75 protein-coding genes (2 of these 75 only partly in view) are annotated in these 51,608 nt (G+C 58.7%); 36 read left to right on the forward strand and 39 right to left on the reverse strand.

From position 1 onward, the window contains the following. Positions 1–895: the 5' portion of a DNA polymerase IV gene (gene dinB, locus LYZ69_05675; GenBank protein ID MDV3277940.1), read on the reverse strand. Its footprint begins 194 nt before the window's first position; 895 of the gene's 1,089 nt are visible here — the first part of the coding sequence; the start codon lies at positions 893–895; its stop codon lies off the left edge, out of view. 7 nt (positions 896–902) lie between these two features. Continuing rightward, positions 903–1,709, reverse strand: a complete 807-nt coding sequence (locus LYZ69_05680) for a DUF72 domain-containing protein (protein ID MDV3277941.1) — start codon at positions 1,707–1,709, stop codon at positions 903–905. 122 nt (positions 1,710–1,831) lie between these two features. Here LYZ69_05680 and LYZ69_05685 point away from each other — a divergent pair, with 122 nt between their 5' ends. Genes LYZ69_05685 through LYZ69_05695 form a run of 3 tightly spaced genes read left to right on the forward strand, consistent with a single transcriptional unit; the run spans position 1,832 to position 4,466 of the window. After that, positions 1,832–2,371: a hypothetical protein gene (locus tag LYZ69_05685; protein MDV3277942.1), complete on the forward strand. Its 540-nt coding sequence runs from the start codon at positions 1,832–1,834 to the stop codon at positions 2,369–2,371. 12 nt (positions 2,372–2,383) lie between these two features. Beyond that, positions 2,384–3,457 carry an SPFH domain-containing protein gene (locus LYZ69_05690; protein ID MDV3277943.1) on the forward strand — a complete coding sequence of 358 codons (1,074 nt, stop codon included), beginning with the start codon at positions 2,384–2,386 and terminating at the stop codon, positions 3,455–3,457. Positions 3,458–3,470: 13 nt separating this feature from the next. Further along, the gene (locus tag LYZ69_05695) at positions 3,471–4,466 is read left to right on the forward strand and encodes a zinc ribbon domain-containing protein (protein MDV3277944.1); all 996 of its coding nucleotides are present in this window, start codon (positions 3,471–3,473) and stop codon (positions 4,464–4,466) included. Between the two features lie 2 nt (positions 4,467–4,468). Here the strand turns inward: LYZ69_05695 and LYZ69_05700 are convergent, their stop codons facing one another. Beyond that, positions 4,469–4,978 (reverse strand): OsmC family protein, encoded by a 510-nt coding sequence (locus LYZ69_05700; protein ID MDV3277945.1) that lies wholly within the window; start codon positions 4,976–4,978, stop codon positions 4,469–4,471. Positions 4,979–5,050: 72 nt separating this feature from the next. On the opposite strand from LYZ69_05700, the gene LYZ69_05705 reads away from it, so the two are divergent. The 4 genes from LYZ69_05705 (at position 5,051) to LYZ69_05720 (ending at position 6,852) form a co-directional block, all read left to right on the forward strand. Beyond that, entirely contained in the window at positions 5,051–5,272 is a 222-nt protein-coding gene (locus LYZ69_05705; protein ID MDV3277946.1) for a hypothetical protein, read from the forward strand. A 40-nt stretch (positions 5,273–5,312) separates the two neighbouring features. Continuing rightward, on the forward strand, positions 5,313–6,170 hold the full coding sequence (locus tag LYZ69_05710; protein ID MDV3277947.1) for an alpha/beta hydrolase: 858 nt from the start codon (positions 5,313–5,315) through the stop codon (positions 6,168–6,170). Positions 6,171–6,235: 65 nt separating this feature from the next. Next, a complete protein-coding gene (locus LYZ69_05715) occupies positions 6,236–6,658 on the forward strand; it encodes an SRPBCC domain-containing protein (GenBank protein ID MDV3277948.1) in 423 nt (140 codons plus the stop codon). Between the two features lie 17 nt (positions 6,659–6,675). Further along, positions 6,676–6,852: a hypothetical protein gene (locus LYZ69_05720; GenBank protein ID MDV3277949.1), complete on the forward strand. Its 177-nt coding sequence runs from the start codon at positions 6,676–6,678 to the stop codon at positions 6,850–6,852. Positions 6,853–6,854: 2 nt separating this feature from the next. Here the strand turns inward: LYZ69_05720 and LYZ69_05725 are convergent, their stop codons facing one another. Then, on the reverse strand, positions 6,855–7,097 hold the full coding sequence (locus tag LYZ69_05725) for a hypothetical protein (GenBank protein MDV3277950.1): 243 nt from the start codon (positions 7,095–7,097) through the stop codon (positions 6,855–6,857). 42 nt (positions 7,098–7,139) lie between these two features. On the opposite strand from LYZ69_05725, the gene LYZ69_05730 reads away from it, so the two are divergent. Beyond that, positions 7,140–7,883: an ABC transporter ATP-binding protein gene (locus tag LYZ69_05730; protein ID MDV3277951.1), complete on the forward strand. Its 744-nt coding sequence runs from the start codon at positions 7,140–7,142 to the stop codon at positions 7,881–7,883. After that, the gene (locus LYZ69_05735; protein ID MDV3277952.1) at positions 7,870–9,057 is read left to right on the forward strand and encodes an ABC transporter permease; all 1,188 of its coding nucleotides are present in this window, start codon (positions 7,870–7,872) and stop codon (positions 9,055–9,057) included. The genes LYZ69_05730 and LYZ69_05735 overlap by 14 nt, the downstream gene beginning before the upstream one ends. Before the next feature lie 5 nt (positions 9,058–9,062). On the opposite strand, the gene LYZ69_05740 is transcribed toward LYZ69_05735, so the two are convergent. The 5 genes from LYZ69_05740 to LYZ69_05760 all read right to left on the reverse strand — a co-directional run bounded on the left by LYZ69_05740 (position 9,063) and on the right by LYZ69_05760 (position 11,426). After that, a complete protein-coding gene (locus LYZ69_05740; GenBank protein ID MDV3277953.1) occupies positions 9,063–9,344 on the reverse strand; it encodes a hypothetical protein in 282 nt (93 codons plus the stop codon). Between the two features lie 112 nt (positions 9,345–9,456). Further along, complete coding sequence (locus LYZ69_05745; protein ID MDV3277954.1) at positions 9,457–9,957, reverse strand: hypothetical protein; 501 nt, start codon at positions 9,955–9,957, stop codon at positions 9,457–9,459. A gap of 58 nt (positions 9,958–10,015) precedes the next feature. Next, positions 10,016–10,348, reverse strand: coding sequence for an FKBP-type peptidyl-prolyl cis-trans isomerase (locus LYZ69_05750; protein ID MDV3277955.1), 333 nt, complete (start codon positions 10,346–10,348; stop codon positions 10,016–10,018). A gap of 46 nt (positions 10,349–10,394) precedes the next feature. Further along, entirely contained in the window at positions 10,395–11,138 is a 744-nt protein-coding gene (locus LYZ69_05755; GenBank protein ID MDV3277956.1) for a hypothetical protein, read from the reverse strand. Positions 11,139–11,147: 9 nt separating this feature from the next. Next, positions 11,148–11,426, reverse strand: coding sequence for a hypothetical protein (locus LYZ69_05760; protein ID MDV3277957.1), 279 nt, complete (start codon positions 11,424–11,426; stop codon positions 11,148–11,150). A 392-nt stretch (positions 11,427–11,818) separates the two neighbouring features. Here LYZ69_05760 and LYZ69_05765 point away from each other — a divergent pair, with 392 nt between their 5' ends. Then, positions 11,819–12,475, forward strand: coding sequence for a phosphoribosyltransferase (locus LYZ69_05765; protein ID MDV3277958.1), 657 nt, complete (start codon positions 11,819–11,821; stop codon positions 12,473–12,475). Between the two features lie 43 nt (positions 12,476–12,518). Then, a complete protein-coding gene (locus tag LYZ69_05770; protein ID MDV3277959.1) occupies positions 12,519–13,208 on the forward strand; it encodes a hypothetical protein in 690 nt (229 codons plus the stop codon). On the opposite strand, the gene LYZ69_05775 is transcribed toward LYZ69_05770, so the two are convergent. Beyond that, a complete protein-coding gene (locus LYZ69_05775; protein ID MDV3277960.1) occupies positions 13,133–13,588 on the reverse strand; it encodes a hypothetical protein in 456 nt (151 codons plus the stop codon). The genes LYZ69_05770 and LYZ69_05775 overlap by 76 nt on opposite strands. A gap of 89 nt (positions 13,589–13,677) precedes the next feature. On the opposite strand from LYZ69_05775, the gene LYZ69_05780 reads away from it, so the two are divergent. Beyond that, entirely contained in the window at positions 13,678–14,046 is a 369-nt protein-coding gene (locus tag LYZ69_05780) for a cupin domain-containing protein (GenBank protein ID MDV3277961.1), read from the forward strand. 17 nt (positions 14,047–14,063) lie between these two features. Here the strand turns inward: LYZ69_05780 and LYZ69_05785 are convergent, their stop codons facing one another. Both LYZ69_05785 and LYZ69_05790 read right to left on the reverse strand, forming a co-directional pair. Continuing rightward, positions 14,064–14,576, reverse strand: coding sequence for a CBS domain-containing protein (locus LYZ69_05785; GenBank protein ID MDV3277962.1), 513 nt, complete (start codon positions 14,574–14,576; stop codon positions 14,064–14,066). 62 nt (positions 14,577–14,638) lie between these two features. Next, positions 14,639–15,313, reverse strand: coding sequence for a M48 family metallopeptidase (locus LYZ69_05790; GenBank protein MDV3277963.1), 675 nt, complete (start codon positions 15,311–15,313; stop codon positions 14,639–14,641). A gap of 147 nt (positions 15,314–15,460) precedes the next feature. On the opposite strand from LYZ69_05790, the gene LYZ69_05795 reads away from it, so the two are divergent. Both LYZ69_05795 and LYZ69_05800 read left to right on the forward strand, forming a co-directional pair. Then, positions 15,461–16,759, forward strand: coding sequence for a TrpB-like pyridoxal phosphate-dependent enzyme (locus LYZ69_05795; protein MDV3277964.1), 1,299 nt, complete (start codon positions 15,461–15,463; stop codon positions 16,757–16,759). A 149-nt stretch (positions 16,760–16,908) separates the two neighbouring features. Further along, the gene (locus LYZ69_05800; GenBank protein ID MDV3277965.1) at positions 16,909–17,361 is read left to right on the forward strand and encodes a CBS domain-containing protein; all 453 of its coding nucleotides are present in this window, start codon (positions 16,909–16,911) and stop codon (positions 17,359–17,361) included. Positions 17,362–17,444: 83 nt separating this feature from the next. Here LYZ69_05800 and LYZ69_05805 read toward each other — a convergent pair whose 3' ends face one another. Next, positions 17,445–17,582 carry a hypothetical protein gene (locus tag LYZ69_05805; GenBank protein MDV3277966.1) on the reverse strand — a complete coding sequence of 46 codons (138 nt, stop codon included), beginning with the start codon at positions 17,580–17,582 and terminating at the stop codon, positions 17,445–17,447. A gap of 113 nt (positions 17,583–17,695) precedes the next feature. On the opposite strand from LYZ69_05805, the gene LYZ69_05810 reads away from it, so the two are divergent. The 3 genes from LYZ69_05810 to LYZ69_05820 all read left to right on the forward strand — a co-directional run bounded on the left by LYZ69_05810 (position 17,696) and on the right by LYZ69_05820 (position 19,726). Beyond that, the gene (locus LYZ69_05810) at positions 17,696–17,839 is read left to right on the forward strand and encodes a hypothetical protein (protein MDV3277967.1); all 144 of its coding nucleotides are present in this window, start codon (positions 17,696–17,698) and stop codon (positions 17,837–17,839) included. A 38-nt stretch (positions 17,840–17,877) separates the two neighbouring features. Further along, positions 17,878–19,371: an MFS transporter gene (locus tag LYZ69_05815; GenBank protein ID MDV3277968.1), complete on the forward strand. Its 1,494-nt coding sequence runs from the start codon at positions 17,878–17,880 to the stop codon at positions 19,369–19,371. Between the two features lie 151 nt (positions 19,372–19,522). Next, positions 19,523–19,726, forward strand: a complete 204-nt coding sequence (locus tag LYZ69_05820) for a hypothetical protein (protein MDV3277969.1) — start codon at positions 19,523–19,525, stop codon at positions 19,724–19,726. 47 nt (positions 19,727–19,773) lie between these two features. Here the strand turns inward: LYZ69_05820 and LYZ69_05825 are convergent, their stop codons facing one another. The 3 genes from LYZ69_05825 to LYZ69_05835 form a co-directional block, all read right to left on the reverse strand. Further along, positions 19,774–20,295, reverse strand: a complete 522-nt coding sequence (locus LYZ69_05825; protein ID MDV3277970.1) for a hypothetical protein — start codon at positions 20,293–20,295, stop codon at positions 19,774–19,776. A 202-nt stretch (positions 20,296–20,497) separates the two neighbouring features. Further along, positions 20,498–21,256 carry an ABC transporter permease gene (locus tag LYZ69_05830; protein ID MDV3277971.1) on the reverse strand — a complete coding sequence of 253 codons (759 nt, stop codon included), beginning with the start codon at positions 21,254–21,256 and terminating at the stop codon, positions 20,498–20,500. Further along, positions 21,253–22,209: an ATP-binding cassette domain-containing protein gene (locus tag LYZ69_05835; GenBank protein MDV3277972.1), complete on the reverse strand. Its 957-nt coding sequence runs from the start codon at positions 22,207–22,209 to the stop codon at positions 21,253–21,255. Before LYZ69_05835 ends, LYZ69_05830 begins: the two co-directional genes overlap by 4 nt. A gap of 272 nt (positions 22,210–22,481) precedes the next feature. On the opposite strand from LYZ69_05835, the gene LYZ69_05840 reads away from it, so the two are divergent. After that, positions 22,482–22,958 carry a hypothetical protein gene (locus LYZ69_05840; GenBank protein ID MDV3277973.1) on the forward strand — a complete coding sequence of 159 codons (477 nt, stop codon included), beginning with the start codon at positions 22,482–22,484 and terminating at the stop codon, positions 22,956–22,958. Here the strand turns inward: LYZ69_05840 and LYZ69_05845 are convergent. From LYZ69_05845 to hutU, 6 genes are all read right to left on the reverse strand, one after another. After that, a complete protein-coding gene (locus LYZ69_05845; GenBank protein ID MDV3277974.1) occupies positions 22,889–23,893 on the reverse strand; it encodes an acetoin utilization protein AcuC in 1,005 nt (334 codons plus the stop codon). The two genes, LYZ69_05840 and LYZ69_05845, sit on opposite strands and share 70 nt — an antisense overlap. 87 nt (positions 23,894–23,980) lie before the next feature. Next, on the reverse strand, positions 23,981–24,883 hold the full coding sequence (locus tag LYZ69_05850; GenBank protein MDV3277975.1) for a prenyltransferase: 903 nt from the start codon (positions 24,881–24,883) through the stop codon (positions 23,981–23,983). Continuing rightward, positions 24,883–25,371, reverse strand: a complete 489-nt coding sequence (locus LYZ69_05855; protein MDV3277976.1) for an MOSC domain-containing protein — start codon at positions 25,369–25,371, stop codon at positions 24,883–24,885. Before LYZ69_05855 ends, LYZ69_05850 begins: the two co-directional genes overlap by 1 nt. A gap of 10 nt (positions 25,372–25,381) precedes the next feature. Further along, positions 25,382–25,489: a peptide-methionine (R)-S-oxide reductase gene (locus LYZ69_05860; GenBank protein MDV3277977.1), complete on the reverse strand. Its 108-nt coding sequence runs from the start codon at positions 25,487–25,489 to the stop codon at positions 25,382–25,384. Between the two features lie 756 nt (positions 25,490–26,245). Further along, positions 26,246–26,656 carry a peptide-methionine (R)-S-oxide reductase MsrB gene (gene msrB, locus LYZ69_05865; protein ID MDV3277978.1) on the reverse strand — a complete coding sequence of 137 codons (411 nt, stop codon included), beginning with the start codon at positions 26,654–26,656 and terminating at the stop codon, positions 26,246–26,248. 54 nt (positions 26,657–26,710) lie between these two features. After that, positions 26,711–28,366, reverse strand: coding sequence for a urocanate hydratase (hutU, locus tag LYZ69_05870; protein ID MDV3277979.1), 1,656 nt, complete (start codon positions 28,364–28,366; stop codon positions 26,711–26,713). Positions 28,367–28,419: 53 nt separating this feature from the next. Between hutU and hutI the strand changes: the two genes are divergently transcribed. Further along, positions 28,420–29,649 carry an imidazolonepropionase gene (gene hutI, locus LYZ69_05875; protein ID MDV3277980.1) on the forward strand — a complete coding sequence of 410 codons (1,230 nt, stop codon included), beginning with the start codon at positions 28,420–28,422 and terminating at the stop codon, positions 29,647–29,649. Here hutI and LYZ69_05880 read toward each other — a convergent pair. Next, positions 29,628–31,121 (reverse strand): aromatic amino acid ammonia-lyase, encoded by a 1,494-nt coding sequence (locus tag LYZ69_05880; GenBank protein MDV3277981.1) that lies wholly within the window; start codon positions 31,119–31,121, stop codon positions 29,628–29,630. The genes hutI and LYZ69_05880 overlap by 22 nt on opposite strands. 63 nt (positions 31,122–31,184) lie before the next feature. Here LYZ69_05880 and LYZ69_05885 point away from each other — a divergent pair, with 63 nt between their 5' ends. From LYZ69_05885 to LYZ69_05895, 3 genes are read left to right on the forward strand one after another with little or no spacing between them, the layout of a single operon-like run. Next, a complete protein-coding gene (locus LYZ69_05885; protein MDV3277982.1) occupies positions 31,185–32,141 on the forward strand; it encodes an agmatinase family protein in 957 nt (318 codons plus the stop codon). A gap of 46 nt (positions 32,142–32,187) precedes the next feature. After that, positions 32,188–33,171, forward strand: coding sequence for an aldo/keto reductase (locus LYZ69_05890; GenBank protein ID MDV3277983.1), 984 nt, complete (start codon positions 32,188–32,190; stop codon positions 33,169–33,171). A gap of 56 nt (positions 33,172–33,227) precedes the next feature. Then, entirely contained in the window at positions 33,228–33,791 is a 564-nt protein-coding gene (locus tag LYZ69_05895; GenBank protein ID MDV3277984.1) for an isoprenylcysteine carboxylmethyltransferase family protein, read from the forward strand. A 75-nt stretch (positions 33,792–33,866) separates the two neighbouring features. On the opposite strand, the gene LYZ69_05900 is transcribed toward LYZ69_05895, so the two are convergent. After that, on the reverse strand, positions 33,867–34,103 hold the full coding sequence (locus tag LYZ69_05900; protein MDV3277985.1) for a hypothetical protein: 237 nt from the start codon (positions 34,101–34,103) through the stop codon (positions 33,867–33,869). Positions 34,104–34,221: 118 nt separating this feature from the next. Between LYZ69_05900 and LYZ69_05905 the strand changes: the two genes are divergently transcribed. After that, a complete protein-coding gene (locus tag LYZ69_05905; GenBank protein MDV3277986.1) occupies positions 34,222–34,401 on the forward strand; it encodes a hypothetical protein in 180 nt (59 codons plus the stop codon). Positions 34,402–34,423: 22 nt separating this feature from the next. Further along, complete coding sequence (locus tag LYZ69_05910; protein ID MDV3277987.1) at positions 34,424–34,609, forward strand: hypothetical protein; 186 nt, start codon at positions 34,424–34,426, stop codon at positions 34,607–34,609. A gap of 42 nt (positions 34,610–34,651) precedes the next feature. Here LYZ69_05910 and LYZ69_05915 read toward each other — a convergent pair whose 3' ends face one another. Both LYZ69_05915 and LYZ69_05920 read right to left on the reverse strand, forming a co-directional pair. After that, complete coding sequence (locus LYZ69_05915) at positions 34,652–34,846, reverse strand: hypothetical protein (GenBank protein MDV3277988.1); 195 nt, start codon at positions 34,844–34,846, stop codon at positions 34,652–34,654. A 175-nt stretch (positions 34,847–35,021) separates the two neighbouring features. Further along, on the reverse strand, positions 35,022–35,192 hold the full coding sequence (locus LYZ69_05920; GenBank protein ID MDV3277989.1) for a hypothetical protein: 171 nt from the start codon (positions 35,190–35,192) through the stop codon (positions 35,022–35,024). 224 nt (positions 35,193–35,416) lie between these two features. Here LYZ69_05920 and LYZ69_05925 point away from each other — a divergent pair, with 224 nt between their 5' ends. Both LYZ69_05925 and LYZ69_05930 read left to right on the forward strand, forming a co-directional pair. After that, positions 35,417–36,049, forward strand: a complete 633-nt coding sequence (locus LYZ69_05925) for a hypothetical protein (GenBank protein ID MDV3277990.1) — start codon at positions 35,417–35,419, stop codon at positions 36,047–36,049. 31 nt (positions 36,050–36,080) lie between these two features. Next, positions 36,081–36,989 carry an exosortase/archaeosortase family protein gene (locus LYZ69_05930; GenBank protein ID MDV3277991.1) on the forward strand — a complete coding sequence of 303 codons (909 nt, stop codon included), beginning with the start codon at positions 36,081–36,083 and terminating at the stop codon, positions 36,987–36,989. 168 nt (positions 36,990–37,157) lie between these two features. On the opposite strand, the gene LYZ69_05935 is transcribed toward LYZ69_05930, so the two are convergent. From LYZ69_05935 to LYZ69_05945, 3 genes are all read right to left on the reverse strand, one after another. Continuing rightward, positions 37,158–38,015 (reverse strand): S1C family serine protease, encoded by an 858-nt coding sequence (locus LYZ69_05935; GenBank protein MDV3277992.1) that lies wholly within the window; start codon positions 38,013–38,015, stop codon positions 37,158–37,160. Between the two features lie 120 nt (positions 38,016–38,135). Beyond that, positions 38,136–38,750, reverse strand: coding sequence for a hypothetical protein (locus LYZ69_05940; GenBank protein MDV3277993.1), 615 nt, complete (start codon positions 38,748–38,750; stop codon positions 38,136–38,138). Positions 38,751–38,966: 216 nt separating this feature from the next. Then, a complete protein-coding gene (locus LYZ69_05945; protein MDV3277994.1) occupies positions 38,967–39,176 on the reverse strand; it encodes a hypothetical protein in 210 nt (69 codons plus the stop codon). Between the two features lie 99 nt (positions 39,177–39,275). Between LYZ69_05945 and LYZ69_05950 the strand changes: the two genes are divergently transcribed. From LYZ69_05950 to LYZ69_05975, 6 genes are all read left to right on the forward strand, one after another. Next, a complete protein-coding gene (locus LYZ69_05950; GenBank protein MDV3277995.1) occupies positions 39,276–39,581 on the forward strand; it encodes a hypothetical protein in 306 nt (101 codons plus the stop codon). A gap of 117 nt (positions 39,582–39,698) precedes the next feature. Then, positions 39,699–40,205 carry a DinB family protein gene (locus LYZ69_05955; protein ID MDV3277996.1) on the forward strand — a complete coding sequence of 169 codons (507 nt, stop codon included), beginning with the start codon at positions 39,699–39,701 and terminating at the stop codon, positions 40,203–40,205. A gap of 119 nt (positions 40,206–40,324) precedes the next feature. Then, complete coding sequence (locus LYZ69_05960; protein MDV3277997.1) at positions 40,325–40,561, forward strand: AbrB/MazE/SpoVT family DNA-binding domain-containing protein; 237 nt, start codon at positions 40,325–40,327, stop codon at positions 40,559–40,561. Next, positions 40,558–40,989 carry a type II toxin-antitoxin system VapC family toxin gene (locus LYZ69_05965; protein ID MDV3277998.1) on the forward strand — a complete coding sequence of 144 codons (432 nt, stop codon included), beginning with the start codon at positions 40,558–40,560 and terminating at the stop codon, positions 40,987–40,989. The genes LYZ69_05960 and LYZ69_05965 overlap by 4 nt, the downstream gene beginning before the upstream one ends. An 82-nt stretch (positions 40,990–41,071) precedes the next feature. Then, a complete protein-coding gene (locus LYZ69_05970; GenBank protein ID MDV3277999.1) occupies positions 41,072–41,818 on the forward strand; it encodes an ABC transporter ATP-binding protein in 747 nt (248 codons plus the stop codon). Beyond that, positions 41,811–42,971, forward strand: a complete 1,161-nt coding sequence (locus tag LYZ69_05975) for an ABC transporter permease (protein ID MDV3278000.1) — start codon at positions 41,811–41,813, stop codon at positions 42,969–42,971. Before LYZ69_05970 ends, LYZ69_05975 begins: the two co-directional genes overlap by 8 nt. A gap of 104 nt (positions 42,972–43,075) precedes the next feature. Here LYZ69_05975 and LYZ69_05980 read toward each other — a convergent pair whose 3' ends face one another. From LYZ69_05980 to LYZ69_06005, 6 genes are all read right to left on the reverse strand, one after another. Further along, complete coding sequence (locus LYZ69_05980; GenBank protein MDV3278001.1) at positions 43,076–43,432, reverse strand: cupin domain-containing protein; 357 nt, start codon at positions 43,430–43,432, stop codon at positions 43,076–43,078. 95 nt (positions 43,433–43,527) lie between these two features. Next, complete coding sequence (locus tag LYZ69_05985; protein MDV3278002.1) at positions 43,528–43,959, reverse strand: PIN domain-containing protein; 432 nt, start codon at positions 43,957–43,959, stop codon at positions 43,528–43,530. After that, positions 43,925–44,134 (reverse strand): hypothetical protein, encoded by a 210-nt coding sequence (locus tag LYZ69_05990; GenBank protein MDV3278003.1) that lies wholly within the window; start codon positions 44,132–44,134, stop codon positions 43,925–43,927. Before LYZ69_05990 ends, LYZ69_05985 begins: the two co-directional genes overlap by 35 nt. 204 nt (positions 44,135–44,338) lie before the next feature. Next, positions 44,339–44,878 carry an HNH endonuclease gene (locus LYZ69_05995; GenBank protein ID MDV3278004.1) on the reverse strand — a complete coding sequence of 180 codons (540 nt, stop codon included), beginning with the start codon at positions 44,876–44,878 and terminating at the stop codon, positions 44,339–44,341. Between the two features lie 99 nt (positions 44,879–44,977). Then, positions 44,978–45,226 carry a hypothetical protein gene (locus LYZ69_06000; GenBank protein ID MDV3278005.1) on the reverse strand — a complete coding sequence of 83 codons (249 nt, stop codon included), beginning with the start codon at positions 45,224–45,226 and terminating at the stop codon, positions 44,978–44,980. A gap of 72 nt (positions 45,227–45,298) precedes the next feature. Further along, entirely contained in the window at positions 45,299–45,868 is a 570-nt protein-coding gene (locus LYZ69_06005; protein ID MDV3278006.1) for a SagB/ThcOx family dehydrogenase, read from the reverse strand. Positions 45,869–46,473: 605 nt separating this feature from the next. Here LYZ69_06005 and LYZ69_06010 point away from each other — a divergent pair. Then, complete coding sequence (locus LYZ69_06010) at positions 46,474–46,947, forward strand: SET domain-containing protein-lysine N-methyltransferase (protein ID MDV3278007.1); 474 nt, start codon at positions 46,474–46,476, stop codon at positions 46,945–46,947. 176 nt (positions 46,948–47,123) lie between these two features. Here the strand turns inward: LYZ69_06010 and LYZ69_06015 are convergent, their stop codons facing one another. Then, positions 47,124–47,627, reverse strand: coding sequence for a hypothetical protein (locus LYZ69_06015; protein ID MDV3278008.1), 504 nt, complete (start codon positions 47,625–47,627; stop codon positions 47,124–47,126). A 140-nt stretch (positions 47,628–47,767) separates the two neighbouring features. Here LYZ69_06015 and LYZ69_06020 point away from each other — a divergent pair, with 140 nt between their 5' ends. Then, positions 47,768–48,874 (forward strand): radical SAM protein, encoded by a 1,107-nt coding sequence (locus LYZ69_06020; GenBank protein MDV3278009.1) that lies wholly within the window; start codon positions 47,768–47,770, stop codon positions 48,872–48,874. A gap of 30 nt (positions 48,875–48,904) precedes the next feature. Here LYZ69_06020 and LYZ69_06025 read toward each other — a convergent pair whose 3' ends face one another. Continuing rightward, a complete protein-coding gene (locus LYZ69_06025) occupies positions 48,905–49,408 on the reverse strand; it encodes a hypothetical protein (protein MDV3278010.1) in 504 nt (167 codons plus the stop codon). A gap of 162 nt (positions 49,409–49,570) precedes the next feature. Between LYZ69_06025 and LYZ69_06030 the strand changes: the two genes are divergently transcribed. Then, positions 49,571–49,906, forward strand: coding sequence for a divalent-cation tolerance protein CutA (locus LYZ69_06030; protein ID MDV3278011.1), 336 nt, complete (start codon positions 49,571–49,573; stop codon positions 49,904–49,906). Positions 49,907–50,028: 122 nt separating this feature from the next. Continuing rightward, on the forward strand, positions 50,029–50,556 hold the full coding sequence (locus tag LYZ69_06035; protein ID MDV3278012.1) for an endonuclease V: 528 nt from the start codon (positions 50,029–50,031) through the stop codon (positions 50,554–50,556). Positions 50,557–50,619: 63 nt separating this feature from the next. Here the strand turns inward: LYZ69_06035 and LYZ69_06040 are convergent, their stop codons facing one another. Both LYZ69_06040 and LYZ69_06045 read right to left on the reverse strand, forming a co-directional pair. Continuing rightward, a complete protein-coding gene (locus tag LYZ69_06040; protein MDV3278013.1) occupies positions 50,620–51,261 on the reverse strand; it encodes a hypothetical protein in 642 nt (213 codons plus the stop codon). Positions 51,262–51,437: 176 nt separating this feature from the next. Beyond that, positions 51,438–51,608 carry the final stretch of a hypothetical protein gene (locus LYZ69_06045; GenBank protein MDV3278014.1) on the reverse strand. Its footprint extends 192 nt past the window's final position, so the window shows 171 of its 363 coding nt (coding positions 193–363); its start codon lies beyond the right edge, outside the window; it ends in the stop codon at positions 51,438–51,440.

Below are 51,608 nucleotides of genomic sequence, written 5' to 3' on the forward strand. Positions count from 1 at the left end.
CTGCGAACCTGATCTTAATCCCGCCTGTCTTGTAGGTAAGGCGCGACTGCTTCACCCTCCTGATCAGCTCGGCCGCAGCCTCATCAGCCTCGCCCCTTACTACCCGGAAGTCTGCGACGTCCTGCTTGAAGGTCCTTTCGACGCTCAAGGACTTCGGCAGCTCCTGCTGCTTCACTTCTGTGTTCTCCTGTCCGTGAATGACACCCCATAGCCAGACGCCGTTCTTACCGAACCACGAGACGAGTTGTTTGCCCGGAAGCTGCTGGAGCTGCCCGACCGTCTCGATGCCCTTCTCCTTGAGGAACTCCTGCGTCTTCCTTCCTATGCCCGGGACGACGGCGACTGGGAGTGGGGCAAGGAAGCCCTCGACGTTGTCGAATGGGACGACTGTCAGGCCGTCTGGCTTCATCCTGTCGGAGGCTATCTTGGCCGAAGACTTGTTAGGTGCCACGCCTATGGAGCACGTAAGCTTGTGAAGCTCCTTGACCTTCCTCTTGACATCCGCCGCCAGCTCGGTTGCTTCGCCGACGCTGCCAGCCCGCTTTGAGACGTCGAGGAAGGCCTCGTCTATGCTGGCCTGCTCGAACGCGTCTGCGAGCTGCCTTAGCGTCCCCATGACTTCTTCCGAGGCCCTCTCGTAGAGCTCCCAGTTCGGCCTGATGTAGACAGCCTGCGGACAGAGTCTGTAGGCAGTCGAAATCGGCATCCCCGAGCGTAGCCCGAATTTCCTAGCCTCGTAGGAGCAGGCGACGACAACGCCTCGCCCTTTCCCTCCCTCCGGGTCGGCTCCGACCACGACAGGAAGGCCCCCCAACTTGGGGTTCTCCCTCGTCTCGACCGAGACGTAGAAGGCGTCGAGGTCAATGTGAAAGACGATTCTCATTTCCCTGGACATCAACTAGTCAAGAGCCGAGGAGTGTCTGCTGGCCTGACCCCCCTGCATGCCAGTCAAGCTCCATTAGCCCCAGGAGTCTCCTGAACTCGTTCGCGGATTCGGGGCTGAACCCCGCGAAGTGGTTGTTGAAGAAGATGTAACCGCGCTCGAAGTCACCCGACTTCTCCTCGACCGCCGAGGCCCACCGCTTCATCTCCTCCGACCTGTCCCTCTGGATGCTGGTGAACTCTGTGATCTCCCTGTCACCGACCATCCTGAGGTAGACGAAGTCGGCAGTGACCTCGGGCGGGGTCTCGACGTACTGGTTCAGAGACCACACCATCGCCACGTTGCTCTTCTCCAGGAGCCGATAGACTTCTGGCGAGAACCACGACTTGTGCCTGAACTCGATTGCGTGGCGGAAGTCAGGGCTGAGCTGGTTCAGGAAGGTCTTCATTGTGTCCAAGTGCGTGCTGAGCTTGACCGACGGCGGGAGCTGCACTGCTATCGGGCCGAGCTTGTCCCCCAGCTTGCTCATCATGCTGTAGAAGTACGTGAGCGTGGACTCGGAGTTCTCGAGCTTGTTGTCGTGCGTTATCTTCTTTGGTAGCTTCGGCGAGAAGACGAACCCACCGGGCGAATTGTTCTTCCACTGGCTGATCATGAATTGATTGGGGATTCTATAGAAACTGGAATCGATCTCAACGCAGTTGAAGACGCCCGAGTAGAACTTCAGATAGTCTTTCGGCTGTAGCCCTTTCGGATAGAAGGACCCGCTCCAATCCTTGTATGACCAGCCACTGCAACCAATCCGAAGCTTCGCCTCGAGGTCCAACTTTCGCGAATGCAGCTCGTCGGTTAATTAAGGATGGAGCGCTCCACAGCGTAGTGCCATACGTACTGAGAGTAACCAAGACTTATATCGACGGAGGCTCTCGCGTCGCCAAGTGACGCTTTTTGTCGCAAGGAAACCCAGACATCAGACAGCAGGTCGAGGCGAGCAGGGGACCGCTGAAGAAGCTGCAGCTCCTCCTGCCTGGGCTGAGGGGCTACAGGAAGCTAGAGGACATCAGGGTCTCTGACGAATTCCTGAGAAACCAGGTCGCCAACAAGCTGGACGCCGTGAAGGGGAGCTTGGAGCAGTTGAGGAAGCAGGTCGCCGCGAGCAATGATTTGACCAACCTCACGACGGTAGGCGCCCTGATCTCGCAGATCCAGGGCCTCGGCGGAGAGGTGAGGCACGCCCAGCAGGGGTACTCTGGCTGGGTAGCGCCCATAGCAATCAATGAAGAGAAGCTCAACAAGCTGTACGAATACGACTACGCGTTCGTCAGCTCCGTCTTCCAGCTCGCCGAGACAGCCGGGAAGCTCAGCTACGACGCCAGCTCGCCGAACTCGATTCAGGCATCCGCAGCGCAGCTCTCCCGGACACTCGCAGACATCAAGCAAAAGTGGAAGACGAGGATGGAAGCGATAGAGGGAATCGCGGTAGGGTAGAGGTGAATCGGATTGTTCGGGAAGAAGCCGAGTGACATACCGGCCACGGGAGGCAGCGTCCTCGGGTCAACCACGATAAACTGGGAGGACCAGTTCAAGCAGGGCAGCGTCCTCTGGAAGGTCCCGCGGAACATCAGGCTCAACGACAACATAGTAGTGAGGGAGGACGAGATTGCGGTCTTCTACAGGGACGGAAAGGTCCTCACGTACTTCGACCAGCCGAACAGGTATGCACTCACGGACTTCAACGCTCCTGTGGTGGGCAGGCTTCTGAAGTTCTTCACAGGGGTCGTCCAGCAGGCCGAGGTGTACTACGTCCCGAAGAGGTACCTTGACGGAAAGTTCGGCAGCACCCAGCCGTACCAGTTCACTGACCCGACGTTCGGGGTCGTCAACCTCAGGGTCTTCGGGGAGTACAGGTGGAAGGTCTCGTCGCCTGAGCTGTTCATCAACACTTTCGTGGGCACCTTCAACGCAGACACGTCAGACGACGTGGAGTCGAGGGTGAAGGAGCAGATGGTCATCCTGATCTACAACGCCCTGGGCAAGATGAAGCAGGGAGGGCTGAAGGTCACGGACCTTGCCGCCAACCTGACGAACATAGAGCAGGAAGTCCTCGCTGTGGCGCCTGACCACCTCGGGCAGTATGGCATAGAGATCAACAAAATCTCTGGGTTGACTGTGAGCCTGCCCGACGAGGTGCAGAAGGCTATCGATACGAGGTCGCAGATGTCAGTGCTCGGCGTCAACTACATGCAGTACCAGACCGGCCAGGCGATCGAAGACGCTGCAAAGAATCCGTCGGGAGGCGCTGGAGTATTCGCCGGACTGGGTGCGGGACTCGGCGCTGGAGCAGCGATTGGCGGGCAGATGGGCCAGAGCATGGCGCAGGGTCAGAGCAAGAGCTGTCCGAACTGCGGAACGCTGATGCCTCTCAACACGAAGTTCTGCCCGAACTGCGGCACAAGCATGGCGCAGCCTCAGGGAGGATCTCCCTCTGGTACGAAGGCGAAGTTCTGCCCGGAGTGCGGGACGGCCGTGGGCGCGGACACGAAGTTCTGTCCGAACTGCGGAAAGCAACTCTAGGTGGGTTATGACAATGTTCTGCCCGAAGTGCGGCACACAGCTGCCCGATCAGGCCGCGTTCTGCTACAAGTGCGGTGTGAAGATCGGGCTGGTCACGCAGCCCCAGTCCGGAGGGAGCGGCAGCGGTCAGGTAATCGCCCCGAGCGGCACTACGCAGCTGAAGTGTCCCAGCTGCGGCGCTCCGATCGCGCCCAAGTTCGGCGAGATGATAATCACCTGCGCGTACTGCGGGAGCAGCGTCTCGCTTGCCAACGACGGATGGAGAAGCATCCAGAAGCACACGATGCTGCCCTTGAAGTTCTCGTCACAAGATGATGTCCTGAAGATAGTTCATGGCCAAATTGACAGGGGACTCCTGCACAGGCACCTGATGGAACAGTCCACGATGGAGGAGATGAACCTGGCGCTGGTCCCCTACTGGCTGATCCCCGTGTCTGCCAGGACGTCGCTCGTGGCAGTCGACATGGCGGCCGAGGCTGGTTCAATCGCAACCACGGCGTTGCTTGCTGGGATGCTCGGGGGCGCGATGGGAGGCAGGAGGGGAGGAGGCGGAGCTATGATGGGCGGGGTCCTGCTCGGTACGATGATGGGAGGGGGGATGGGCGGGGGGCAGGGCACGAAGCGGGCTTATCAGATGGACAATGACTACAATTACCCCGTCGTCGCGCTGAAGGCCCTGACCGAGTACCAACCGAAGGAGTATCAATTCCAACTTGCAGACAGGGCTCTCTTCGACGCCACCAAGGTCAAGGGTGTCAAGGTCATGAACGGGGACGTTGGCGAGGACACGGCGAAGTACCAGGCCAAGACGATGGTCGACCAGCTGCAGTCGGAGAAGGCGCACGCTGCCCACCACATGATCCAGCAGCTTTCAACGGAGTCGGACCTGGGCGAAGGGGAGCTGCTTCACGCGCCAGTCTGGTTCGTCAGGTACGACCACAAGGGCACCAAGATAGCTCTGGTGGTCGACGGCAACTCGGGCGGCATCATCAACAGCATCGGGCTGTAGCTTCAGGAGACCTGCTTCCCGTTCTGGAAGAGGTTCGTGACCATCTTGACTCTGGCCTTCTTCAGCGTGTTGTGGGCGTAGCACATCCTCTCTGCCTCCTTCGACAGGCTCAGGATTTCATCTGTTGTTGCAGTGCTGGACAACCTGATGTCGTAGACCATCTCCTCGAAGGCACCGCCGAGTATCCTGTTGAAGTGGCCCCTCGCAGTCAGTTCTAGGTCCGTCAGGGGGATGTCCTTGGATATTGCGAGTGTGGCGTACTGGTTCAGCAGGCAGGAGGCTGCCCCAGCCATGAAGTAGGCGAGCGGGTTGGGTGCCTCATCCGTGCCTCCTCGGTCGGCGGGCTCGTCGACGAGGAAGGTGAAGTGTTTCTTGCGAGCTTCGAACTTCAGGTGATCGACCCTCCTGAGGTCGACCCTCTCGGCGCCGAAGAGGAACTTGGCGTCCTTGGCCTCGTTGCGCTTCCTGATGTGCTCCTTGATGGTTCCGACAAGTTCGTCTTTGTTTGACATGGAGGGGCTGACGCGGGCTTCTGTTAAAGGCGTTTGCAAGCCAGAAATATCAACTGCTGCCATCCGTTAGCCATGGCGACAGCGAAGCAGGGAGTGCCGTTCACAATCCCGTCGGACGTGTGGCAGCCGCTCATGGAGGTCAGGGCCCAGCTGGACTCGCTCTGCCCCGGCCCGCCGACACCCATCGAGGAGACCCTCAGGGAGGTCGTAAACCACTACAAACATTGCCCGAGGGCGATGGAGGAGGTGGACGACTTCTGCGAGAGGGCCAAGGCCTGGAAAAAGCGGGGATAAAGCGGCAAGTCTATAGAGGCCGAATGAGGGCAAGGCATGAATGCCGAGCGTTGACGCGGGCGGGACCACTCTGTATTACGAGGAGAAGGGCAGGGGGCAACCTGTACTCTTCGTCCATGGGATTCCCACTGACTACAGGGCTTGGACGCGACAGGTAGAGGCGCTCTCGGATGGCTATAGAGCAATCACGATCAGCAGGCGCTACGCTGCCCCCAACAAGAGAAGCGGCGACCTTCTGGACAGCACGGTGGGTAACAACGCCGGCGACCTGAAGGCGTTCATCGAGAAACTCGGGCTGGGTCCAGTCCACCTTGTGGGTCACTCCTACGGAGGCTTCGCTTCCGCGTTTCTCGCAGCCGACCACCCGAACCTTGTCCGCTCGTTGGTTCTCGTGGAGGCGGCGGTCTCCACGCTTCTTGTCGGCGACCCGAACAGCAAGTCGCAGATGCTCTCTCTCCTGCTGCGGAGCCCCTCGGTTGCTCTCTCTGCGAGAAGGTTCCAGAGCACCGCGCTGTACCCTTCGATCAAGGCCTTCGAGGAGGGCCAGATGGAAAGGTCGGTGGAGCTCATGGTGGACGGGGTTCAGGACAGACGGGGCGCATTCGCCCGGTTCGACAAGGACGTCCGTAACATGATGATTGAGAACGGGCGCATGATCGGAGAACTCAAGACCGAGTTCCCGCACTTCACACGCATCGAGGCCGCGAAGATATCGGCCAGGACCTTGGTGGTCAACGGCGACTCGGGTACCCTCTGGCTCAGGAAGATAGGTGAGCTACTAACCGCGTCGATTCCAAAGAGTGGGTCGGTAAAGATTCCAGGGGCCGCGCACTTCCCGCACATCGAGAACGCGGCGGCTTTCAACCAAGCACTTCGGAAGTTCCTCGCGGCAAGCTAGAGCTTCTCCAGATTCTCCTGATCAATCTCGACAGCCTTATTTCACAGCATTTGTGTTGCAGATTGATGTCGTCACAGAAGTTCGGAACCATCAGGCAGCGCGTAACCATCGACGCTCCTCCTTCGGAAGTCTATGATACATACGTCAACGCGAGGAGGCATTCGGAGTTCACCGGCTCGACCGCGACCGGAACTGCGAGAAAAGGGGCGAAGTTCGAGGCGTGGGATGGATACATCTCGGGCAAGTTCCTCGAGCTGGAAAAGGGGAAGAGAGTCGTGCAAGAGTGGAAGACCTCGGAGTGGCCCACTGGGTATCCTCCCTCGATACTCGAACTGAGGTTCAGAGGCGAGGGAGGAAAGACAGAGCTCAGCATGGTGCACTCGAAGGTCCCTGCGGAGCAGGTCCAAATGTACAATGAGGGCTGGGTCGAATCATATTGGGGCCCGCTGAAGGAGTACTTCAAGCAGCGGGGCAGAGCTGGGTCATAGACAGGGACCTGACACGATTGAAGTGCCCGAAGTGCGGGACTGACAACGCTAATCCTGCAAGCGAATGGGTTGGCGGAAGGGGGAAGAGTAACCCGATGGCTGTCAAGAGATTCGTGTGCTCCTCGTGCGGCACCAGCTACGTGGCCTGGACAGATGCCAAGACTGGGAAGACAAAGACGATGACGAGGAAATAGGCTCAGAGCCTCGGTCGGAATTCGTATCCACACTTCAGGCAGCGCCTCATGCCTGGCGTATCGGGTATCACCTGCCTGGTGCCACACGAGGGGCATTCGACAGTTGAGCGGGCGGGCTTGATCGAGTCGCGGTGCTGGGACCTCACCTTCTCGATGGCGTCGCTGTAAGCATCTCTCCTTCCCCGCGGGCTCATGAGCAGCTGTGCAAAGGACGCGGTCCTCCTTCTAAGGGTTGCAGCGGGCATTTTCGGAACCTTCTAAGGGCGCTAGCGGAAGGGGAATGAGGATTGGACTCGGCCATCTCGATTCAGGACCTGACCAAGAAGTTCGGCGACAAAGCGGTCGTAGACGCCGTCTCCTTGGAGATCCCGAAGGGCTTGGTCTACGGCTTGCTGGGCCCGAACGGGGCTGGGAAGACCACGATAGTGAGGATGCTCTCGACGCTGATTAAGCCGACGTCGGGCACCGCCAAGGTGAACGGCTTCGACGTCCTTTCCGATCCAGGAAAGGTGAGGGGCAGCATAGGCGTGTTGCCAGAGGACACAGGCCTCTACGACAGGCTCACAGCCAGAGAGACGTTGGAGTTCTACGGAGGCGTACAAGGTCTCTCAGGGGACGCCCTCTCAGCGAGGATAGAAACCCTCCTGAAGATGTTCGAACTCCTCGACAGGATGGATGACGGGGTGGGGAAGTATTCCAGAGGAATGAGGCAGAAGCTTGCGCTCGCGCGTGCCCTGATTCACGACCCGCCCGTCCTTCTCCTGGACGAACCCACTCTCGGCCTTGACGTCATGTCGACGAGGGCGATACGCGAGTACGTCAAAACGGTCGCCGTGGAGGGAAAAACGGTCCTTCTTACAAGCAACAACATGTACGAGGCGCAGCTCCTCTGTAGCCAGGTGACCATACTGAACAAGGGGATGGTGAGGGCGTCCGGGACTGTGGAGGAGCTTGAGGCGATGTCGAAGGGCAAGGGACTGGAAGAGGTCTTCGTGAACTTGGTGAGAGGCGAAAGCAGTGTCAAGGGCTAGGACGGTACGGCTCGTCGCGAAGAAGGAAATCATAGACATGCTCAGGGACAGAAGGACAATCATAACCGCCCTGGTCGTCCCCCTCCTGTCGTTCCCGTTGATGTTCGGTGCCATCGGCTACTTCTCGAACCCGACCTCGAACCCGTCGCCTGTCCTTCTGGTGAACCAGGACGGTGGCAACGTGTCGTTGTCAATCCAGCATGCGCTTTCCACCACGCCAGGAATCACCTTCTCCGAGGCACCGTCGGCCAACGTCACCGCGGCTGTCCAGGGAGGCACCTACGACGTGGTCGCAGTCATCCCGAACGGTTTCACTACGACAATAGACTCCAGAGGCCAAGCGAACGTCTCGCTGTACTTCGACCCGGGCAACAACCGGGCCCAGATCGGGGTGTCTCTGATCTCTGGTGTCCTGAGCCGCGTCTCCAACGGCATAGCCTCTGCTAGATTGCAGGAGAAGGGCGTGACGCAGGCCGACCTGAACCCGATTGGCGTGGCTCGCATTCCCATCGGCAAGGTTCAGAGTGTCGGCACTTCCATTGCGGCGAGTCTCTTCCCAAGCTTCCTCCTTTACTTCACATTCCTAGGTGGTTTCTATTTCATGGTGGACGACATAGCTGGCGAGAAAGAGCGAAGGAGCCTAGAGGCGCTGTTCACCCTCCCGCCTTCCAGGACGGAGATTTTCCTCGGCAAGTATCTGGTGGCGTTCCTGCTATCGATGATAACCGCGGTCCTCGGGCTCGTAGGGACTTTGTTCAGCCTTAGCGAGATAAGTTTCGGAGGAGGCAAAGGCTCCTCAATCATAGGCTATGGGGCGTTCCCGGCGGTCTTCGGGATCATGGTCATTGCCGCGCTGTCCTTGTCTGCTGTCGGGTTCTGCATCTCGACTTTCGCCAAGAACATCCGGGAGGCTCAGCAGTACCTGAGCCCCATCTTCTTGGTGCTCTTCATCCCTCTGTACGTCACGTCATTCCTGCCACCGAGCCAGCTGTCTCAGTACGCCTCGATACCCGTCCTAGGCCTCACTCTCCTGATGAGGGACGTGATAACAGGAACGATTACGGTAGGCGAAGCCGGCTTTTCGCTGGCGACGAACGTTATGTTCTTGGCTGCAGTGATCTGGCTCGGGCTGAAGCTGCTCAGCTCCGAGAAGGTTGTCCTGCGCTCATCCTGACTGGGCTACTTTACCTCATCCAGCGTGAAGGTGAACCTGGCTCCTGGGAACTCTCCGGTGCCCACGCGCTCCCAGTTGACCTTGTAGGTCTTGGTCACGTTGGCGCCTACAATGCTCACCTTCGTGGGGACTTCCGAGAACAGCTTCTCCACCTTGGCGGGGTCCTTTGTTATCAGGAGGCTCCGCCTCCGCTTCATCAGGTACTTTACAGCCACGTTCTGGTGCGCGTGGCCCTCGACCGGGATCTTCTCCTTGCCTGTGTCTATGGTGAATGCTCTTTTCGCCATTGAGTGTCAGGAAGATGGTCTTCTCGGCGGTAGAATAGTATCCCAGTCAATTCGCGTTCAGCGGATGCTCGAATTGAATGCTGCGTCGATGTGTGCCAGGAGTAGTGACAGTTTACTTGGACCGCAGTCCGACCTTCTTCACGAACTTCGCCAGTTGTTTCTTGTCAGCCCACGGGACTTCGAGGTAGTCGATGATCTCCCTGTCGGTCATCCCGATTCGTCTGGCTTCCTTGACGGTGAACTCGTACGCTTCAATCTCGATTGGGCTGTCGAAGTACTCGAAATCATCCAGGAAGAGCTTCTTCCCACCCATGTGTTGCTTGATGTGGAAGAGCTCGTGGAGGATGTCAAGATAGAGCGTCCTGAACGGGCTGTGCTTCATGTGGTGACCGCTGATCAGGATGTGGCCGTCGCTGTCGTTCACGCCCATGTAGCCCCACTTGGAAGAGTAGAACTCGACCTTCATGTTCTTCAGGACCTTCTCCGTCCTTTTGCCGAACAAGTCCCGTACCGCCTTGACGTTCTCGAAGCCCTTGAAGAAATCCGTCAGGGGATGGAGTTCGATCGGGACGTCGCGTTCTATTTCCACGTTGAGCTTCGCGTTCTTGGCCAAGTTGGACCAGGTTACAGTGAACGCGAGATAAGGCTAACGGCCGTACTGGGACTTGACGCTATTGCTTCTTTATGTTCGTCACAAGGAGCTTGAACTGCAGCGTCTTCCCAGCCGTCTGGTGTCTGCCCGTTCTTCCGTATGCCTTCTCAGGGGGCAGAGTAACCTCCTTGGTCTCGCTGACCTTCATGCCCACGAGAGCCTCTTCGAACCCGGTGATGACCTGATGGGCTCCGAGGGTCACCTGGAGGGGCTTGTAGTCCCTTGCGGGGTTGTACAGGCTGGATTTGACGGCCTCCGACTTCATGCTCGTGTCGAAGACCTTTCCACCCGGGAACTTCCCGACGTAGTGTACCGAGACGGTGTCTCCCTTCTGAGCCGTGAGCTCACTCAAGCAGCATCGTCCACCCCTAGGTTCTTCATTTAACAGTTTGTTGCTACTAGTTCATCGGTGATAAGCTGGAGGCAAGCCGGCCTCTCACGGAAGCATACCTCACAGCATGGGTCGCCATGCTCACGAGTCCCCCTATCCCTGCAAGGAAGAAGAGTAGCTGACCTACGGGATTAGAAACCCACCAGAAGGGGATTTGGATGAAGGAAGGGAACAGGGCAGTAAGGTGGGTGAACTCGAATGGGAAGGTGTAGAGCAACCAAAATGCAGTAACTGCGATGACCGCTCCATGGAACGATTGCAACGGCCTCACAGCGTTCTTCCTACCGTAGGTTCCCCTGACGAAGCTGGCCACCATCCCAAGGATGATTGGGCCATAGAAAGCCAGCTGCTCACTTTGTCCGAAGGTCGAGGTGAAGAAGCCGGTCGCGAGGACCTGGCTCTCATAGAAGTAGAGAAGGACGAGCAAAGAGATTGCGATGCCAATGAATTCGCCGACTCGGTCCGACACCTTCATCCGGTCCTTCCACGCTTCCTCGTTTGCGCCGCGGGACCATCCTGCTCCCCACCAACCCCTCGCGCCAGATAGGGCGATGAGGGCGCCCGCTGCCATCAGGAAGAGGGAAGCCATCAAGAGGTCGAGGACGAAGTAGAAGATACCATGGAGAGCGGGGATGAAGAATAGGAAGAACGAAACTATTGCGAGGACCAACCAGACGGCGAAGAAGGCAAGCCCAATTAGGAAGATCAGCACGCCCGGTAAGATTAGCCGGAAGTCGATTCGGATGTGCACGGAGGTCGCCTATCCCTGAATGAGTACCTTGACGTGCGTGTCCTTCGCGCGGACGCTCATCAGCTCTTGGCTCCCGCTCGCGGCCGCCGTCTTGATCATCTGGTCAATGTCCGAGAACATGGCGTCGAAGTCGACCTCTCCTCCCCACATCTCCTCTCTGTTCTTCTTCGGCACGAACCTCATCATCTTCGGGATCCACTTCGCCATGGATGTAGGTATCTTTACTTCGACGTCAGGCTCTCCTTGTGGTTCCCTGTGTTCCCACACGAGTATCTTCAGGTTAGGCAATCTGAAGAGCGGTTTCTGACCGTTCATTTAAGGAGGAGGCACGATTGCCAGTGAAGAGAATCTGTGGGAGCGAAGGAGGAAAGATGGTTTCCAGCCTTGAAAATCGTCCGAAGCCGTATATATCGGAAGTGCAATACAGAGTTCACTCGTCCGGCCAGGAAAAGGACGGATTCGCGGAGACGAAGAGACGTCGGGAAAGCCTAGACGTCCGGTACCGTCCGCGAGCGGGATGGCGACGCACGTAGTGCCCGGGGAGACTCGGACTCCACGCGTGCCGACCGAGGGCAAACCTGGGCGGTGGCGATGGGGGAATGCTACGGAACCACCGTCAAAGGAAAGCCACATCCCTCCTGAAAGTCGGGCGAGGCAAATCTTCAACAGTATGGGCGAACATGTCGACCGCAATCTTCAGTGATAGGGAGCAGGCAGGGGCCCTGCTCGCGGATGCCCTAGGCGAGCTGAAGGGCCGAGACGTGGTGGTCCTCGGAATACCGAGGGGCGGAGTTGTGATCGCCAGCAGGGTTGCGAAGGCTCTTGGTGCGGAGATGGACATCGTGGTGACGAAGAAGATCGGGGCGCCCGGAGAACCAGAATTCGCGCTCGGCGCAGTCACACAGGAGGGAGACGTGATTCTGAACGAAGATGTTGTCGGGTTGCTTGGCGTCGAGGCAGGCTATCTGAAGTCGGAAGCGGCACGAAAGGCAGAGGAGGTGAAGGAGAGGATGGCGAGGTTCAGGGGCGACAGGCCGTACCCCTCGCTCGGAGGGAAGGTCGTCGTGATAGTTGACGATGGTATCGCGACGGGCAGCACCGCCTCCGCAGCAGTGAAATCGGTGAGGAAACACGCGCCGGCGTCTGTAATCGTGGCCGTGCCTGTGGCTCCAGCGGAGGTGGTTGCCGCGTTGTCTGAAGAGGCCGACAGGGTGGTCTGCCTCGCGACGCCCGAGCCTTTCTTTGCCATAGGTCAATTCTATGAGAAATTCGACCAGGTGGAGGACGACGAAGTCAGACGGTTGCTCGGTGAATTCTGGGCCAGTCGCCTGACGTAGCGCCTCCTCTTCTTAATAACGTGGCCCGCCTCTGGATGTCTGGTTGGACGTAAAGAAGTTCAGGGCTGATATGTACGAGCTCGGGAACAGAGCGTGCAAGGACGACAACGAGGCGACACTTGCCAAGGTATTGGCAACGGCCGACATACTGATTGGACTGTACAAGAAGAACCTGGTCAAGATCAATCACTCCGTCCTCGAACTGGTCTGCGCTCACAGCCTGATCAAAGACGGATACGAGGTCAAGGTGGAGCAGAGGCTGGACAAGCAGCTTGTGTGTGATGTGTACGGAAAGCGCGGCGACGGGGCGTTAATCGTTGAGATCGAGACTGGTTTCATCCCGCCGGAGGCGGCGCTACGACCTGCCACCTACGCCCAGAGCAGAATCGCGAGCAAGCTGGCGAGATACAGTAGGTTCGCAGGAAAGTTCGCCCTCGGCACGACCTCCTCGTACGTGCTGGACTTCTCGCCGTTCTTCGTAAAGCCGCCTCGGTTCAGGAGTCTAGATGAGGCGGCTGCGATAAAGAGGCTCACCGACATGTACTACGACAAACCTGCAATCTCGCTGCAGGAGCTGCTGTACGCCCGCATCCACTCCGTCTTCGTCATAGACGTCGACAACGCCAGCACAAGAGAGGTCGACCCGGAGACGTATCTTCAGAGCGTGGCCTCGCTCGACAGGCAGGAGGCCGGGGTGCACTCGGGGGACGAGGGTCGCGTGGAGAGAGGATGAGCAGACAGTGTCCACTTCGAAACCCGTCTACCTCGTTTCGCGCAGTAGTATGTCCAGATTCTCTCCCGCTGCGTCCTGATGTGAGCCCTCTCATTGCTGGAGAGCCTGGGGTCGGCGCTCCGTCCTTTCGGCCTTCGCAGCCGAGGAGGCAGGTCGCCGTCGCAGAAGTAGCCCCCTCCCGGGTAGCCCGTGTCCTTGCGAACAATGATTGCGGCGAAGCCGGGCGCACCGGATTCGTACTCCTTTCTGTCTACCGACCCAATCAGCTCCGAGAGAACTCTTCCGCGTGAAAGTCTGAACCTCTTCATCAGCATACCGTAGTTGATTGTTCTTCGTCCCCTCGCAGCGGCGAGGAGCTCCTTCCTTGCTCGCCTGCGCAAAGACTGGACGTCCCGCCTTGATTGTCCTCGCATGCCGTTGGTCAGGGCTCCAACCCTTAAATCTCGAACGGGCCCGTTCCGACCCATAGTTGCACTACTTCGTCGTTGCCTCGAAGGTCAGGGGGAAGCCGCTGGACAGGGAAGGAGCGAAGGGCGTGTCTGTGAAGTATCTCGTTGGAAATCGGGAGGGAGCGTCGAAATTCTTCCTGAGGGAATACCACGTAGCACCAGGAGGCAACACCTCCCTCGACAGGCACCCCTACGAGCACGAGGTCTATATCCTCAAGGGGAGGGCGAATGTGAAGGTCGGGACAACAACCAGAAGAGTGGGCGTAGGCAACGCAGTATTTGTCCCATCGAACAAGGAACATCAGTTCAGGAACGCGGGGAAGCGGGAGCTCGTCTTCCTCTGCGTGAAGGGAGCCGAGGAGCTCTACGTCCACCCAAGACGGACCTAGAACTGGATCCCTCGCCGTTAATCTTCGAGGGTCTTCCCTATTCGGAACTGGTCGCCAACAATCGACCTCATGTTGAGGAGGCCGAGCGGCTTTCCGCCGTCGGTCACGAACAGGGTCCTAATCTTGCGGGTGGCCATCAGCTTGACCGCTTCAGTCAATGAGGTGTCGGCCGTCACCGAGATCATGGGCGATGACATGATCTTCCTGACAGGGATGCTGGAGGGGAGCAGATCGTCTGCCGCGACCTTGTTCAGGATGTCCCTCTCTGTGACTATTCCTACGGGCTTCCCCTCTACTAGAACGAGGATGTTGCCCAGATTGTTCTTTCGCATCATCTGCGCCGCCTTCATGACTGACTCGTTGACGTCGATCGTGAGCGGGTCTGTCTTGACGAAGTTCCTGACTGTGGTGACCTTCGCTTCGGCCTTCTCAAGCCAGAACGTGAGCGAGTAATGGCAGTTGGGACACTCGTCCGGCGTCTTGTCCCCCTCGAAGACGTGACCGCACCTGTAGCACTCCCACTTTGTCAAGCCTATGATGGATGCAGCGACTCGTGATATATTAATCGTAGTTCGGGGCGATGCGCAGCTACTCAGGCGGACACGACCCTGTCGAGCTCCTTCTCCCTCTGCCTGTAGTCGGGGAGGACGGCCCCAAGTCTCCGCCTGAAGGAGGGGGAGTGATTGTGCTCGGTGAGGTGCGCCAGTTCGTGGAGCAGGACGTATTCCCTGACGGGCGGGGGGAGGGCGATGAGCTGCCAGCTGAACGAGAGCCTGCCGTCCCGCGTGCAGCAACCCCAGTTCTTGATCTCCCTGACGTCTGCCCTCCGGTACTGGACAGCGAGCCTCCGTGCAAGCTCGGGCAGCGTCCTAATCACGTATGCTGAGGACTCTTTGAGGAACCAGCGCCTTACTAGCTCCTTGGTGCTCGACCTGTCGTGGGCCATGATAACGACAGCGCCTTTGTCTGCATCGAGGCGCAGTTCTTCTCTTCCGCTGGTCTGCACGAAGACGAGCTTCAGGCGCCTGCCGTCGAACATCACTGACCCGTCGTCCAAGACCTTGCGGGCGTGCACCAACTCTTCGCGGTGTTTCAGAACCCACGACTCTCTTTTCCTGATGGCAGATTCGGCGTCGAACGATTTCGGGCGCGGAGAGACTATCTCAAGCATCGAGTCTGGTCTGAACCTGAAGTAAGTGTAACGCCTGCCTCTCCCCTTCACGACAGTGTACTCGACCCGTTGGCCTCCCAAAGTTATCGAGGGCACTGTCTCAATTCGCGGAGCGGTCGTGTAGATAACTGATTCCAGTCAGATGGTCTGGAGGAGGGAAACTCCTGTCACCGCGAGGAGCGGCGAGGAAGAGGAAGGTTCGTTGAGAGAGGTTTTATGTACAATTCTGTACATTGAGCCGCTGTGCGCGTCGACCAAATCATTCTATCCCCGGAAGAGGTCCCGAAGAAATGGTACAACATAATCCCCGATATCCCAGGGGGGCTCCCGCCCCCGAAGGAGCCAGGGGACGGCGAATCTAGGATCGAGGGGCTGAAGAAGCGGCTTGTCGGAGAGTGCCTCAAGCAGGAGGGCTCCACCTCGAGCTGGATCGACATCCCTGAAGAAGTGAGGGAGCTGTACATCCACGCCGGGAGGCCCAGGCCCCTCTACAGGGCGAGGCGCATGGAGGAGGCGCTGCATCTGAAGAAGGTCAGAATCTACTACAAGAGGGAGGACCTCAGCCCGACGGGGTCTCACAAGGTCAACACCGCCCTGGCCCAGGCCTACTACGCTGCGAAGGAGGGGAAGAGGACCCTTGTCACAGAGACCGGGGCAGGCCAGTGGGGCACGGCCCTTGCCTATGCCTCGCGTTTGATGGGGCTCGACACCGCGGTCTTCTGGGTGAGGACGGTGTACGACTGGAAACCCGAGAGGAAGGCGTTGATGCAGCTCTACGGCGCGAGGGTCTACGCGTCCCCGAGCAGCGAGACGCCGTTCGGGCGGCGGCTCCTCGCCCAGGACCCCAAGCACCCCGGCTCCTTGGGAATCGCTGTCTCCGAGGGGCTCGAGTACACGGACCTTGGCGCAGATAGGGCATACTGCCTCGGCTCCGTCCTGAACCACGTGCTGATCCACCAGTCTGTGATCGGGCTCGAGTCTATCAAGCAGCTCGAGAGCGTCGACGACTCGCCCGACCTGGTGGTCGCCTGCCTCGGAGGAGGCTCCAACTTCGGGGGCATCGCCCTCCCGTTCCTAGGCGAGGTGTTGAAGGGGAAGAGGAAGTGCGAGTTCCTGGCAGCGCAGTCGGAGGCTGCTCCCAACCTCGTGAAGGGGGAGTACAGGTACGACTTCGGGGACACGGCTGGCCACACGCCCCTCCTGAAGATGTACACGCTCGGCCATGAGACGTCGATGACCCCCATCAGGTCAGACGGGCTGAGGTACCACGCTGCTGCACCCATCATAAGCGCGCTGAGGAGCAAGGGGTACATCAGGGCCGTGGCGTACCCGAGCGACGAGCAGCTCGTGTTCGAAGCCGCCAAGCTGTTCCTGGAGACCGAAGGCTGGCTGATAGCAGGCGAATCGGCGCACGCCGTCAGGGCCGCGATTGACGAGGCCAGGAGTTCGGAGGAGAAGGGGGAGGAGAAGTGCATCCTCGTCAACATCAGCGGGCACGGGTTCCTCGACCTGGACGCGTACAGGAGCAAGCTGCACCTCTAGTTCTGAGCAACAAGACAGGGGACAGGCTGGCATGATGCCGTGCGAGTCGAGTCCTGGAGGCGGCTCGCGGCATTCGGTCGGACCGCGTCTCCCTGCAAGGAAGAATTCCTAACCGTTAATAGCTGGGGCTCGGCTGCTGGAAGACGCTCTTGCCAAAGGCCAAGCCAAAGGCGCCGAGCATGAAGACGAAGGACCTGATGCAGGTGCCTCCAGTCACAGTCGGCGAGGACGCGACGATAGAGGAGGTCGCAGGAATCATGTGGAACAAGAACATCGGCAGTGCGATCATAGTGAACGAAGTTGGCGCGATGGAAGGAATCGTCACAGAGAGGGACATAATCTTCGCGGTTACAAAGTCGTTGACCGGTAAGGAAATCCCGGTTTCGAGCATAATGTCCAGGACAGCGCTAGTCGCCTCCCCCAACGAGGACCTCACGACAACCATCGACAGGATGATCAAAGCCGGGGTGCGTCATCTCCCCGTCCTCGACAAGGAGGGTACCCCTGTTGGCATGATTTCGATGCGCGACGCACTCAACATCAGCGAGCCGTTGCTGAAGTTCATCCTCCAGTCGACGAGGAAGAAACGGAGAGGTCGCTGATCCAGCCGCTCAGCTCGAGTCCCATTACATTGTCATACGATTAGACTGGTGCGCGGAAGAAGCTGAGATGGATCATTCCACCACTACAATCTAGGTGCGCGCTCGGCAGTCGACCTAGCGAAAGCGTAGAGGAAGAAGGGAGCGGCGAAGCTCGGGGCCTCCTTGGAGGCGGGACAGAGGGCGACCACCGAGCCCAAGTCGATCGCTGGCGGCTTTTCCAACCTCTGTTGGGGAGTTGGCCTTCGACGTGTGCGGGAAGCTCGTCGACGGTACGTACAGGGCATCGGAAGAACAGACACACGAGGCGATGAAAGTGTAGATTCAGGAAGCGCATGTGTTTCCCGAACCGTCGGGTGCCACTCCCGTCGCCGCGCTTCTTGCTGGGAAGGACCTCGACAGGCTGGGAGAAAGGGTGGTCCTCGTAATCTCAGGGGGAAATGTCTCTCTGGAGTTGCTGAAGAAGGTCATCTCTCGATAGTCTAAAATGCGGGGTGGGAAGGGCGTGCCAGTTTGACAGTGAGAGAGCCCGAGCCAGCCAGCGGACTGCCGCGCTGGACCATACTCTCTGTGACGACCCTCAGCTCCTTCATGGTAGCGCTTGACTCGAACATAGTCACGATTGCGCTGCCTGCGATGTCGAAGGGGTTGTCGTCTGGGGTGTCACTCCTTGGATGGGTGGTCACGGGCTACATCATCGCTGCCGCGGCGCTGGTGCTTCAGGCTGGGAAGATGGGGGACAACTACGGCAAGAAGAGGGTCTACCTGTTAGGCTTCGCCATTTTCGGTTTCGCCTCTGCCCTCTGCGGCCTGAGTCAAAGCGCCGTCGAGCTGGTGACCTTCCGAGTGGTTCAGGGAATCGGGGCCTCTGTGCTGACCGCCACGGGACTTCCGCTGATCTTCGCCTCGTTCCGACCCAACGAGAGGGGTTCGGCGATAGGAGTCAATTCTATCGCGTGGGGCATGGGTGCTGTCGCCGGTCCTCTCCTCGGCGGCATACTGACGCAGATTGACTGGAGGTTCATCTTCTACGTTAACGTGCCAGTCGCGGCCGCAGCCATCCTGGTCGCGTTCAGGCGGATTCCCGCCGCGCTCGATGTGAGGGGCGGGAACGCAAGCAGGTTGAACCTCGTCAACGCGACTTTGCTCGGGCTGGCGGTCACTCTAGTGATGCTTTGGCTGAGCTTCTTCGACTACAGGCTGGTGCCGGCGGCAATCTTGGCAGCGGGCCTCTTCGTGGCTGCGGAGGCGAGGTCGGGGAACCCTATCCTCAACAAGGAGCTGATGCGAAACAGGGGTTTCGTCTACTCCGTCCTTGCCCTTGCGCTGATGCAGATTGGGTTCTTCGGGATAACGTTCGTCATGTCATTCTACTTCCAGTCGATATCCGGCTTCTCTCCGGTCGTTGCCGGCCTGTGGATATCGCCCCTGCCCGTGGCGCTGGCAGTCTTCAACCCCATAGGAGGGAGGGTCTTCGACAGGTTGCGGAGGTCGGCGGTGGCCTCCATCGTCGGTGGACTGCTGGCGGCCGGCTCCGTGGTCGTGCTGAGCGCAACGATGGGTTCTGCCTCGCCCGGGCTGTACGTCGCCGCTCTGCTCGGGGTGGTTGGCGTGGGAGGAGGCTTGGTGTGGGCGCCGTCCATCGCCTCTGCGCTGAAGTTCGCCCGGCAGGAGCTCCGCGGGGTCGCAAACGGCACGGCTTTCACTCTCATCTTCATAGCCTACGCAGTCAGCGTGGCCCTCGTGGTCTCTGTATCAGCCGCCTCGCTGCCGCCCACGCTGGTCGGGCAGATCTACCTCGGGAGCGTCTCCGGGCTGACAGCGCCACAGGCAGCCCTCTTCGCGGGTGGCCTCTCGAAGGCGCTCTTGGCCCTCGCCGTGGTCATCCTGGCCTCCATTCCGCTGTACTTCTTGGTCATGAGGGAGCAAGGAAGGCGCTTCCGTCCCTACGCACCCACCCCGGCAGGCTCGGGGGCCCCAGAAACGATGACGGCCCCGGCTGGCCAAGGATAGGAAGCGGAGGTGGGAACCGGACCTGAGAGCAGACCGAGGCCGAGAATAGAATCACTCTCTGACCTCATCTTCGGGCTCGCCCTGTCGATAGGCGCCAATGCGCTGGTCATCAGTCCGCCGAGCTTTGTCCCAGGACTCTACGCGGACATCGGTGCCAAAGGACATGGTGAGGCAGCTCCGGTCCGAGGCAGTCAGCTGGCTGCTAGGTGGAGCCATCTTCCTTCTCTCGGCTGCTCCAGTCTTCGGACATGTTCTCGTGGACCGCACTTTGTTGAGGACGGACCTTTGGGTCGCTGCGATGATCATTGTCTGGCTGCGGCGTTATGCGAGAAAGGTCATGCCAGAATATCGTTGATGGGAAACGGATGTGAGAGTTGGCTTCTCGGCTGAACTGAGCCGGAACTACTTCGAGTGATATCCCAGGCTGTGAATCAGACTGAACTGGTTCTTGTTCGCTAGTGTGATTGCGGCGATCTCGAGGAGCTCCTCGTCCGTCATCCCGAGAGTCTTGAACGCGTTGACCACGCCGTCCTTGTTGTGGGGATCCTCAGCTATCGCGTACGCGTAAATCAACAGGTTCTTCGTCTTCTGGTCGAGCATCGTCTTCTTGATGTCCTTGTCCAGCGTCTTGATCTCCTCGTCGTTCATGCCGATGCTCCTCAGCTCTTTGTCGCAGAGGCCCTTGCAGATCTTGCAGCCGTCAGCCTTCGCCACCTCGTAGCTTATCATCGCAAGCTGTTGCTTCGTCAGGTGGCTCTGGGCCATCATGTCCCTCTGGGCCCCCCAGTATACCTGGAGCAGTTCGGGGCTGGCGGAGAGGAACGTCAGGGCGAAAGGAATCTGGCCTCCTTCTTTCGCAATCTGGTCGTAGACCTCCTTCAGCCTTCCCGTAGCGTCGGCGGGTGGCGTTACCTTAACTGTCAACCTATCTAATCACGGGTGGTTCCCGCCTCGTATATTTCCTTATCGTGCCTCCCGCACCTTGACCCTTTTGTGAAAGGTTTCAAACCTGTTGAAAGAGAGTGGGGCTGCTCAATCACGTCCGATGGCCTAGGCGCCCTGAGTTGTTTGCCTCTTCTGCGGACCGCTTGTGGGCTCCAACTAGAGGACGCGAGGGATTGCTGAATCAGACCCTGATTCTTCTGAATGCTAGGACTGCCAGCGCGAACATCGCAACAGATTCGACTGCTAGGACAAGCAGCTGGGCGATGACGATGGGCGTTATCCCTCCGAAGAGGCCCGCCCTGAAGAGGTTCGTAGTGTAGGTGAGGGGATTCAAGTAGCTCACAACTTGAATCGCGGGCGGCGCGAAGTTGGGTGGATAGAACACGGACGAGGTGAAGAGGAAGACGAAGAACGCGAAAGTCGACACGATCTGGAATGTCTCGGAAGACCTCAGTGCGACGGATATCGCAATCGCGAATGTGCCGAAGAACATCGTGCCAAGGAAAATCGCCACTGCCACTAGGGCACCGCCTTCTACAGTCAGAGATAGTCTCCCGCCGAGAACGGGTATGGCGATGAGAAAGACGAGCAGAGAGCCCGCGATTCCAAGTATCAGCGTGGCGAAGATGATGCTCAGGATGTACTGGGCCCTTGTGAAGGGGCCCATCAGGATTTGCTCGAACATCCCGTTCTTCCTGTCGAACCACAGCTGCGTGCCCGCGTTCGTACCCGAGTTGATGACCGTGAGGGTGACAGCGCCGGCGGCGAGGAAGACCGGGTAGCTGAACGTCACACCGCCCACTTCGAACGGAGGGATGATTCCACCTAGGGCGTAGCCCTGCACGATGAAGAAGAGTGGGAAGATGAGTTCGAAGAACAGGGTGATCCTGTCCAGGTTGGCCCGCAGGTTCCTGTAGGTGAGCCGGAGGTAGACGTTCAACTTCGATCTCTCCTCTCCCCGTCGCTCACCAGCGAGATGAAGGCGTCCTCGAGCGTGGCTTCTGCTATGTAGATGGAGGAGATCGTCAGGCCGAGCTTGTCTGCTATTTTGTAGACTTCGGGTATGACGAGCTCAGGCTTCCCGGTCGTGGCCCTGTAGCTGCCCGACTCGGTCTGGGTCAGCTTCGAGATCTCGTCGAAGGTGCCGAGCCTGTCAGCAAACTCCTTGGAGCTCCCCTCCAGCAGGCTGAACTCCACGGCCTTGGTGGTGCCGAACCTGCGTTTGAGGTTCTGCGGGGTATCTATCTGGACAATCCTGCCGTGGTTGATAACCGCTATCCTGTCGCAGAGGTACTCGGCCTCCTCGAGTATGTGGGTCGTGAAGAATATCGTCAGGCCTGCCTTCACCTTCTCTTTGAAGAAGTCGAGAACAGTCCTCCTGACTATTGCGTCGAGGCCCACCGTCGGCTCGTCGAGAAAGAGCAGGTCCATGTCGTGGACGAATTCCCTTGCGACCTGAAGGCGCCTCCGCTGGCCCGATGAGAGGTCTATGGTCGGTGTCTTCCTGAACTCCTCCATGTCGAACCTCTGAATGATCTCGTCTATCCTCCGCTTCCTCTCCTGCTTCGGCACGTCCCAGACCAACCCGTAGACGTCCATGCTCGCCTCCGCGCGCAGGCCCTGGTCGAAGCTGTCCTGCTGCTGCACGACGCCAATCCTTTCCCTGATTTTCCTTCCCTGCGTCTTGACGTCGTATCCCAGCACGGTCGCGTGCCCTGATGAGGGCGGGAGGAGCGTCGTCAGCATCTTGATCGTCGTTGTCTTGCCGGCCCCGTTGGGTCCGAGGAAGCCGAAGACCTCGGCGCGCCGAGTGTCGAATGATATCCTGTCGACAGCGGGTTTGTCGCCGAAGTGTTTCTCCAGCTCTTTGACCTCGACGGCCAGCTCAGTCACAGTGCGTCTTCACCAAGGAGGGGGTAATATGTCTGAGGTCGCAGGGGCTCCAGAGCAATGATGTAACGGAGGCCCGTTCGAGCGGATGCTGGGCGACCTCGAGCAACATGGGTGAGCGGAAACCCCGTTTCTTCGAGGAGGTGCCGCCGGACCTCCCTCCAGACCACGTGGCAGGGCGAGTATCATTGACGTGCGCTGAAGGTTTGTTGAGCCCTTGCGAGAAATAGCTCCGGGCCCACGGTTGCGGCGTGGAGTCTTCGGTCCACCGGATGATGAAGGATATAGTAAGAGGGGAGCTAGAGCGCGAAGGCTATCGCGTAGTCGAGGAATCGCTCTTCCCGCCTGCCGGCTGGATTTCGTGGTCGACTTACCGCCCAGACCTCCTGGGTTTCAGGAAGGGAAGGCGGAAGGAGGAGGTTGCCATCGTCGAATGCGAGACGCGGCCCAGCATGAACAGGTTCAGGTCGAAGAATTATTCGAGCCTCTGGTTCCAGCCATCATTGCTCAACGAGGGCTCGATTAGGCGTGTACTGGCCGTTCCGCGCGGAAGGCTCAGAGCGGTCGACCTTAGACTTCGTAACGAATGGGAGATATGGGTCATGGGCGAGAGGGGCCCGACGGTCAGGTTGTCCCGCGTGTCACGGCCAGCCGGTCTTCTGGGAGGTGGCCAAGTGGATTCCTACTCATCCGCGCCCATCAGCTCCCTGACGACGGTGGACCATGCCGCGGACACGTTCTCTGGGTCATAGCCGCCTCCGCCCATCGCGAGAATCCTGCCCTCGCAGAATTCGTGAGCCATGGAGTGAAGTTTCTTCGCTGCGTAGGCGTGCGCCGCTGAGGAGTACCGGAGGTGTGTTATGGGATCGCCCGCGAGACCGTCAGCGCCGCACTGGAAGAAGATGAACTCGGGTCGGAAGCCGCGGACGAACTCCACGATTCTGGCGAGCGCGACGAAGAACTCGGTGTCTCCTGAGCCAGGAGGGATGGGTATGTTCAACTTCGTCCCCCGGGCCTCGCCTCTGCCGGTCTCGGTTGCCGACCCTGTGCCAGGATAAAGAAACCTGCCGTCCTCGTGTATGTCTCCGACGACGACTCGAGGGTCTGACTCGAAGGCGTAGAAGACACCGTCGCCGTGGTGGGCGTCGATGTCGATGTAGGCTACCCTGCTGAACTTCCCCTCTGCGAGAGCCTTGTGAATCACGATTGCCGCGTCGTTGAAGACGCAGAACCCGCCCGCGCTACCGCTCCTGGCATGGTGCAGCCCGCCGATCGGGTTGAAGAAGTGATTGCACTCGCCGTCGAGAAGCAGTTTCAGTCCTTTCAGGGAGCTGCCGACAGGAAACAGTGAGGCTTCAAAGACGCCTTTGAAGGCAGGAGTGTCGCCGTAGTCGAGGTGACCCTTCCCGACCTTCGACGCTTCTCTTACCAGTTGGACGTACTCAGGCGTGTGGAAGAGCAGTAGATCTTCGGCCTTTGCAGGAGTCGGTTTGACCACTCTGAGCCTACCAGAACTTGCCGCAGTCCCAAGAGAGGCGAGCCGCCCCAGTGACTCCGCGAAGAGGTTCGCCCTTGAGTTGTTGAGCGGGTGCGATTCTGGAAATGAGTAGAGTTCGGACTCGGGGCCGTACGCCACGGTGAGCCTACAGTCGCGGTTGGCAAGCATCGTCCTCTTCCCGTCAGTCATGTGTATCACCTGCTCCGTCTTCGGGATTGAAAACGCGTTTCCAACCCGAGGGCTGTGGCGGGTGTCGTGAAAACATCGGATGCCCTGTCAGAGGGGTATGTGAATCGGAATGAGGATCTGGAGGATGAATGATGCCATGTATGCTAGGGCGTACTTGAATGCGAGACTGGCGGTCCTCGGGTCGGCGTTGTCAGGGATCTGCCCTTGGAACATCTTCCAGAGTCGTAGGGCTTCCGGTGAGGTGAGCAGCACGAGGAGGGACCACGGAGACAGCAACCCGGCGACGATGAAGACAGGCACGAAGAGGTAGGCGATTAGCAGGAGTGATTGGTAGATGATCACGCCTCTGTTCCTCCCAACCATGACGGGCACTGTCCTGGTCTCCACGCTTCCGTCGTACTCGATGTCCCTGACGTTGTTCGCCAGGAGGACGAGCGCCACGAATAGGCCGATGGGTATCGACACAACCACGGGCAGGATGGACAGCGTTCCTGTCTGGACAACGTACGAGCCCAGCGGAATCAGAGGGCCCCACATGAGAAAGACAATCACCTCGCCCATCCCCTTCGCCTTCAGTACAACAGGGTCGGCTGTGTAGAGGACGCTTGCAGCCACACCGACTCCCACAAGGACGAGGACCCAGGGATTGCGCGCCCAAGAAAGATACACTCCTGTGAGCAGCGTGAGCACGTAGAACACGGCGGCCCACGCCCTTATCGTGTATGGCGATTCCGCGCCCGCGGCAACGGGGTGAGGCCTGTACTTCGTCGTCGGCGCGCCCATTTTGTCGACGCCATGCTTCACGTCGTAGAAGTCGTTGATCAGGTTCGTTGCGGCGTGGAACGCAATCATTCCGCCGAGGGTCAACATGTAGAGACCGACGTTGAAGCTCCCCGCAAGATATGCGATAAGGGTGCCGAGCGTGACAGAGGAGAACGTCATGGTGAACGACCAAGGCCTGGTCGCCAGGAAGAGTGTTCTCGAGTCCATCAGCCGAGCAGCTCCTTGACCTCGTCACCCTTGCGGATCCGGCCCTCCTTCGTAACCCTGGCGTACCATCCCCGCCGGCCGAGCATGACCTTCAGGAACTTCGGTCCCTTCTCCCTTCCCACGTAGGGCAGCAGGAACAGGTTGTCGCACGGGTCGCAGGCGCGGGAGACCTGGACCTCGACTCCTCCTATCGCGAAGGACCTGCCCGGAGCGAACGTGTTGTAAGCGATGCCTCTGATAGTGACGTTCTCACCGATGTCGCCCGGCCTGATCGGCCAGCCCTCCGAGTTCAACTGCTTGAGCGTCTCGAGGGGCATAAGGAGGAGAGCCGAGTCTGGGTCGTCATTGAGTTCTTCGTGACGATAGACGTTGAAATCCCCGTCGACCCCTTGCTTTGTGACCAGTGCGGAGTCGACCGGCTTCTTCGGGAGGCCGCGGGCGCCCGGAGTCTTTGGCTTCATGTTGATCTGGTAGACAGAGCCGGCCATGAACGCGATACTACTCCTTTGTGAAGTTGAGGGACGCGGAGTTTATGCAGTACCGCAACCCCGTCGGCTCTGGGCCGTCGTCGAGCCTCGCATTGCTGTTGAACAAACGCTTCGTCATGACGTGAGAAGCCTAATCTAATTACTGTTTGCCTTGTGTCTTGCCAGGAACGCCGTTGGAACACTCACGTGACCCAGCTCATATTCGTAGAGAATGTTGCAGTTGGCGCATCTCAGATCATATGCTTTCTGCGGAAGTTTGCCTTTCAGTATCCAGTTGAAGAATTTAGTTGAAGACCGCTTGTCCCACTTGACGTGGCTTGCTCGTGCTTTGTGGTTCACCTGCAGTAGACGTATGTCAGAAAGTCCGCAGTTAACGCACTTGCCTCCGAGCAATTCGACGACCTTGGCCTTGATTGCCCAGTGCCTGGCTTTCAAATTCGCCCTGTTCCTTTCGTAGTATCTGCGGTGCTCCTCATGAGTACAATCCTCCGAGGGAGAACAATTAGGCTCCTTGTGGCATGAGCTGCAAACAGGCCTTCCGTATCGTCCCATCCTGACGGTCCATCCTGAACCATTTTTCGATTTTGGTTTGACGCCTTGGGGATGTCTTTTCATTTCACGCGCCCTTCTGAACCACTCCATATGTTCGGGATAAGGACAATTTTCCAAAGGGAGTGATGCAGCGCGAATTCTGCAGCCGATGCAGAACTTAGCATAGCCGAACGCTCGGACAGAGTATGACCAACCACCAGTCAGACCTGCGGTGGGATTTAGAACAGGCTCGCTGATTCGCTCACTTGGCCCTTTACCCTCCGATTCGTATGATGCAGAGTTCACGGAAGAATATGTAGAGTCCTCTAATAAGCGAAAACATTCACGACTTGACGAATCTCAGAGCCGCGGAATTGATGCAGTATCTTTGGTTTGTTGGCGGTGGCCCATCATCGAATATATGGCCGAGATGAGAATCGCAATGGGCACAAGTCGCCTCGATTCTTCGTGTGAAGAGGCTGTAATCGGACTTCGCCTTCACTCTGTCACCGCTCGTCGGTTGCCAGAAACTAGGCCAGCCTGTGCCGGAGTCGAATTTCGTCTCTGAGCTGAAGAGGTCGGCGCTGCAGACCACGCATTTGTAGACGCCCCGCTCGTGGTCGTCCCAGTACTCGCCTGTGAAGGGCCGCTCCGTCCCCTTGTCGACGCAGACATCATACTGCTCGCGAGTCAATCTTCGCTTCAGCTCGTCTTTGTCTACCTTCAGCATGATTCTCCTCGATGAATCGGCCATGCTGAAAAGCATATCGCGGAGCGGAGCGGGCAGTCTTGATGGCTGTCCCGTGTCCTAGCCGTCGAGCATCGGTATCTTCACGCCCTTCGTCCTCGCAGTCCTAATCGCCTCGTCGTACCCCGCGTCTGCGTGCCTGGCCACGCCCAGCCCTGGGTCGTTGGTGAGGACTGTGACCAGCCGTTTCTCGGCTGCCTCTGTCCCGTCGGCCACCACTACGAGACCCGCGTGTATCGAGTAGCCTATCCCGACCCCTCCGCCGTGATGCACCGACACCCACGTCGCTCCGGACACGGCGTTCAGGAGGGCGTTGAGCACAGGCCAGTCCGCGATTGCGTCGCTCCCGTCCTTCATCGCTTCGGTCTCCCTGTAGGGTGATGCGACCGAACCCGAGTCGAGGTGGTCCCGTCCTATCACTATGGGTGCGGAGATCTCACCAGACTTCACCATCCCGTTGATTATCTTCCCGAACTTCGCCCTCTCCCCGTAGCCCAGCCAGCAGACCCTCGCGGGGAGGCCCTGGAACTGTACCTGGTCGTGCGCCTTCTTGATCCACCTAACGAGAGACCTGTTCCCAGCGAACTCGCGCATGATGACCTCATCCGTGACATAGATGTCTTCTTTGTTTCCCGAGAGAGCGACCCATCTGAACGGGCCCCTCCCCTCGCAGAAGAGCGGCCTGATGTACTCCGGCACAAAGCCAGGGATGCGGAATGGGTTCTCGACGCCCGCTTCCTGCGCCATCTTCCTGATGTTGTTCCCGTACTCGAAGGCGACGGCCCCGCGTTCCTGGAACTTCAGCCACGCTTTGACGTGCTTCGCAATGGAGGCCATCGACCTCTTTAGGTACTCGTCAGGGTCGGAGCTCCGCAGGTCGGCCGCTTCCTCGACTGAGAGACCCTCCGGGATGTACCCAGCCAGCGGGTCGTGGGCGGCAGTCTGGTCAGTAACCACGTCCGGTTTGAAGCCCGAGTCAAGGAGCGAAGGTAGGATCTCTGCGCTGTTCCCCAGCAATGCTATGGAGAGCGGCTTGCCTTCCTTGGCAGCGCCCTTGGCGAGTGTGAGGGCCTCTCCTAGTTTGTCGGTCGTCATTTCGCAGTACCCCTTGTCAAGCCTCCGCTTGATTGCACGTTCGTCAACCTCGACGACAATCGCAACGCCGTCGTTCATGGTGACCGCGAGTGGCTGCGCACCTCCCATCTCTCCCAGGCCAGACGTCAGGACGATTCTTCCCTTCAGCGAGCCGCCGAAGTGCTTCTCGGCAACCGCAGCCAGAGTCTCGTAGGTCCCCTGCAGGATTCCCTGAGTGCCGATGTAGATCCAGCTCCCTGCGGTCATCTGCCCGAACATCGTCAGCCCCCTCTCCTCCAGCTGCCTGAAGTAGGTCCAGTCGGCCCACTTCGGGACGATCAGCGCGTTCGCAATCAGCACCCTCGGCGCCGCCATGCTGGTCCTGAAGACACCGATGGGTTTGCCCGACTGGATGATGAGCGTCTCGTCGTCCTCCAGCTTCTTCAGAGACTTCACGATCGCGTCGAAGGCGGCCCAGCTTCTTGCAGCCCGTCCCGTCCCTCCGTAGACGATTAGGTGGTCGGGGTCCTTGGCTACCTCGGGGTCGAGGTTGTTCATCAGCATCCTGAGGGCTGCCTCCTGCTGCCAGCCTTTGCAGGAGATCTCAGTCCCACGCGGAGCGCGGATGACCCGCTTCAGCATTGAGCCTCGGGACGACGAGCTTCTATAAAAGACTCGGGTGGATGCGAGGTCCGTTGAAGCCCGACCTAGTATTAGTCAACGCCGGTGAGCTGGTCACCCTCGGTGCCAACGACGAATCGTCTCTGGGCATAATCGAAGGAGGGGCGATGGTCGTTCGGGGCGGGAGGGTGGTCTGGACCGGGACGACCAAGGAGCTCAGGCGAAAGACATTCGCGAGGGCCAGGAAGACTGTCGACGCCGCAGGGATGCTGGTCACTCCCGGGTTCGTCGACCCCCACACGCACCTCGTCTTCGCCGGCAGCAGGGAGGACGAGCTGGAGAGGAAGATACGGGGCGAGAGTTACGTGAGCATACTGAACGCGGGCGGGGGCATCGTCAGGACAGTCAAGGAGACAAGGAAGGCGAGCCTTGCAAAGCTCGTCGCAGAGGCGCAGGGAAGGCTCCGGCAACTCGTCAGGAACGGAGTGACGACGGTTGAGGTGAAGACGGGGTACGGGCAGGATCTGCGGAGCGAGACGAAGCTCCTCAACGTCGTGAAGCGGCTGTCGAGGACTGAGAAGGTGGAGCTTGTTCCAACGTTCATGGGCCTCCACGCGAAACCGCCAGAGTTCGGCAGTGCCAAGGAGTACGTCGACTACGTCTTGGATGTGATGCTCCCCGCCGCGGCACGGCTGAAACCTGCCTTCGCCGACTGCTTCTGCGAGGAAGGCGTCTTCACTCGGGACGAGTGCTCCAGATACTTGCGCGCCTCGAAGGCGCTCGGCCTCAAGCTGAAGATTCATGCTGACGAGTTTGCAGACTCGAAGGGAGCGTCGCTCGCAGCTGAGACCGGGTGCGTCTCCGCCGACCACCTCGGCAATAGCGAACAGTCGGGCGTGGAGATGATGGCGAGACGGGGCGTCGTCGCCGTCCTCCTGCCGGGGACTTCGCTGTACTCCGGGATAGGCTACGCGGACGCGCGTATGATAGCGGGGGCTGGATGCAGGATTGCCCTCGGCACTGACCTCAGTCCCAATTCGTGGGTCGAGTCGCCCCAAATGGTGATGGCTTTGGCCTGCAACGCGATGAAGATGACCCCGGCAGATGCCCTGCGCGGGTTCACTGTGAACGCTGCGAAGGCGCTTGGCAGGGACGACCTCGGCCGTCTTGTCCCTGGCGCACCTGCTGACTTCGTGGTCCACGAACTTCCCGGCTACAGGTTTCTACCCTACAGGGTCGGGGGAGGCTACGTCTCCACTGTGTTCAAGGGCGGTGTCGAGGTCTACGCCTCGGCGCCCAACTGAGAGACAGGGCGTCGCAGCAGCGCGCCAGCCAGCTTCCCCACATCCTCGCTCAGCGACCTGTCGCCCGTAAGAGGCGGAGAGACTCTCTGCACAAACCTGCAGACCTTCCGGTCGAAGGGCGAAAGCTCGCCTTCGAACGAGCTGGCGTAGTTGGAGCCGCAGACCAACTCTATCGCGAGGATTCTCGCCACATTCTCGGCGACACGTACCGCCTTCAGCCCCGAGTTCACTCCGTAGCTGGCGTGGTCCTCAATCCCGACAGAGACGTTCGCCGGGTACGTGGAAAGCGGATAGACCTCCTTCGCGTTCTCAGCCGCAAGGGCTGACGCTGTGTACTCACCGACCATCAGCCCGGACTGGAGGCCGGGTTCCCTCGCCAGAAACTTGTGCGCTGACGGGCTACTTGAGAGCAAAAGGTGAATCCTCGCTAGCGAGATGCCGCCCAAGTACGCTGTCGCGATTGACAGCAGGTCTAGCGCCATTGCGACGGGCTGCGCGTGGAAGTTTCCGCCATGAAGGGTGTCGCCCTTCTCTGTGAAGACGGGGTTGTCGGTCACGGAGTTCAGCTCGCCGCTAACTATCCTAAGCGCAAATTCGAGAGCCTCCCTGGTCGAGCCGTGGACCTGCGGAGCGCACCTGATCGAGTAGGAGTCCTGGGGGACAGGGTTGCTCCTGACTCTTCTGCTCCCCTTCAGCATGCCGGATATCCTCCTCGCGACCTGACGCTGGCCCTCCACCTTCCTCATCTGCATCAGCCTCTCGTCGAAAGCCTGAGTGCAACCCTTGAGAACCTCGGCTGTCAGTGCGACCGAGGCGTTGGCCGCCTCGAGAAGGAGTTCGCAGCGGTGGACTGCTAGACACGCGAGCGCTGTCGTGAATGACGTCCCGTTGATTAGGGAGAGTCCTTCCTTCGCCGCGAGTTCGACAGGCCGCAGCCCGACGCGGTGGAGAGCCGCCCTGGAGCCGAGCAGCGTCCCCTTGTGATATGCCCGCCCTTCGCCGACCATCGTCAACGCCATGTGCGCAGACGGGACCAAGTCGCCGCTGGCCCCCAGCGAGCCGAACCAGGGAACGTGGGGCGTAACGCCGCGGTCGAGCATCTCCATGATCATCGTGGCCAAGGCAGGCCGCGCTGCGCTGTTTCCCCGGAGCAGGCCGTTGAGGCGTATCGTCATCGCCGCCCGCACCACTTCGACGGGCATGGGGTCGCCGACACCGATCGCGTGACTTCTGATCAGGTTGAGCTGGAGCTGCTTGACGCTCCTCCGCGGGACTACACTCCCGGATAAGTAGCCGAAGCCAGTGTTGACCCCGTAGATGACGTCGCCCCTGCTCACCCTGTCCTCGAGCAGGGAGCGGAACTTCTCCATCCTCTTCAGCGAGGAGCGGCCGACCGCCACCTTCTCGCCCTTCTCCGCTACCCTGATGACTGCGTCCACCGTGAGTGAACCGCCGTCGAGTGTTACTGTCATTCCAGTGACACCTCCGCGGAAAGTGGAACGTTTAATCTTCTCTCTCCCAGAGAGGCGCGTGCGTTGAGAAAGCCCGTCAGCTACCCGACTCCCAGCTACACCGACCCCAGAGACAGGAGGGTCGTCTCGATGGTCAGGAAAGCGGATAGGGCCTCGCCTAGGGCTGTCAACCTGCTCGGTGTGCCGTTCGACGGCGCCGTGCTCGGGAGGAAGGGTGCGGCCGAGGGGCCGTCGGCGATAAGGCGCGCGATGAGGTTCTTTTCCAACTACAACCCAGAGTTCGGGTTCGACCTCCTCAAGGCGAGGATAGTGGACCTAGGGGATGTTGTCGTCAGGTCGCCAGACGTCAGGAAGGTGCACGCAGACGTGGAGAATGAGGTCGGCGGCGCTCTCTCGAAGTCTTCGCTGCTGGTCGTACTCGGAGGCGACAACAGTGTCTCTCTGCCCTCGATCACTGCTTGCAGCGAGAAGTTCGGCAAGGTCGGACTGGTCGTCTTCGATTCGCACTACGACCTGAGGGAACCGATGAATGGCAGGCCGACGAGCGGCTCCTCTTACGGCACCGCTGTGAGGACGCTGGAGGGTCTTGACGGCTCCAGGCTCGTCGAAATCGGAATCCACGGCTTCCTGAACTCTCGCAGCTACGCCGACGAGGCGCGAAGGCTGGGCACGACCATCTTCACGGCGAAGGGTGTGAGAGAAGCCGGCACCCTCGCGGTGGCACGCAAGGCGTATGGGATTGCGTCCCGCGGCGCCGATGTCGTCTATGTGAGCGTTGACATGGACTGCGTGGACGTCTCGTCAGTCTCTGGCGTCAGCGCACCGAGCGCCGGGGGGATCGACGCTAGGGAGCTCTTCGAGATGCTATACTTCCTCGGGACGGGACGCAAGGTCGTGTGCGCGGACATCGTGGAGCTCGCGCCTCCGCTAGACCCGACAGGCAAGTCCGAGGTTGTCGCTGCAACTGCTCTCGTCTACATGATTGCGGGTTACACCGCCAGGAGCGGTCGCCCTTCATAGGAGGGCGCGTGGTCCTGATCAAGCTCGGCTGGGGGCTGCTCTCCGCATGAGATACGCCACGCTGGGCAAGACCGGTCTGAGGGTTTCGAGGCTGGCCATCGGATGCATGAGTTTCGGAGGCCCGGATGCAAGAGGCTACGAGTGGACGCTCGACTACGAGGACTCGAAGAAGGTGATCGACAGGGCTGTGGACATCGGGATAAACTTCTTCGACACCGCTGACGTCTACTCCTGGGGAAGGTCAGAGGAGATAGTCGGCAGGGCGCTTGAGGGAAGGAGGAAAGACGTTGTCATAGCGACGAAAGTCGGCCTCCCCACGGGGGAGGGGCCTGACGAGCGAGGCTTGAGCAGAAAGCACATCAAGACTAACCTCGCAAAGTCGCTCAAGCACCTCAGGACGAACCGTATTGACTTGTACCAGATCCATCGCTGGGACTACGCGACGCCGATTGAAGACGTGCTGAGGACGCTGACGGACGCCGTCAGGAAGGACAAGGTGGTAGACAACATAGGAGCGTCCAGCATGTGGGCGTGGCAGTTCGCAAAGGCACTCTACACCAGCGACAGGCTCGGCCTCGAGAGGTTCGCTACTATGCAGAACCACTACAACCTGGCTTACAGGGAGGAGGAGAGGGAGATGATTCCGCTTTGCAGGGAGGAGGGGGTGGCCATCATGCCCTGGAGCCCGCTCGCTAGGGGGTTCCTCAGCGGGAAGTATAGGAGAGGCAGAAGGTCCGCGACGCTCAGGTACAGGAAGGACAACCTGATCCGGGAGAGGTTCTTCAGACCGGAGGATTTCGACGTGGTCGAGAGACTCGTGGAGGTGGCAAAGCAGAAGGGTGTCAAACCTTCTCAGGTAGCTCTCGCGTGGCTCCTGAGCAAGAAGTACGTCTCTTCGCCGATCGTTGGCCCGACGAGCGTGGAGCAGCTGGAGGAGCTGGTCGAGGCGGTCAGCGTCAGGCTGAAGAACAGCGACATCAAGCGGCTCGAGGAGCCGTACAGCCCACACCGAGTCCTAGGGTATCACTAAAGAGCGGCTTCGGCGAAACTGGAACGCGTATACGTCACCTGCCCTTGTTGGGGCATATGGCGAAGATCACTCGCCGTGCTGAGGCCGCCACCGTGCTCGCCATACTTGTTATCGTTTTCTCATCGATAATGGCCGGGGTCGGACTTGCCGCGTTCGTCTCAGTCGTCACCGGCTCTTGGCCGACTCTCGACCTCCCCGTTCCGGTAAGGCTGCTGGGCGCGTTCCTTGCGGCGGTCGGCGTGTTTTCAATCGTCATCGTTTCTAGATACAGGAGTCTGAGGGACGTCCTTGACTCGACAGCTGTCACTATGCTGAAGTTCTACCACAGGACGCCGCTCGAGAGACCGGAGGGAAGAACGGAGCGGTTCATCCCCACAGGTCCCTACAGGTATGTGAGAAACCCGATGTATTTTGGCGCGGTCTGCATCGCGTTCGGACTCGCGGTGGCGCTTTCGGCCGTCGCCGGCCTTTTCTGGGGCACAGTCCTGACAATCTGGTTCTGGTTCGTCTGGATACCTTTCGAGGAGAAGGAGCTTGATGCGCTGTTTGGAGACAGTTACCGGGATTACAAGCGCCGAGTCCCGAAGCTCTTCCCGTACGGAAGGTCCTACAGGGCATGAACTCGGACGTGTAAATATGCTTTACAGTGGCCGTCCTAGGCAGATCGAGGATGTGGGGTCGGAGTTCCCAGTCGGCTACTTCACGTGTGCTGGTTTGTGCACGAAAGCCTCGACGAGCAGCCGGACATCCTTGCCCTGCTTCCTCGACTGCTTGTAAAGGTCCTCCCGTCTGGCAGGGGCCATCTTGTTCCAGTAGTTGGCAATGTCGTCAGCTACCTCGAACACGTAGTACTCTCCCTGCTTGAACGGGGCTTCACGACCCTTCTCGACGATTGGCGCGGTCCCGTCGTCTTTGACCCTGATAGAGGCCATACGGCCTCCCCCGCGAGGGTCTGGTTAAAAGAGGTGAGCGGGCGAAACAAACTTGCCTGGTTCAGCGACGTCGGTAGCTGCGCCCCCTTTATATGACGGAACGCCGTTCTGAACACCCATGAGAGAGTCGCGAAAGGGGGAGAAGACGCATCTGCCGCGGGACTCGTATGAGGAGTGGTCTGAGGCCCAGACGGCGAAGCTCATCGCGATAAAGCACCGAAAGGCACCGAAGAATACGTACAAAGCCCGGGTAGTGAAACGCCCAAAGAAAGTCAAGAGGGCGCGCAAGAAGGCATAACACAGACGCGCGGGTTGCTCTTTTGACTTCCAGGCGGACTGTCTTACTTATCCTACCGCTCGTCGCCATCTTCGTAATCATCCTTACCTACCTTCAGCTGTTCTCGTCGACGCTCGTGATAGTCGTCCTGCTGGCGCTGTATGCTGCAGTGAGCCTCAGGAACAGAAGGAAGTTCTCGAAGGAGAAGGGAGCTGGTCAGGCTGCGTGATTCTAACGGGTCCCAGGTGGTCGCGGAGGCATCGCCATCGACTCATCTGCTAAGGAGGACCTGCTTCCATCTCTTCAGGCTCTCGTTCTCGGCCGTCAATAGCTTCAGCTTCTTTGAGTGAAGGAACTTCTGGAACTCCCAAGCCAGGTGGACGTCTTCGGGGTCGTTCTCGTCGAGAAGCGATGCTATGAAATCCGCGAAGTTCCCTTCCAGCTTCTTGAGGGTCTCGCTGTTCATGCCCGAGTTTGCTTCTCTCCTGCACTGTAAGGGGGCTGCCGAAGGGTTAAGCGGCCAAGGCAACTTTTGTTGCCTTTTCATGAAATTGAAATAGACAACTCCAGGCGCATCAGCTTCGAGTTCGCTTGACAGAGAGGAAACCCCTCTAGGGGATGGGGTGGGCGTCGAGCACGACTCATTCCGGATCGTTCAGGACGCTCCTGCACCTCTCGCAGTACCTCGCGGTGGGGGCGTTCGGATACCCGCAGTTCCCGCAGTAGAGCGGGCCAGCCCTCTCAACCGCCTCTCGACCGATTGTGTTCGAGAGCAGAGCCTCGGGTCGAGCATCGCGTCGATCCTGATTCATTCCCCAGTCTATCCCTTTCTCTGACCAGAATGGACACAGTAGTGGATACAGTTTTCGGTCTATTGCTCCTCTGCAGCGAACCGTCTAACGTTGGAAGAAGTTGGGCTCGGGTCTTGAGACTCTCGTCCGAAGCGTTCTCTACGTCGGACCAGAGCAGGTTTCCAGAAGGGAACGAACTACGGGCATGATTAAATAGCCATGGGAGCCCTCTAACCCGCAGAGTCTTGTACAAGAAGTCATTCACAGCGCTTGCGATTACGCTTGTTGTTCTGGTCGTAGTCACCGCGCCTTCGATAGAAGCGGCCACATACGCAATCACGGTCCAGACTGACGCCAGCTCGTATTCGGGAGCCCAGACCCTCTTGGCCTCAGGCGCAGTCTCGCCTCCACCCGGCCCTGGCACTGCGGTAGCGCTGAAAATCCTGAACCCATCGGGGACCTTGGCGGCCATCGGCTCGGCCCCGGTCAACGGGTCAACAGGCTCCTACCAACACAGCTTCGTCCTCGGAGGCTCAACGAACTGGGTCGCCGGAACCTACACGGTCAACGCCACGTGGGGCAACTCTGCAACGGGCCCTGCGATCTCCAAGACCACCACCTTCGCCTACTCTCCTAGCGTGAGCACCACGACCAGCTCGACGACGACCAGCAGCACGTTGACCGCCCCCTCAACATCCTCATCGAGCACGAGCAGCACCCAGACCACCACTTCGAGCTCTACTCAAAGCGGCGGTGGCGGGATTCCTGAATTCCCATTTCAGATCCTGACCGTGACTTTCTTCACGTTCGTCCTGGTCGCATCGTACCTGCTGGCAAGGAGATACGCGATGCCCGGCGGCAGACTGAGGAGACCGTAGACCAAGGCTCTCCACCGGTGCGTTCGAGACCGTGGACAGAGCCTACCTTCGATTCGTCGCATGGATTGGGACAGCTTCGGCCATCGCGGCGCTGGCGGCTCCGAACTTCCTGCCACTGCTGGGACAAGCGGTAAACGATGCGTTCGGCACAGTATTCCCGGCCATACCATTTGCTGGGCTCCTAGCCCTGCTTTTCCTGTTCCGCTGGGGCGACCTGCGCAAACTCCTGATGAGAGAAGAGGGTTTGGTGTCGAACCCTCTAACGAGGCTCCTCGGGCTCGGCATCATTGTCTCGCTTCTCGCGCTTCGGGGAGTGACGAGCCAGCTAGTGGAGCTGTCAGGCGTGGCCGTGGTCTTCGTCTTCTATGGGACCGCGCTCGTCCTGAACCCACTGACGTGGAGAATGACGCTTCCATACGCGGCGATATGCGCTGTTGGAGTCGCGGCTCCCGGGATCTTGCAGTGGAGCCTTGGAGAGCCTCTCGCCTGGCTGTCCTCGGTCTTCTCGGCTGGGATAGTCTCTCTGAGCGGCGTCCCAGTCGTCTGGCAGGGGACTCAGTTTGCCCTTCAGTCAAAGACGGGTGAGCTTGTGACAGCCACAATCACCCCCGGCTGCTCGAGTATAATCTCCGTCACGACCTTTCTAGGCCTCTTGGGGCTGATGCACATCGACATGGGGAAAGACGTCTTCTCCACCGTCAAGCTCGCTGTAGCAGGGGTAGTTGCACTGACGGCCCTGAATTCGGCGAGGATCGCCATCCTGATTTTCGTAGGCTACGAAGGTGGGGCGGACGCGCTCTGGAGCGTACATAACTGGGTCGGCTACGCATTGTTCCTTGGGTTCTACGTCGCGACCCTTCTCATCTATCCAAGGATGGGCGGACGCGTGAAGTCGGCGACGCTTTCATTGAGCGGAGCGTCTCCAGCCAACATCGGCTAGGATCAAAGGGTTGTTGTAACCCCGGCCTCTCTTTAGAGTGGCCTTGCGTTACTCGAATCCTTGAGGCTCATCCCAATGGGCGTCTTCTGGTGGGCCCAGGCCTGAACGGCTGCAGGGGGGCGGGTTGTGGTTGGGGCTCGGGGAAGTCTGGGAAGCTCACTCCGCATCTCACCTGGAGGCTGCGGGCGTCGCTGTGAGTTCCTTCAGCTGCTCTCCCCTCAGCACAACCAGCTTGACCTTCCGTCCGATTGTCTCCTCGCCCAGCGCGCCTTCGAGGTCCTGGATGCCCCTGAGCGTCTGGTCACCGAACTTCAGCAGCACGTCCCCAAGCGCTAGTCCCGCCTTCTTTGCCGCACTCTCGGGTTCCACCGAGTAGACCATCAGCGCGGTGTCCTGGTCCACGTCGGCGCGTGAGGCCACCTCCTCGGGCAGCTCTATCGGGCTGGAGACGATGCCCAGGTAGGCCCTCTTCACGCTCTCGCCCTTCGCCATCTTCTCGAGCGACGTGCGGATTGTGTCTACGGGTACTGCGATGCCCCTGTTCATCACGTACGCTACGTTCATGGCAACCATCTTGCCGCTCGCGTCGACCAGAGGGCCGCCAGAGTAACCCGGGTTCAATCTGGCGTCCGTGACTACGGCGTTCGGAATCGAGAACCTCCACCAGCCACCTATCGGCCTGTTGACGCCTGTGACAATGCCGGAGGTTGCGCTCACTGCGCCAGAGAACGGGTTCGCCAGAGCCAGCACGAACTGGCCCACCTTGAGGCTGCTTGAGTCGCCGAGCTCCATCGGCTTCAGGTCTCCAACGTCAACCTTGAGCAAAGCGAGGTCGGCGTACGGGTTCCTGCCGACGACCTTGGCATTGAGCTTCCTTCCGTCGCTCGTCCCCACCTCGACCTCGTCCAGCCTGTGGACGACGTGGTTGGCTGTGAGGATGCGCCCCTCGGTGTCGATGACCACGCCCGTCCCCGACCTTCCGTTGAGCCCGACGCTGACCACGGAAGCTGAAGCGCTCTTGGTCACGTCCTCGATTGCACCCGACAATCGCTGCAGAAATTCTGAACTGTTGGTTTGCATGTCTATCGTCAGGTGGTAGAGGGGGGCCCCTACTTGTTGAGTGGGTAGCGCAGGAAGCCAGTCACGTCAATTGGGCATGAAATGAAGTGGGGAGACCTCGAAGAGCATGGTCCTCCCCTGCCGCGTCCCTGCGTACGACCTCGAGATGTGGGCGAGGAGCAGATGAGCGGCCCTGACCGCCACGGCAAGCTCCTTCCCCTGCAGGAGCCTGCCCTCTATCGTGAGGTCGACGGGCGTGAACCTGGCGTCCAGCTGCACCTTCCCGTCGTCCGTGACCCATTTCATCACTAGGTCGCTTTCCTGCGAATAGCCGAGCCAGCGCAGGCTCCCGAACCACCTGCCCTTCAGGGCGCGGAAGACCTGCTGCAGGTCTAGGCTCGGAGGAAGCATCGTCTTCAGGAGAGTCAGGCGCTGCTCCGCCATCTCGATCGGATGGACGGTCAGGTACCCATGGCCCTTCGTGGTCACGCGATAACCGTCCTCGCCCCTCTCGACGATGCTTTGCTCCTCAAGGCGGTCCAGCGTTCTTGAGAGCGTCTCGGGATGGGCCCTGATCCTTCGCTTCAGGCCCTCGAAGGAGAAGCTTGCGAGGTCCTCCTCCTCTATGACCTTGAGAACGTCAGAGTCCCTTTCGCTAACTGTGCTGAGGTCAGGGACGTCGCCATCGATTGAAGAGCGCAACTGGGCGGCTCGAGAGCCGGCGGTCCTTATTATTTCCAGCGGCGTGCCAAGCATCGGGATGAATCGATAGGGACGGCAAGAGGCGGCCCACCAGGAAGAGGTAATTGGCTTCGCCTGCGAGTGCCATTTATCCTCTTCCTTCTCTGGCTTCTGAACTTCTTCCAATGTATCTGCGACTGCCGCCCGGGCTGGGCCTGACACGCCTCTGCGGTCCGTTCAGCGCTTGGGGACCTTTTCGCCGTAGATCAGGGTAATCATCTTCTGGCCCTGACACTTCTCGCAGGTTCCGGTGGCGCCCACTATGTAGTCGCCGACCTTGAAGTCCCGCTTTGTCTTCTGCTTGCAGTTCTGGCACTCCTCTATGGTGTAGACGTGCAGCTCGCTCGGCTTCAGGCCGGAGGCGGAGGGAAAGAGCGGAAGGCTCATGCTAGGTCAACCGGCAGGTCCTGGTTCCAGTTAAGCAGGAGGTCTACGGTAAGATTCAAGCTTAAAAGAAGAGCTGGCACTTGAAGTACAACGAGAACAATGAAACCGAGCCTTGGAATAGGTGTCATACTTGCGACGCTGGTTTCGCTGGTGCTCTTCCTCTTCGGGTTCGTCGACTACGCATGGCTCGGAGCATGTCTGCTCCTGCTCAACGGCCTCTGGATTCTGGTCTACGGGCTCGTGGAAGCTGGGAGTGGTGACAAGCTGTACTATTCTGGGTGGGGGCTCGTCATGGCCGGGCTGTCGACCTTCGTCGTGCTGCCGTTGGCGTATACCGTTGGCGCGACAATTGTCCTGATCATCGCGGTGATCGGTGTCAGGCTGGTCACCGGTTCGAGCAAGTAAGCAATGTAGCCATGGACGCCTGTCGCCTTCAACGGTAAGCCCCGCGAGAAACCGATTTCCATTACCGTGCAAAAGGTTCATCGCACTTATCTAATCTGCATGAATGCCAAGTTGGCCTTGAGGACCGAACTCGAAGCAATCACACGTTGGTACGAATACAACTTCTACGTGAGAAAACGATATCTCGGCGCTATCTTCCACAAGATCCCTGCCAAGGTGAGGTACAAGGATGGCGGCGCCTCGTTCCCCACCATAGTCGACATCTTCGTCCACGTGCTGGATGCCTACCGCTGGTGGTTCACCTATGTCTACGAGGACCGAGTGTCCGAATACGAACGGCACAGGGACAAGAGGCGCACGAGAAAAGAGGTTGCGGGAGAGGAAAGGGAGGTGGATTCGCTCGTCATGGGTTTCGTCAAACGTCTGGGCGACGACGACCTCGACAGGGTGATACGATACAGGGACGGGCGTGTCGTGAAAACGGTCAGGCTCGGCGACATGCTTCATCACATGATAGATGAAGAGCTGCAGCACAGGGGAGAAATCAACGCGCTATTCTGGCAACGGGACGTGGACCCGCCAATCGTCGGCTTCCATGAGTGGGTAAGAAAACTACGCGGCTGAGGGCCGTCGTCTCCGTGCCAGGGTTCATTGCGACTCCGCCGCGATATCTCATCCAGCGTTTGGCCTAGACGAGCAACGTCCAGCGAACCTTAAATAGGTATTACGTGTAATACTTTTTGATGAAGGTAGAGGAGACGAAGGTTACACAGAAGCACCAGACATCAATTCCAAAGAATGTCAGGAGGTACCTTGGCGTAAAGCCGGGCCAGAGCGTAAGGTGGCATGTGGTGAAGGGAATGGTCGTGGTCGACGTCCACAAGAAAGTCCCGGAGCCCGTAGAGTTCCTCACGTCGCAGGTGAGGCTGAAGCTGGACGCGGTCAAGCTTGTTGGAGAGACCAGGGAAGCCTTCGGATGATTTACATTGACACAAACGTCTTTGTGTACGCCATAGAGAACCATCCGAAATACGGGAAGTCATGCGGGGGAATCCTCAGGGATGTCGAGGGCGGGAGGCTGGAGGCTTCCTGCTCTGTCCTGGTTTTGGTCGAGCTGATCAACGTGCTCAAGAAGATAAACGACTACCTGTCGAAGGAGGGGCAGCGGAGGCTGGACATCGAACGCAATGTCGAAGCCGTGATGTCTCTGCCGCTCGTCTGGATAGATGTGGACTTCTTGGTCATCGAGAGGGCGTCGACGTATGCCTTCGGCATCAATGGAGTGGATTACGTGCACATTGCATCGATGGAACTAAACTCGATACACGAAGTTCTGTCAGCCGACAGGGATCTGGAGAAGGTCGGGATAATAGAACGGGTGGACCCGCTGGATTATCGGGCGTCATGACTGTTCGCCGCGCTTGGGTTCGTTGCGCCTCCGAGAAACAAGCTGAATATTATTAATGTGGGACCCCGTATGAGGACAAACCTTGCCTGAATTGGTCATCGAGACCGAGAACCTCGTTAAGGTGTACCGAGAGGGAAACATCACCGCGGTCAACGGGTTCAACCTCCGCGTCGGGAAGGGCGAAATCTATGCGCTGATTGGGGCCAACGGCTCCGGCAAGACGACCGCAATCAACATGATGACCGGGGCCCTGACCCCGACCTCCGACGCCATCAGGGTTCTGGGGATGGAGATGCCCCGCGACCGTCACTTGGTTTCTACCCAGATCGGGGTCGCGCCGCAGGAGTACTCGCTCTACCCTGACCTTACCCTGGAACAGAACGTCGCGTTCTTCGCTAAGCTCTACGGCATGAGGAGGGAGGATTACCGGAGACGGTTCTCCGAACTCCTGGGCATCCTGAAGCTCGAAGGGAGGAAGGACTCGGTCGTGGCGAATCTGTCCGGGGGGATGAAGAGGAGGGCAAGCATCGCGTGCGCACTGATTCACGACCCGCGCGTCATCTTCCTCGACGAGGCAACGGTCGGCATCGACCCGATAATGCGCGCGTTCTTCTGGGACTACTTCCGCTCGCTATCCGCGAGGGGGCTGACCATAGTCCTCACGTCTCACGTGATGGACGAGGCCGGGAGGGCGGACCGCATCGGACTGGCCAGGATGGGGAAGCTCGTCGAGGAGGGAGAGCCGAAGAGCCTCCTGGCGGAGCACCACGCCGGGTCAATCGAGGAGGTGTTCCTCAAGCTTAGCGAAAGGGAGTTCAACGATGAGTAGCCAGAGAGCGAGCAGGTTCTCCTTCAGACGCTCGACTGCGGTGGCCGTGCGGGTGCTCACTCAGATTCGCAGGGACAGGCGGACCCTGGCGATGCTGATGGTGATGCCAGCTGTGATCATGCTGATCTTCGGATTCGCTCTTGGAGGGCAGGCCAGCAACGTCCCGATACTCGTGGACAACCAGGACGCAGGGTACTCGGCGACTTTGGGACCGACCAACATCAATTTGCATGCTGGTAGCCAGGTCCTGACTTCGATGCAGGCGAACGGCGTCGTGAAGGTGACCGTCGGTAGCTTCGCCGATGGGAAGGATGGCGTCGACTCGGGCAAGTACTTCGCTTCGATTCTGATACCCGCGAACTTCTCGCGTTCCTTGTTCCTGAAGTCGAGTGGGGCGACGGTGACCCCCTCTCTGCAGGTCTACCTCGATGGCACCAAGCCAGCGCTGACGGCCGGGATTCTCGGCGCGCTTCAGGGCTCCGTGCAGAATGCGTCGGGGGTGAAGGGGTTCGACGTGGTCCGGCAGTATGCCTTCGGAGGGGTGCAGTTCAGCGGGCTGGACGTCAGCCTGCCTTCGGTAATCGCCTTTGTGCTGACATTCCTCGTCCTTCTCGTCTCGCTCCTCACGATATCGAGGGAGACGACCTCGGGCACCCTCCCGAGGCTCTTTACCACCCCGCTGACCGCCCTCGAGCGGCTGCTCGGCTACGCCTTCGCGCTTCTGCTCTTGGGCGTCATGATGGTGACTGTGATACTGGTGATCGGCGTCGGGCTCTTCGGGGTTGTGGTCAGGGGGAGCCTGGTGCTGCTGTTCTCGGCCGCCGTGCTCTACGCTCTCGCGCACGTCCTGATGGCCGTGTTCCTGTCGAACTTCGCCAAGAACGAGTTGCAGGCGGTGCAGCTGGCGCCCCTCATCGCGCTCCCGAGCATGGCACTCAGCGGCATGCTGGTCCCGGTGAACAGCCTACCCGACTGGATCCAGCCGCTAGCGAGGGTTGTGCCGCTGTACTATGGGAACAGGCTGTTCGAGGGTATCATGCTGAAGGGATATGGGGTCGGCCAGCTGGCAACGGACTTCCTGGTGGTTGGAGGGATCGCTGTGCTGTTCCTGGTACTGGCGCTTTCGACCGTGAAGGACAGGATTGACGCGTGAGCCAGCGAGCCAATCTGGATTGATGTGCCGCGTGTAAGGGTTCATCGCACCTCCGCCAAGAAACTCGAGCCAGATGCCTGCTCGAACCTTGGAGACCGCCGAGCTCACTTCGACCTTATCATCGTGAGGAGCATCTTGAACCTCGTGGTCGCCAACACTGCGTGAGGCTTTCCTGCCGGGAGGACGATTGCTTCGCCCGCTTTCAGTCGGTTCTTCACTCCCGCTATCTTAACCTCGGCCTCGCCCTCAAGGACGTGCAGGAGGGCGTCAAACGGAGCCGAGTGCTCGCTCAGGCCGTCTCCCTCGTCGAAGGCGAATAACGTCACGGAGCCTGCCCTGCTGTTCATGAGAGTGCGGCTGACGACTGAACCCTGCTGGTAGGAGACGAGCGAAGCCAGCTCGACCCTTTGAGCGGGCGCCAACCCTCCCTTCGCCCCCGACGGTTTCCTTTCATTTGCCATCGCAAGACGTGGAAGGAGTGGTGTCGCTTTTAGACGTTCGTCGCTGCGACGGCCATGCTGCGCGTCGGGTTCATGAAGTTCAGGCCTCGAACAGCTCACTTGCCGCCGAGCCACAAAGTGTCGGGCAAGCCTCTGAAATGCTGGTCGCCCGTGAGGACTTGGGCCTGGCTAATCCTTGCGGAAGCGAGCACCACGGCGTCCGCCAGTCCCGGTTTCGGGAGGCCGTTCTCTCCGGCTCTTTTCACCAGCACGATGGACGACTTCGCCGATTCTTCCGCGATCGAGATATCGATTCCAAGCACCTGGGTGGCCTCCGTTACTGTCTGCAGCCACCTCCGGATGGCCCGCGGCTCTTCACCCTCCCTGAGGTACTTGACAGCGAGCTCGGCCAGGACCACGTCGGGGGTGAACGCCTCGTCTGATGCTTCTAGCTGCTCCTTCGCAGCCTTTCCCGCAGCGCTTCCCTTGAATATCTCGACCCAGGCGTACGAGTCAACCATGGCCCTCAAGGCGGTCCCTCTCTTCAAACCTCCTTGACTTCGACTTGTCGCTCCCGAACGCGCTGTCAAGGATCTCTTTCCTCCGCTTCTTGACGAGAATCTCGATGGTCTCGTCCATGCTCCTTGCGTGCAGGCTCCGCTGAAGGGCCGCCAGCTTCCTCACAGTTTCTCTTGAGACCTTCACAGTGGTGGATCCGGCCATTTCTTGCAAGGAGTATACTGGTATACCAGTATATAAGAGCCGCCTCGGTTTGAACGTGCCCGTTCCTCCGCAAGAGAAGCCGCGACGAATCGAGGTACCGTCCACCGATCATCGGCATGCGTGTGGGTTCGTTGCGCGTCCGCTGGGACACGCACTGTTCTCATCCTGCGTTGAGTTATGGGTGTCAGATAGAAAAAATGATTCTTAAGACTTCGTGAACTTGCCTTCGAGACAATAGACCGATAGGTTTCCCTCGGCAAGGCATTTTGCGCCCAAATCACACCCCGAGCAGAGGTCCTTGGGCGTTGCCGTCAGTGTCCCACGGGCCTCGTGAAGCGAGTAGAGCAATTTCAGGTACTTCCCCTCGGCAATCCTAGGCAGGTCGTTTCTGTTCTCCAAGCCATACCACTCGTAGAGTCTCTTGCTTCCCTTTCTCGAGTTGCAGCTGGCGCATACCCAGACAGCGTTTTCTAGGACGTCTGGTCCTCCCCGAACTCTGGGGAGCATGTGTTCAACTGTCAAATTTCCTTTGGAGCCGCAGTACACACAGGTGTCCGGTTTTTCGTGCTCCTTGACATACTCCCTGATAGAGGAAGACCACTGCATTTCGCCAGACTGGAGTTTCTTGAATCTGTTCATGATGAAACCGTAGTTGCTCTTTCCCTCACCTGCTGAGTTGGAGATTATCTTGGCGTACTGCCAGTACAGGAGATCTCTTACCGTCTTGACGGCCGACGGAGGCAACTTCGGGAGTGTTTGCTGTCCGCCGTATCATTTAAGGTTCAATCTAACACCGCTGCGTTCTCTTCGCACCATGGCTAGTCGTGGCCCCGCTGCCAAAGGCTACTTGTAGACTACGTCAGCTTCCCGAACTCTGTCAGCTACCTTCAAACCGATTGATTGACCCGAACATGCACTCGTAACGGTCTTGTGCTCAATCTGCATTGATTCGATGGTTTGTTCCAAGTGAGTGTTTCTGCCGACGATCTCAATCCTGTCGCCTGCAGCCAGTGGAAGTTTCAGTTCTACCACGGCCACAAGTATCTTTGGATAGAAGTGGGTCACCCTGCCAACCTCTTGCTTCTCTTCCATTCACTGTAGAAGAGAATGAAGTTACATAATAAGGTAGGTCTGGCTGTCCTGCGTGGAACTCAGTACGCTGGACTAGGCCGTTGGCACCCCAACGGGTTGAATGTACATCGGTTTCTCGTCAGTCCCAACTCCCAACACCGCGCGGACGGCGTCGTCGTCAAAGGCTCCTATCACAACCGTCGCAAGACCCAGAGACTGGGCCTGGAGGAAGGCGTTCTCGGCGGCGTGCCCTGTCTCCAGAAACGCGTACTGGACTCCCCTATCGCCGTACTTGACGGTGGTCCTTTCGAGAACAGCTGTTGTCACCAGGTTCACAGCCGCGAACCCAACAGCGTCCTGATCAAGCGCCGCTGCCTTCAGCCTGGAAGAAATGTCGCCGCTCTTGACCAGGGCCAGGCTGTTCTCTGGGACCGAATAATGGTAGATACCAGCGTCTAGCCCCGTTACTCCTGCCTCTTTGACGACGGCATACACCTCTAGTGGGTAAAGAGCGCCGGCCGAAGGAGCGGTCCTAAATCCGTGAGCTGGCTCTGTGATTCCCTGCGTTGCCCAAAGGAGCTGCGAAAGTTGCATGAGAGTGAGTGGTTCGCTCGCGTACTCCCTGACGGACCTTCTCCGAGCGATGGCTTCCTCGACAGACATCCGTCCTTTAGTGTTGGGAGGAGAAAGTTTTGCCGCTATGGGTTTCGATTGTCGACCGACTAGGGCTAGGAAGCCCAAGAAACCTGATTCCACACCACCGATTGCGACACCTAGAATTGTTGGAATTCGCAGAAGACTCCTTCGCGAATGTCCGCCTGGCACGAATAACCACATAATTTGTTTTCGTCATCGTTTCAGTTAAACCTTGGCAAGCCTTTCATTTTGGTCCTTTAGACACTTCTGCGTAATGTTACATCAACCACTGGGCATATATTGACATAAGACGAGATCAGTTGTTCGGCTTGACGTTCATGCGTGTTTGGTCGGAGTGTAAGACACCAACAAAGAATCTCTACTTGGCGGGAGCGAAGGAGGAACATAAGGCTCTGTTCAAGAGATGGTTGCTCACGGACTGGAGGTCTGAGCTCAAGTATCCAGGGTATGCTCGTTCGCCTGATAGAAAACAGATACTCGACTACCTGTGATTCGCACTGAACCCCAACCGAAGTCGGGTTGGAGATTGCGATGTGCGCTTCGTTGTAAATCATGATAGGTCGAAGGCACTGATAATGGGAATGGAAAGTCCTGTAGAGGTTCGAAGATCGGTGATTCAAGGGTTTGGCGTCTTCGCGCTTGGAGATTTCGAAGCGGGTGAACAGATATTTGACATAGACGACTCGGACGTCGTCTCAGACTTCTCAAAGCTTACGAGACACGACTATGAGTTCGAGCTTGATTATCTAGAAAGCGGGAAGGTGGTACGACTGAGGCCTCCGTTCAGGTGCGTCAACCATTCGTGTAATCCAAACGCGTATGTGAAGACAATCGATGGCCAAAGGAAAGCGCTGGCGATGCGGGAAATCAGAGTTGGAGAAGAAATAACCTATGATTACTCGACAAACGGCTACAGCGACGGAACGTTCGAATGCCACTGCGGCAGTAGGAATTGCAGGAAGGTATACCACGGGAACTTCTTCGGGCTTCCCCGAGCCACCCAGATCAGGTATCTGCCCTACATAGAAGACTGGTTCAAGAGCGAGCATAAGGAAGACTTCGAGTCGTTGCTAGGGTCTCTTTGAATCGGAGATTCAGCTGTACACAGAGTTCGTTACGCCTCTGAGAGGAATTTGGAGAAGTTCGGCGCTCATGCCGCCAGACGGCCGTACCGAATACTCCGAGAATGATGTTGGCGCTACAAATGGCGAAATTCTCCACAACGAGAAAAGCGTTCTCGAAGGCGCCGATGAACGCCAGATCAAAGTCGTCTTTTTCGAGCGCAAGCTGGGCAGAAGTCCAGTCCCTTTCTGTCCGTTTCGGTAAGAGTGTTGGAGAACCACATGATGCAGGAATCATTGTAGCAGTGCTCCAAACCCTCGAGGTGCCCCACTTCGTGGATTACCTCCTTGGCAAGTCTGGCGACAAACGCACCACTCTCGTTCCGAAGCCTGTGCCACGAAACAACGGCGAGGCCCTCGCGCCTCAACGCGAGCCCGAAGACGAAGTTCAGCGGGGGCGTGTACAAGTCCATGCCGGTGAGACCGATGCAGAATCGGCTCGGCGACGAGAACCTCTCGACGCTCCCTCTGATCACTTTGTCGGCTCTCCACTGTCCTCTTGCGGGGTCAAACCCTGTGTGGCACTCCGCCCTTCCAAGCAAGCTGACATCGGCTCCCAGCTTCTCTGAAACTATGGCGACCACTTGGTCAATGATCTCAATCTCGATGTCGTCGAGTAGAACCACCCCCAGAGGCTTGATCATTTCTGCTCACGCAGACGGACTTCGGTCATGGATAAGAATGGACCGATTGGGAGGCGGCCAATCAGGGCAGGCGCAGTTGTCGGGGAGGTTTGGTGCGGGAAGCCCTTTAACTCTGAGCGCGTTGCGAAGGATTGCAATCGATGCTCAGACCTGATGCGTCGTCCTGCTGGGGAGACCCCGTCGTCAGAGACAGGCTGAGTTGGTACCATCAAGTGATGCTGGACCAGAGGCCTGCGAAGTTCTTGATTAGCAAGAGCATTCCCACCGAGCTTATCCTCGAGAATGCGAGTGAGGAGCGCCTGTGGGAGGAGCATACGGAATTGGCCGAGGAATTCAAGGTACTGTTTCAGAAGGTCGTGGAAGGCTACCAGGTTGACTTGGCTCGTCTTCCGGCGCGGAGCTTTCTCGATGTCAAGGCAGAGCTACTCCGTCGGATGCTCAGGCACTGCGTGTTCTGCGAATGGAGATGCAAGGTCGACAGGGTGGAAGGAGCGCGGAAGGGCGCGTGCCAGATGAACGCGACGACCAGGGTCGCCACGTGGTTCCATCACTTCGGAGAGGAGGCACCACTTGTAGGCACGGGAGGCTCGGGCACGGTGTTCTTCAGCGGGTGCGTCTTCAGGTGCGTCTTCTGTCAGAATTGGGATATCTCCCAGTATCCGCTGAACGGTGAGAAGGTTGACGGGAGAGGATTAGCTTCGATAATGAGGATTCTAAGAAACGAGGGTGCGGCCAACATCAACCTCGTCGGTGGGGAGCCGACTCCCAATCTTCACACGATAGTGGATGGGATGAAATTCTTGGATACAAACGTACCGATGCTCTGGAACAGTGACATGTACCTCACGGTCGAGGCGATGAAGATTCTGACCGACCTCATTGACGTCTGGCTCCCAGACTTCAAGTATGGAAACGACAAGTGCGCCCTCAGACTGTCCAAGGTGATGCGTTACATGGAAGCGACGACGAGGAATCATAGGCTTGCGTACGAGAATGGCGACATAATCATAAGGCATCTGGTCCTGCCGAGTCACTTCGAGTGTTGCACGAGGCCTGTCTTGGATTGGATAGCAGAGAACTGTCCAAGGGCGCTCGTGAACGTCATGGGGCAGTACCGTCCCGACTACAGGGTCCGTGAGGAACCGGAACGGTACAGCGACATAGGGCGAAGCCCGAGCTGGGATGAAATAACGAAGGCACAACGTTACGCCGAAAGGCTCGGACTGATTTGGAGACAGGTCTCCTAGCTGCCAATTGGGCGACCAAGAGCCTGGCGTTCAGCCGTAGGCGGGATATCTGATCCTGAGAAGCCGACGCATCTCTGAAGTGAGCTTGTCATCGAGTTCTCTCTGATGCTCGGATAGACCGACCTTCTGTGGGCCGGTGAAGATGAATGGTCCGTGGGCGTAGCTTCTCCCCTCTTCCGGTATGACGGTCTTCGACCTGAGCACCGACAGGAGGCCGGCCGTCACCCTGTCTCTTGGATAGCCTTCGCCTCCCAGCATCTCGGGGATTAGTTCAGATGGAAGTTTTCTGTAGCCGTACGGAAACGGGCCAGATGGCTTCGGCGGATTTGCCTCGGTCGGAGAGCCAAGCACTATTGGGAGGGGCTTGAACAGAGAGTCTATCTTGAGCACCCACGCTCCGTGCGGTCCTGAAACTACGGCGTCGTAGAATCCGAACTTTGGGGAAGGGGAGATGACGAAACTCCATTCAGTCGGGTCCTTGGAGTAGCTCTGGAATATGCGTCTCCTGAGGTTCTCCCCTTCCAGAAGCTTCATGTCACTTCTCAACGGTCCGGAATGTAATAAGGTCTTGCACCTGCATCGTCCGAATGATGTCTGGGTTTATTGCGCCTTCGCAAGGAACTGGTCGTTCTGTGTCAGGCGGTAGCCAGCGGACTGACCTGAACGTGTATTACGTCCCGCCAAGCCGATGAAGGCATGTACTTGGCAGTCCTTGTGACGTGCCCGGAAGATACTGCGGAAAGGATAACCGGCGAAGTGCTGAAGCTGCGGCTGGCCGCATGCGTGAACATACTCGGCAGAGTGCGGAGCCGCTACCGATGGAAGGGCAGGCTGGAATCGGCGGATGAGAGCCTGCTACTGATCAAGACGAGGTCGGAGCTCTTCGAGAAGCTCGCGCGGGCGGTCAAGCGAATCCATCCCTACGAAACTCCGGAGATAATCGGGCTCCGCGTCGAAGGGGGAAACCGTCCCTACCTGGACTGGATACTGAGAGAGACCAGAATGGGTGCTAGGAAGGCGGCCAAGCGCTGAAGGGAAGGTCAGGTGAAACGGCTACCACGCATGCCCTCGACCAAGCGGAGGCTGCCTTCTTCGCGGACCTCCAGAGGGTTCTCTACAGAGAGAAAACACCTCTTCCAAGGCACGTCTCAAGGATATGCGCTGTTGATGCGGCCTACCGCGGCAATCGCGCTGTCGCTGTAGCATCGGTCGTCAATCAAGGACGACTCGTGGAGGAGAGCGTCTATGAGGGGAGCTGTAGTCTTCCGTACCTCAGTGGGCTGTTCTACCTGCGCGAGGGTCCGTTCGTGGTGGAGGCCGTGAGGAGGCTGAAGGTCCGGCCTCAACTCCTTTGCTTCGACGCTCACGGGGCTGCACATCCTCGCTCTGCAGGCCTCGCCACGGTGTGCGGCATGGTTCTCGGCATTCCGAGCGTCGGGATAGCGAAGTCGCTCTTGGTGGGAAAGGTCGCTTCTGGTCAAGGGGGCCTTGCGAGGATCGTGTATGACGGGAGGACGGTCGGTTTCGCCGTCAAAAACGACGGGGTCACGAGATACTGGAGCGCGGGATATTCGGTCGGCCTCGGTGGGCTGAAGTCTGTGATACGGAGGTATGCGCCCGTTTGTCTTCTAGTGATGTTCGAGTCTGATAGGGCAGCAAAGAAGCAGATTCGGTTTGTTTAGGGTTGTCGCGCCTCCGCCGGGAAACTCGCCTAGGAAATTCGTTCTCGGAGAGGCGTAGCGCCTTCACGCATTTGGCGCTTCGGCCAGCCTCTCATCCCCGCTTGGTTCGGATGGTGCCGGCTCCAGTTCTTTGATCCTAGCCTTCGCCGCAGCGAGCTCAGCAGTGCTTTCGGCCAACCTCTGCTCCGCCTCCGCGACCTTCTCCTTCAGCTCCTCAACTGACTTAGCAAGCTCTGTCTCGAGTTCTCTCGTCCTAGCCTCGAACTGGGCCTTTGCCGCTTCCAACTCGGTTTTTGGCATCGATTCGCTCAGCCTTGCCTCCAAACCGTGGACCTTCGTCATCAGTCCTTCAGCTTCAGCCTTCGGCACCGACTCGGACAGCTGCCCCTCCAGCTCTGTAATCCGGGCCTCCAAGGACTCGGCGTCACGCTTGGGTACAGACGTAGCAAGCTCTTGTTTCAGACTGTCAACAGAAGACTGAAGCTCTTGCATCCTGGTCTCTGCGTCCTTCTTGGGCATGGACTTCGACAGCCTCTCCTCGAGCGTCTGGATTTGGGCTTGCAGCTCGGACCTTGCCTTCTCCAGCTCAATCTTGGGTATGGAGTCAGCCAGCTTGGATTCGAGATTCTTGACTCTGGTTCTCAGCCTCTTGAACTGAGGAGACTCTGGCTTCGGCTTTGCTCTTCGTTTGGTTCTCTTGGCCAAAAATGACTCGTTGTAGAATTCTGCTCGGGGTTATTACGCGTTATCTCAATAAGAGAAAGGGAGTATTGTAATGAGCTCGTGATTCCCAGAACGTGAATCTGGGTGCGACCAACCCTTGTAGCTACTACAATGACGCTCCCTAACGTGTTGGGGTCCATTGCGCCTCCATCGAGGAGCTAACCAGTAATTCTCTTCTCTATCTCACGCTCGGCCATCCTTGCGTCCCTAATCGACTTCGCCATCCTCCTAGTGAAGAGGAGGTCGCGGAGCCCCACGTAGAGCCACACGAGGCTCAGGGCGAGAAGCAGGAGCTCAGTCGCTTCGAGGAGAGGGTCGGCGAGGTTCAC

Source organism: Nitrososphaerales archaeon, from assembly GCA_032906765.1.
In the GTDB taxonomy this organism is placed as follows: Archaea; Thermoproteota; Nitrososphaeria; order Nitrososphaerales; family Gagatemarchaeaceae; genus DASPPF01.

What these genes read in the sequence shown, in the direction of transcription:
- LYZ69_05695 (MDV3277944.1), top strand. Translation starts at nt 3,471, where the DNA reads ATGTTCTGCCCGAAGTGCGGCACACAGCTGCCCGATCAGGCCGCGTTC.
- LYZ69_05700 (MDV3277945.1), bottom strand. Translation starts at nt 4,978, where the DNA reads ATGTCAAACAAAGACGAACTTGTCGGAACCATCAAGGAGCACATCAGG.
- LYZ69_05705 (MDV3277946.1), top strand. Translation starts at nt 5,051, where the DNA reads ATGGCGACAGCGAAGCAGGGAGTGCCGTTCACAATCCCGTCGGACGTG.
- LYZ69_05710 (MDV3277947.1), top strand. Translation starts at nt 5,313, where the DNA reads ATGCCGAGCGTTGACGCGGGCGGGACCACTCTGTATTACGAGGAGAAG.
- LYZ69_05715 (MDV3277948.1), top strand. Translation starts at nt 6,236, where the DNA reads ATGTCGTCACAGAAGTTCGGAACCATCAGGCAGCGCGTAACCATCGAC.
- LYZ69_05725 (MDV3277950.1), bottom strand. Translation starts at nt 7,097, where the DNA reads ATGCCCGCTGCAACCCTTAGAAGGAGGACCGCGTCCTTTGCACAGCTG.
- LYZ69_05740 (MDV3277953.1), bottom strand. Translation starts at nt 9,344, where the DNA reads ATGGCGAAAAGAGCATTCACCATAGACACAGGCAAGGAGAAGATCCCG.
- LYZ69_05765 (MDV3277958.1), top strand. Translation starts at nt 11,819, where the DNA reads ATGTCGACCGCAATCTTCAGTGATAGGGAGCAGGCAGGGGCCCTGCTC.
- LYZ69_05840 (MDV3277973.1), top strand. Translation starts at nt 22,482, where the DNA reads ATGAAGGATATAGTAAGAGGGGAGCTAGAGCGCGAAGGCTATCGCGTA.
- LYZ69_05845 (MDV3277974.1), bottom strand. Translation starts at nt 23,893, where the DNA reads ATGACTGACGGGAAGAGGACGATGCTTGCCAACCGCGACTGTAGGCTC.
- LYZ69_05850 (MDV3277975.1), bottom strand. Translation starts at nt 24,883, where the DNA reads ATGGACTCGAGAACACTCTTCCTGGCGACCAGGCCTTGGTCGTTCACC.
- LYZ69_05855 (MDV3277976.1), bottom strand. Translation starts at nt 25,371, where the DNA reads ATGGCCGGCTCTGTCTACCAGATCAACATGAAGCCAAAGACTCCGGGC.
- LYZ69_05860 (MDV3277977.1), bottom strand. Translation starts at nt 25,489, where the DNA reads ATGACGAAGCGTTTGTTCAACAGCAATGCGAGGCTCGACGACGGCCCA.
- msrB (MDV3277978.1), bottom strand. Translation starts at nt 26,656, where the DNA reads ATGGCCGATTCATCGAGGAGAATCATGCTGAAGGTAGACAAAGACGAG.
- hutU (MDV3277979.1), bottom strand. Translation starts at nt 28,366, where the DNA reads ATGCTGAAGCGGGTCATCCGCGCTCCGCGTGGGACTGAGATCTCCTGC.
- LYZ69_05880 (MDV3277981.1), bottom strand. Translation starts at nt 31,121, where the DNA reads ATGACAGTAACACTCGACGGCGGTTCACTCACGGTGGACGCAGTCATC.
- LYZ69_05890 (MDV3277983.1), top strand. Translation starts at nt 32,188, where the DNA reads ATGAGATACGCCACGCTGGGCAAGACCGGTCTGAGGGTTTCGAGGCTG.
- LYZ69_05895 (MDV3277984.1), top strand. Translation starts at nt 33,228, where the DNA reads ATGGCGAAGATCACTCGCCGTGCTGAGGCCGCCACCGTGCTCGCCATA.
- LYZ69_05900 (MDV3277985.1), bottom strand. Translation starts at nt 34,103, where the DNA reads ATGGCCTCTATCAGGGTCAAAGACGACGGGACCGCGCCAATCGTCGAG.
- LYZ69_05905 (MDV3277986.1), top strand. Translation starts at nt 34,222, where the DNA reads ATGAGAGAGTCGCGAAAGGGGGAGAAGACGCATCTGCCGCGGGACTCG.
- LYZ69_05915 (MDV3277988.1), bottom strand. Translation starts at nt 34,846, where the DNA reads ATGAACAGCGAGACCCTCAAGAAGCTGGAAGGGAACTTCGCGGATTTC.
- LYZ69_05920 (MDV3277989.1), bottom strand. Translation starts at nt 35,192, where the DNA reads ATGAATCAGGATCGACGCGATGCTCGACCCGAGGCTCTGCTCTCGAAC.
- LYZ69_05945 (MDV3277994.1), bottom strand. Translation starts at nt 39,176, where the DNA reads ATGAGCCTTCCGCTCTTTCCCTCCGCCTCCGGCCTGAAGCCGAGCGAG.
- LYZ69_05950 (MDV3277995.1), top strand. Translation starts at nt 39,276, where the DNA reads ATGAAACCGAGCCTTGGAATAGGTGTCATACTTGCGACGCTGGTTTCG.
- LYZ69_05960 (MDV3277997.1), top strand. Translation starts at nt 40,325, where the DNA reads ATGAAGGTAGAGGAGACGAAGGTTACACAGAAGCACCAGACATCAATT.
- LYZ69_05965 (MDV3277998.1), top strand. Translation starts at nt 40,558, where the DNA reads ATGATTTACATTGACACAAACGTCTTTGTGTACGCCATAGAGAACCAT.
- LYZ69_05975 (MDV3278000.1), top strand. Translation starts at nt 41,811, where the DNA reads ATGAGTAGCCAGAGAGCGAGCAGGTTCTCCTTCAGACGCTCGACTGCG.
- LYZ69_05980 (MDV3278001.1), bottom strand. Translation starts at nt 43,432, where the DNA reads ATGGCAAATGAAAGGAAACCGTCGGGGGCGAAGGGAGGGTTGGCGCCC.
- LYZ69_05990 (MDV3278003.1), bottom strand. Translation starts at nt 44,134, where the DNA reads ATGGCCGGATCCACCACTGTGAAGGTCTCAAGAGAAACTGTGAGGAAG.
- LYZ69_06000 (MDV3278005.1), bottom strand. Translation starts at nt 45,226, where the DNA reads ATGGAAGAGAAGCAAGAGGTTGGCAGGGTGACCCACTTCTATCCAAAG.
- LYZ69_06005 (MDV3278006.1), bottom strand. Translation starts at nt 45,868, where the DNA reads ATGTCTGTCGAGGAAGCCATCGCTCGGAGAAGGTCCGTCAGGGAGTAC.
- LYZ69_06015 (MDV3278008.1), bottom strand. Translation starts at nt 47,627, where the DNA reads ATGATCAAGCCTCTGGGGGTGGTTCTACTCGACGACATCGAGATTGAG.
- LYZ69_06020 (MDV3278009.1), top strand. Translation starts at nt 47,768, where the DNA reads ATGCTCAGACCTGATGCGTCGTCCTGCTGGGGAGACCCCGTCGTCAGA.
- LYZ69_06025 (MDV3278010.1), bottom strand. Translation starts at nt 49,408, where the DNA reads ATGAAGCTTCTGGAAGGGGAGAACCTCAGGAGACGCATATTCCAGAGC.
- LYZ69_06030 (MDV3278011.1), top strand. Translation starts at nt 49,571, where the DNA reads ATGTACTTGGCAGTCCTTGTGACGTGCCCGGAAGATACTGCGGAAAGG.